The organism is Schinkia azotoformans, assembly GCF_035811335.1.
Lineage (GTDB): Bacteria > Bacillota > Bacilli > Bacillales > Bacillaceae_J > Schinkia > Schinkia azotoformans.
Genome location: NZ_JARSMD010000019.1, coordinates 115344 through 173014, shown reverse-complemented (window position 1 = coordinate 173014; position 57671 = coordinate 115344). Strand labels below are relative to the sequence as shown.

The 57671-nt window shown below is 36.2% G+C and carries 56 protein-coding genes, 4 pseudogenes and 3 riboswitches (2 of these 63 cut by a window edge); of the genes and pseudogenes, 24 read left to right on the top strand and 36 right to left on the bottom strand.

Translation table 11 applies throughout. The features are described from left to right. Positions 1-126, bottom strand: a pseudogene (asnB, locus tag P9E47_RS11720) (asparagine synthase (glutamine-hydrolyzing)) (its annotated part extends 1536 nt beyond the left edge of the window); the annotation flags it as partial. Positions 127-271: 145 nt separating this feature from the next. On the opposite strand from asnB, the gene P9E47_RS11715 reads away from it, so the two are divergent. Then, positions 272-1585: an IS1380 family transposase gene (locus tag P9E47_RS11715; protein WP_326163529.1), complete on the top strand. Its 1314-nt coding sequence runs from the start codon at positions 272-274 to the stop codon at positions 1583-1585. Between the two features lie 206 nt (positions 1586-1791). On the opposite strand, the pseudogene P9E47_RS11710 reads toward P9E47_RS11715, so the two are convergent. The 5 genes and pseudogenes from P9E47_RS11710 to P9E47_RS11690 form a co-directional block, all read right to left on the bottom strand. Next, positions 1792-2034, bottom strand: a pseudogene (locus P9E47_RS11710) (asparagine synthase (glutamine-hydrolyzing)); the annotation flags it as partial. A gap of 221 nt (positions 2035-2255) precedes the next feature. After that, the gene (locus P9E47_RS11705; RefSeq protein WP_211208543.1) at positions 2256-2567 is read right to left on the bottom strand and encodes a ferredoxin family protein; all 312 of its coding nucleotides are present in this window, start codon (positions 2565-2567) and stop codon (positions 2256-2258) included. Continuing rightward, complete coding sequence (locus P9E47_RS11700; RefSeq protein ID WP_003330062.1) at positions 2549-3844, bottom strand: FAD-dependent oxidoreductase; 1296 nt, start codon at positions 3842-3844, stop codon at positions 2549-2551. The genes P9E47_RS11705 and P9E47_RS11700 overlap by 19 nt, the downstream gene beginning before the upstream one ends. Beyond that, positions 3837-4865 (bottom strand): electron transfer flavoprotein subunit alpha/FixB family protein, encoded by a 1029-nt coding sequence (locus P9E47_RS11695; RefSeq protein WP_003330063.1) that lies wholly within the window; start codon positions 4863-4865, stop codon positions 3837-3839. The genes P9E47_RS11700 and P9E47_RS11695 overlap by 8 nt, the downstream gene beginning before the upstream one ends. 15 nt (positions 4866-4880) lie before the next feature. After that, positions 4881-5696, bottom strand: a complete 816-nt coding sequence (locus P9E47_RS11690) for an electron transfer flavoprotein subunit beta/FixA family protein (RefSeq protein WP_003330064.1) — start codon at positions 5694-5696, stop codon at positions 4881-4883. A 524-nt stretch (positions 5697-6220) separates the two neighbouring features. On the opposite strand from P9E47_RS11690, the gene ric reads away from it, so the two are divergent. After that, positions 6221-6925 carry an iron-sulfur cluster repair di-iron protein gene (gene ric / locus P9E47_RS11685; RefSeq protein ID WP_003330066.1) on the top strand — a complete coding sequence of 235 codons (705 nt, stop codon included), beginning with the start codon at positions 6221-6223 and terminating at the stop codon, positions 6923-6925. A 106-nt stretch (positions 6926-7031) separates the two neighbouring features. On the opposite strand, the gene P9E47_RS11680 is transcribed toward ric, so the two are convergent. From P9E47_RS11680 to P9E47_RS11665, 4 genes are all read right to left on the bottom strand, one after another. Then, positions 7032-7235 carry a hypothetical protein gene (locus P9E47_RS11680; protein WP_003330067.1) on the bottom strand — a complete coding sequence of 68 codons (204 nt, stop codon included), beginning with the start codon at positions 7233-7235 and terminating at the stop codon, positions 7032-7034. A gap of 608 nt (positions 7236-7843) precedes the next feature. Continuing rightward, positions 7844-8029: a hypothetical protein gene (locus P9E47_RS11675; protein WP_003329243.1), complete on the bottom strand. Its 186-nt coding sequence runs from the start codon at positions 8027-8029 to the stop codon at positions 7844-7846. 93 nt (positions 8030-8122) lie between these two features. Further along, the gene (locus P9E47_RS11670) at positions 8123-9433 is read right to left on the bottom strand and encodes a globin-coupled sensor protein (RefSeq protein WP_326163528.1); all 1311 of its coding nucleotides are present in this window, start codon (positions 9431-9433) and stop codon (positions 8123-8125) included. A 114-nt stretch (positions 9434-9547) separates the two neighbouring features. Continuing rightward, positions 9548-10912, bottom strand: a complete 1365-nt coding sequence (locus P9E47_RS11665; protein WP_326157690.1) for a TrkH family potassium uptake protein — start codon at positions 10910-10912, stop codon at positions 9548-9550. 162 nt (positions 10913-11074) lie between these two features. Here P9E47_RS11665 and P9E47_RS11660 point away from each other — a divergent pair, with 162 nt between their 5' ends. Further along, positions 11075-11407: a YolD-like family protein gene (locus P9E47_RS11660; RefSeq protein ID WP_003329240.1), complete on the top strand. Its 333-nt coding sequence runs from the start codon at positions 11075-11077 to the stop codon at positions 11405-11407. A gap of 62 nt (positions 11408-11469) precedes the next feature. Further along, on the top strand, positions 11470-11580 hold the full coding sequence (locus P9E47_RS11655) for a DUF6254 family protein (protein ID WP_233276214.1): 111 nt from the start codon (positions 11470-11472) through the stop codon (positions 11578-11580). Between the two features lie 121 nt (positions 11581-11701). Here P9E47_RS11655 and P9E47_RS11650 read toward each other — a convergent pair whose 3' ends face one another. Together P9E47_RS11650 and P9E47_RS11645 are read right to left on the bottom strand one after the other, a co-directional pair. Continuing rightward, complete coding sequence (locus P9E47_RS11650) at positions 11702-12853, bottom strand: aminotransferase A (RefSeq protein ID WP_003329239.1); 1152 nt, start codon at positions 12851-12853, stop codon at positions 11702-11704. Positions 12854-12952: 99 nt separating this feature from the next. Continuing rightward, complete coding sequence (locus P9E47_RS11645; protein ID WP_003329237.1) at positions 12953-14416, bottom strand: ATP-binding protein; 1464 nt, start codon at positions 14414-14416, stop codon at positions 12953-12955. 157 nt (positions 14417-14573) lie between these two features. Here P9E47_RS11645 and P9E47_RS11640 point away from each other — a divergent pair, with 157 nt between their 5' ends. Further along, positions 14574-15752 (top strand): M20 metallopeptidase family protein, encoded by a 1179-nt coding sequence (locus tag P9E47_RS11640; protein ID WP_003329236.1) that lies wholly within the window; start codon positions 14574-14576, stop codon positions 15750-15752. A 48-nt stretch (positions 15753-15800) separates the two neighbouring features. On the opposite strand, the gene P9E47_RS11635 is transcribed toward P9E47_RS11640, so the two are convergent. Both P9E47_RS11635 and P9E47_RS11630 read right to left on the bottom strand, forming a co-directional pair. Further along, positions 15801-16265, bottom strand: coding sequence for a hypothetical protein (locus P9E47_RS11635; protein ID WP_003329235.1), 465 nt, complete (start codon positions 16263-16265; stop codon positions 15801-15803). A gap of 113 nt (positions 16266-16378) precedes the next feature. After that, on the bottom strand, positions 16379-17317 hold the full coding sequence (locus P9E47_RS11630; RefSeq protein ID WP_003329234.1) for a cell wall hydrolase: 939 nt from the start codon (positions 17315-17317) through the stop codon (positions 16379-16381). Positions 17318-17480: 163 nt separating this feature from the next. On the opposite strand from P9E47_RS11630, the pseudogene P9E47_RS11625 reads away from it, so the two are divergent. Further along, positions 17481-17642, top strand: a pseudogene (locus P9E47_RS11625) (alpha/beta-type small acid-soluble spore protein); the annotation flags it as partial. Positions 17643-17674: 32 nt separating this feature from the next. Here the strand turns inward: P9E47_RS11625 and P9E47_RS11620 are convergent. After that, positions 17675-18313: a phosphatase PAP2 family protein gene (locus tag P9E47_RS11620; RefSeq protein ID WP_003329232.1), complete on the bottom strand. Its 639-nt coding sequence runs from the start codon at positions 18311-18313 to the stop codon at positions 17675-17677. Positions 18314-18375: 62 nt separating this feature from the next. On the opposite strand from P9E47_RS11620, the gene P9E47_RS11615 reads away from it, so the two are divergent. From P9E47_RS11615 to P9E47_RS11605, 3 genes are all read left to right on the top strand, one after another. Beyond that, entirely contained in the window at positions 18376-18999 is a 624-nt protein-coding gene (locus tag P9E47_RS11615) for an NUDIX hydrolase (RefSeq protein WP_003329231.1), read from the top strand. 81 nt (positions 19000-19080) lie between these two features. Beyond that, positions 19081-19878: an HAD family hydrolase gene (locus tag P9E47_RS11610; protein ID WP_003329230.1), complete on the top strand. Its 798-nt coding sequence runs from the start codon at positions 19081-19083 to the stop codon at positions 19876-19878. Positions 19879-20001: 123 nt separating this feature from the next. Then, entirely contained in the window at positions 20002-22149 is a 2148-nt protein-coding gene (locus P9E47_RS11605) for an ATP-dependent Clp protease ATP-binding subunit (protein WP_326163527.1), read from the top strand. 38 nt (positions 22150-22187) lie between these two features. On the opposite strand, the gene P9E47_RS11600 is transcribed toward P9E47_RS11605, so the two are convergent. Together P9E47_RS11600 and P9E47_RS11595 are read right to left on the bottom strand one after the other, a co-directional pair. Then, a complete protein-coding gene (locus P9E47_RS11600; protein ID WP_003329228.1) occupies positions 22188-22487 on the bottom strand; it encodes a hypothetical protein in 300 nt (99 codons plus the stop codon). Positions 22488-22613: 126 nt separating this feature from the next. Beyond that, the gene (locus tag P9E47_RS11595) at positions 22614-22820 is read right to left on the bottom strand and encodes a hypothetical protein (RefSeq protein WP_003329227.1); all 207 of its coding nucleotides are present in this window, start codon (positions 22818-22820) and stop codon (positions 22614-22616) included. Between the two features lie 314 nt (positions 22821-23134). Here P9E47_RS11595 and P9E47_RS11590 point away from each other — a divergent pair, with 314 nt between their 5' ends. Next, a complete protein-coding gene (locus P9E47_RS11590) occupies positions 23135-23308 on the top strand; it encodes a hypothetical protein (protein WP_157382021.1) in 174 nt (57 codons plus the stop codon). A 153-nt stretch (positions 23309-23461) separates the two neighbouring features. On the opposite strand, the gene P9E47_RS11585 is transcribed toward P9E47_RS11590, so the two are convergent. Next, positions 23462-24469 carry a homoserine dehydrogenase gene (locus P9E47_RS11585; RefSeq protein WP_326163525.1) on the bottom strand — a complete coding sequence of 336 codons (1008 nt, stop codon included), beginning with the start codon at positions 24467-24469 and terminating at the stop codon, positions 23462-23464. A gap of 13 nt (positions 24470-24482) precedes the next feature. Beyond that, positions 24483-26282, bottom strand: coding sequence for a PLP-dependent aspartate aminotransferase family protein (locus P9E47_RS11580; protein ID WP_326163522.1), 1800 nt, complete (start codon positions 26280-26282; stop codon positions 24483-24485). Between the two features lie 99 nt (positions 26283-26381). Then, positions 26382-26486, bottom strand: a riboswitch (SAM riboswitch). 400 nt (positions 26487-26886) lie between these two features. Between P9E47_RS11580 and P9E47_RS11575 the strand changes: the two genes are divergently transcribed. Beyond that, the gene (locus tag P9E47_RS11575) at positions 26887-27039 is read left to right on the top strand and encodes a hypothetical protein (protein WP_169315866.1); all 153 of its coding nucleotides are present in this window, start codon (positions 26887-26889) and stop codon (positions 27037-27039) included. A gap of 28 nt (positions 27040-27067) precedes the next feature. Here the strand turns inward: P9E47_RS11575 and P9E47_RS11570 are convergent, their stop codons facing one another. After that, complete coding sequence (locus P9E47_RS11570; RefSeq protein WP_326163520.1) at positions 27068-27787, bottom strand: toast rack family protein; 720 nt, start codon at positions 27785-27787, stop codon at positions 27068-27070. Positions 27788-28022: 235 nt separating this feature from the next. Here P9E47_RS11570 and P9E47_RS11565 point away from each other — a divergent pair, with 235 nt between their 5' ends. From P9E47_RS11565 to P9E47_RS11555, 3 genes are all read left to right on the top strand, one after another. Continuing rightward, positions 28023-29936 (top strand): putative bifunctional diguanylate cyclase/phosphodiesterase, encoded by a 1914-nt coding sequence (locus P9E47_RS11565; RefSeq protein WP_326163518.1) that lies wholly within the window; start codon positions 28023-28025, stop codon positions 29934-29936. Between the two features lie 36 nt (positions 29937-29972). Next, on the top strand, positions 29973-32033 hold the full coding sequence (locus P9E47_RS11560; RefSeq protein ID WP_326163517.1) for a methyl-accepting chemotaxis protein: 2061 nt from the start codon (positions 29973-29975) through the stop codon (positions 32031-32033). Between the two features lie 88 nt (positions 32034-32121). Further along, the gene (locus P9E47_RS11555; RefSeq protein ID WP_003329220.1) at positions 32122-33879 is read left to right on the top strand and encodes a B12-binding domain-containing radical SAM protein; all 1758 of its coding nucleotides are present in this window, start codon (positions 32122-32124) and stop codon (positions 33877-33879) included. A 17-nt stretch (positions 33880-33896) separates the two neighbouring features. On the opposite strand, the gene P9E47_RS11550 is transcribed toward P9E47_RS11555, so the two are convergent. Continuing rightward, on the bottom strand, positions 33897-34091 hold the full coding sequence (locus tag P9E47_RS11550; protein WP_003329219.1) for a hypothetical protein: 195 nt from the start codon (positions 34089-34091) through the stop codon (positions 33897-33899). Between the two features lie 16 nt (positions 34092-34107). Then, the gene (locus P9E47_RS11545) at positions 34108-34272 is read right to left on the bottom strand and encodes a hypothetical protein (protein ID WP_003329218.1); all 165 of its coding nucleotides are present in this window, start codon (positions 34270-34272) and stop codon (positions 34108-34110) included. A 395-nt stretch (positions 34273-34667) separates the two neighbouring features. Between P9E47_RS11545 and P9E47_RS11540 the strand changes: the two genes are divergently transcribed. Next, entirely contained in the window at positions 34668-35021 is a 354-nt protein-coding gene (locus P9E47_RS11540) for a DUF3905 domain-containing protein (RefSeq protein WP_035194527.1), read from the top strand. 152 nt (positions 35022-35173) lie between these two features. Next, positions 35174-35269 (top strand): YjcZ family sporulation protein, encoded by a 96-nt coding sequence (locus P9E47_RS11535; RefSeq protein ID WP_081585610.1) that lies wholly within the window; start codon positions 35174-35176, stop codon positions 35267-35269. 156 nt (positions 35270-35425) lie between these two features. On the opposite strand, the pseudogene P9E47_RS22940 reads toward P9E47_RS11535, so the two are convergent. Further along, positions 35426-35506 (bottom strand): annotated as a pseudogene (locus P9E47_RS22940) (YjcZ family sporulation protein); the annotation flags it as partial. 320 nt (positions 35507-35826) lie between these two features. Here P9E47_RS22940 and P9E47_RS11525 point away from each other — a divergent pair. Continuing rightward, on the top strand, positions 35827-35976 hold the full coding sequence (locus P9E47_RS11525) for a YjcZ family sporulation protein (RefSeq protein WP_003329215.1): 150 nt from the start codon (positions 35827-35829) through the stop codon (positions 35974-35976). A gap of 207 nt (positions 35977-36183) precedes the next feature. Here the strand turns inward: P9E47_RS11525 and P9E47_RS11520 are convergent, their stop codons facing one another. From P9E47_RS11520 to P9E47_RS11490, 7 genes are all read right to left on the bottom strand, one after another. Beyond that, positions 36184-36405, bottom strand: coding sequence for a hypothetical protein (locus P9E47_RS11520; protein WP_003329214.1), 222 nt, complete (start codon positions 36403-36405; stop codon positions 36184-36186). Between the two features lie 94 nt (positions 36406-36499). Then, positions 36500-37504, bottom strand: coding sequence for an ABC transporter substrate-binding protein (locus P9E47_RS11515; protein WP_003329213.1), 1005 nt, complete (start codon positions 37502-37504; stop codon positions 36500-36502). Beyond that, positions 37501-38253 (bottom strand): ABC transporter permease, encoded by a 753-nt coding sequence (locus P9E47_RS11510; RefSeq protein ID WP_003329211.1) that lies wholly within the window; start codon positions 38251-38253, stop codon positions 37501-37503. The genes P9E47_RS11515 and P9E47_RS11510 overlap by 4 nt, the downstream gene beginning before the upstream one ends. Then, a complete protein-coding gene (locus P9E47_RS11505) occupies positions 38246-38950 on the bottom strand; it encodes an ABC transporter ATP-binding protein (protein WP_326153885.1) in 705 nt (234 codons plus the stop codon). The genes P9E47_RS11510 and P9E47_RS11505 overlap by 8 nt, the downstream gene beginning before the upstream one ends. Positions 38951-39111: 161 nt before the next feature. Further along, a riboswitch (TPP riboswitch) is annotated at positions 39112-39212 on the bottom strand. 82 nt (positions 39213-39294) lie between these two features. After that, positions 39295-40512 carry a transglutaminase domain-containing protein gene (locus P9E47_RS11500; protein WP_003329209.1) on the bottom strand — a complete coding sequence of 406 codons (1218 nt, stop codon included), beginning with the start codon at positions 40510-40512 and terminating at the stop codon, positions 39295-39297. A 172-nt stretch (positions 40513-40684) separates the two neighbouring features. Continuing rightward, positions 40685-41071, bottom strand: coding sequence for a hypothetical protein (locus P9E47_RS11495; protein WP_003329208.1), 387 nt, complete (start codon positions 41069-41071; stop codon positions 40685-40687). Positions 41072-41127: 56 nt separating this feature from the next. Next, on the bottom strand, positions 41128-41322 hold the full coding sequence (locus P9E47_RS11490; RefSeq protein WP_235786677.1) for a hypothetical protein: 195 nt from the start codon (positions 41320-41322) through the stop codon (positions 41128-41130). Between the two features lie 128 nt (positions 41323-41450). On the opposite strand from P9E47_RS11490, the gene P9E47_RS11485 reads away from it, so the two are divergent. After that, a complete protein-coding gene (locus P9E47_RS11485; RefSeq protein ID WP_003329206.1) occupies positions 41451-41645 on the top strand; it encodes an alpha/beta-type small acid-soluble spore protein in 195 nt (64 codons plus the stop codon). Positions 41646-42260: 615 nt separating this feature from the next. Here P9E47_RS11485 and P9E47_RS11480 read toward each other — a convergent pair. The 3 genes from P9E47_RS11480 to thiD all read right to left on the bottom strand — a co-directional run bounded on the left by P9E47_RS11480 (position 42261) and on the right by thiD (position 44432). After that, the gene (locus tag P9E47_RS11480; RefSeq protein WP_003329205.1) at positions 42261-42851 is read right to left on the bottom strand and encodes a YitT family protein; all 591 of its coding nucleotides are present in this window, start codon (positions 42849-42851) and stop codon (positions 42261-42263) included. Positions 42852-42978: 127 nt separating this feature from the next. Beyond that, positions 42979-43626 carry a thiamine phosphate synthase gene (thiE, locus tag P9E47_RS11475; RefSeq protein ID WP_326163515.1) on the bottom strand — a complete coding sequence of 216 codons (648 nt, stop codon included), beginning with the start codon at positions 43624-43626 and terminating at the stop codon, positions 42979-42981. Beyond that, entirely contained in the window at positions 43623-44432 is an 810-nt protein-coding gene (gene thiD, locus P9E47_RS11470; RefSeq protein ID WP_003329203.1) for a bifunctional hydroxymethylpyrimidine kinase/phosphomethylpyrimidine kinase, read from the bottom strand. Before thiD ends, thiE begins: the two co-directional genes overlap by 4 nt. Before the next feature lie 69 nt (positions 44433-44501). Beyond that, a riboswitch (TPP riboswitch) is annotated at positions 44502-44600 on the bottom strand. A 149-nt stretch (positions 44601-44749) separates the two neighbouring features. On the opposite strand from thiD, the gene P9E47_RS11465 reads away from it, so the two are divergent. The 4 genes from P9E47_RS11465 to P9E47_RS11450 are packed head-to-tail and all read left to right on the top strand — an operon-like array spanning position 44750 to position 48944. Then, complete coding sequence (locus tag P9E47_RS11465; protein ID WP_003329201.1) at positions 44750-45175, top strand: ATP-binding protein; 426 nt, start codon at positions 44750-44752, stop codon at positions 45173-45175. Positions 45176-45184: 9 nt separating this feature from the next. Then, complete coding sequence (locus tag P9E47_RS11460; RefSeq protein ID WP_326163513.1) at positions 45185-46582, top strand: SpoIIE family protein phosphatase; 1398 nt, start codon at positions 45185-45187, stop codon at positions 46580-46582. Positions 46583-46622: 40 nt separating this feature from the next. Next, positions 46623-48626 carry a methyl-accepting chemotaxis protein gene (locus P9E47_RS11455; RefSeq protein ID WP_003329199.1) on the top strand — a complete coding sequence of 668 codons (2004 nt, stop codon included), beginning with the start codon at positions 46623-46625 and terminating at the stop codon, positions 48624-48626. A gap of 12 nt (positions 48627-48638) precedes the next feature. Continuing rightward, a complete protein-coding gene (locus tag P9E47_RS11450) occupies positions 48639-48944 on the top strand; it encodes an STAS domain-containing protein (protein WP_326163511.1) in 306 nt (101 codons plus the stop codon). A gap of 41 nt (positions 48945-48985) precedes the next feature. On the opposite strand, the gene P9E47_RS11445 is transcribed toward P9E47_RS11450, so the two are convergent. Then, positions 48986-49426: a helix-turn-helix domain-containing protein gene (locus P9E47_RS11445; protein WP_326163509.1), complete on the bottom strand. Its 441-nt coding sequence runs from the start codon at positions 49424-49426 to the stop codon at positions 48986-48988. 169 nt (positions 49427-49595) lie between these two features. Here P9E47_RS11445 and P9E47_RS11440 point away from each other — a divergent pair, with 169 nt between their 5' ends. Both P9E47_RS11440 and P9E47_RS11435 read left to right on the top strand, forming a co-directional pair. Continuing rightward, positions 49596-51335 (top strand): methyl-accepting chemotaxis protein, encoded by a 1740-nt coding sequence (locus tag P9E47_RS11440; protein ID WP_003329196.1) that lies wholly within the window; start codon positions 49596-49598, stop codon positions 51333-51335. A gap of 139 nt (positions 51336-51474) precedes the next feature. Further along, positions 51475-53736 carry a nitric-oxide reductase large subunit gene (locus P9E47_RS11435; protein WP_003329195.1) on the top strand — a complete coding sequence of 754 codons (2262 nt, stop codon included), beginning with the start codon at positions 51475-51477 and terminating at the stop codon, positions 53734-53736. Between the two features lie 34 nt (positions 53737-53770). Here the strand turns inward: P9E47_RS11435 and P9E47_RS11430 are convergent, their stop codons facing one another. Continuing rightward, entirely contained in the window at positions 53771-57298 is a 3528-nt protein-coding gene (locus P9E47_RS11430; protein WP_326163507.1) for an AAA family ATPase, read from the bottom strand. Further along, positions 57299-57671, bottom strand: partial view of a metallophosphoesterase family protein gene (locus tag P9E47_RS11425; protein ID WP_003329193.1) — the 3' end only. It continues 899 nt past the right edge of the window; the window shows 373 of its 1272 coding nt (coding positions 900-1272); the start codon falls outside the window, past its right edge — the gene reads right to left on this strand; it ends in the stop codon at positions 57299-57301.

Below are 57671 nucleotides of genomic sequence, written 5' to 3'. Positions count from 1 at the left end.
CAGTTTATCGACAATGTCCTGTCCCATTTTTTGATAAAGCGCTAATATCACCTCTGTATCTGAACCTGTCTGAAAATTGTATCCATCTAAAATTAATTCGTCCCTTAATTCTATAACCTGAATTATTCATAAAAACTTATTAACAAGCTGCTGAATGCTTATTTACCAAGTAGTCTAGTTTATTTAGTCATACACTAAATAAATGCAAAAAAGAATCCATTTCTGTTAAAGTTTAAGTAACCACACAAAAACCACAGAAAGGATTCTTTATATGGTTACTTTAACGAAAAAGACGCTTGATTTCAATCGAAAAATTAAATTGTCAAATGATGGAGGGTCTCTTTCCTCAGATACGGGTGAACTTCTTTTTAGAGAGTTTGATGAAAAAATTGGATTTTCAAAGACTTTGGAAAACCATTTAAAGCTGGATGATCCAAGAGCCTATTTCTTTCATTCAAATGAAAACTTGTTACGCCAAAAGATCTATCAAATCATTGCAGGGTATTCTGAAGACGATGCTGCCGATCAATTAACAAGTGATCCTGTTTTTACTCAAGTTATTGATACACCAACTCTCGCTTCTCAACCAAGTTTATCCCGCTTTTACACTCGATTTAATCAAGAATCGATTGATCATTTAAATCAAGCGAATCAGGAATTATGTGATAAGATTCATGCTTTTAGAAAATCACAAGCTCTATTTATTGATTTAGATTCTACCCATTCTGATACGTATGGTGACCAAGAGTCATCATCTTTCAATGCTCATTATGGAACGATGGGATTTCATCCTTTAGTAGCCTTTGATGGTGCTACTGGCGACTTTTTGAAAGCGAACCTCCGCCCAGGAAACGTCTACACCTCCAATGGTGTGGTCGAATTTATTCAGCCCCTGATTGAACATTACAACGAAACATTTCCGGAAACGAGTTTGTTTCTTCGTGGGGACAGTGGATTTGCCGTCCCTGCCTTGTATGAACTGTGTGAGAAAGAATCGGTTTATTACATTATTCGTTTAAAATCTAATGCGCAATTAAAAAGTCTGGCGGAAGAGTACCATCCTGCTTCTGTACCTGAAGATGTTTCCAAAACAGAGCGCTATTTTGAAGAAACCATTTACCAAGCAAAATCTTGGTCAAAACCTAGAAAGGTAATCATCCAATCTGTACGCCCTGCGGGCGAATTGTTTTTTACTCATTCCTTCTTTGTGACCAATTTTGAATTGGCTTCCTCTAAAGATATCGTTCTTGCTTATCAAAAAAGAGGAACGATGGAGAACTATATCAAGGAAGCTAAAAATGGGTTTTATTTTGACAAAATGAACAGCCATACTTATCTGGTTAACGAGGTTAAGATGATGTTGACTCTTCTTGCCTATAATTTAACCAATTGGTTACGAACACTTTGTTTTCCAGAAGGACAAAAGACAATGCAGATTGACACGATTCGTACTCGGCTAATCAAAGTCGCAAGTAAACTAGTGAAATCAGGCAGATCCCTTTATTTTAAGTTATCATCGAGCTTTGTATATCAGAAGTTCTTTTGGAACGTATTGGACCAAATTCAAAAACTCCAGATTGAATAACTTCAAACATTAGGGTTATTCTAACTGAAAAAAATGAAATTTTTCAGTCAAGGGTGAAGTCTGCTCAAAATCAGACTAAATATGGAGTAAAATTCAAATAGTTGGATTTTAAACCGGTAAATTGTTCCCCTTTGCCAAAGGTTCAAGAAATTTAGGCGATTCATCGTTGAACTTATTTAAGTTTTGTGAGCTATGAATATTTCAGGTATAAAATTATAAATCTCCCCATTGAATACAATCCAATACTTCTGATTGTTATATGACATTGGCTGATGTCCACCTTCTAGGTCAATAATGCTCAACCTTCGAAAACCCATTAAAATATTGTCTTCAATATAATACCCTTCATCATCAGGACCTCGATGGTAAATCGTATGATTCATACTCATAAATTCATTTATTTTTAATACATCAGGATGGGGTTGAAGAGCCCCAACAAATCCACACATTAATTATCCTCCACAAAATTTTCCAATTAATTAGCAACCTTTTAAGTAGTTAAATCTTATTATAGTCTATGAAACTGAAAATTTGATGAAAAAAAACCAAACAAACCAAAAAAGAGGGATTTTATCCCTCTTTTTTTGGTTACCATTATGGTTACATTCACTTAAATTAAGTCAGATTCTTGGAGCGGAAACTGAATTTTCAGGCGACACCAATACGCATTCTATGCCAATCTAAAAATAATACCATGTCCGCCTTTTGGATATTCCCATTTAATGTTTTGATGTGGGCATCCAATGCGACAGCTTCCACATTCATGACAGCCTTCATAACCTACAAACATGCGACCTTCTTTTTCCCATTTATACACTTCACCTGGACAAAATACGGTGCAAATTTTATCAGGGCATTTCGTTGCACAAATATCAAAGTCTAACACAGTTAAATGAGATTTTGAATCGGCTTTATAACGGACTAAATACTGTTTTTCCTCAATTGTCTTTGCGTCTTTAGCCATTATTTCATCACCTTCCATGCACGGTATAAATCTTTCGCAACAGCAAGTTTTCCTTTGTTGCCAATCATAGTTTGGATTGCTGCTTTCTGTTTGTCACGCTTCGGCGTTCCATCTACAGACAAGAAGCTGCTTGCTGCTTTATTCATTAATGGGATATATTCCTTAAAGTACTGTGGATTTGTCTCAAATGTGTGTGTTGCATCCTTATACTTTTCAAGGTCTTTTCCAATAAAGCTGTTCATTACCTTTTCACGGTATCTTGATAATGCAGATTCAGAAATATCGCCTTTTTGTTTTGCTTCTATAATCGTTTCAGCAGCTAATCTTCCTGATGTCATCGCCATATTTGATCCTTCACGGTGTATTCCGTTTACAAATTGAGCAGCATCACCAACGACTAACACGCCATCACCGTATAATTTCGGAATTGAATTATATCCGCCTTCTGGAATTAAGTGAGCTAAATATTCAGCTGATTCACCATCCTTAATTAGCGGCTTAACCATTGGGTGGTTTTTCACATATTCCAACAGCTCATATGGTTTAATTTTTTCTTTCACCATACTTGATAAAGTTGCACCAACACCAATGTTTATACTTTCCTTGTTTGTATAAATGAAGCAGGTACCTAGATTACCTTTTGTACCATCACCAAAGATTTCAATGGCAACCCCTTGGTTATCACCGACATTAAATCGGTCATTGATCACATCTTTTGGTAGATTAATAACCTCCATTGCACAAAGAGCAACCTCATCCGGGCGAAGCTCTCTATGAAAGCCAAGCTGTTTTGCTAAAAGAGAGTTAACTCCATCAGCCAAAACTACAACATCAGCATATACATCCCCGTCCGGGCGGTCAGTGCGAACCCCTACGACTTTTCCGTTTTCAACGATACATTCAAGGACCACGGTTTCATTAATAAGAAGAGCACCAGCTTCTACAGCCTTATTTGCAAACCATTGGTCAAACTTAGCACGAAGAACTGAGAAGCAATTGTATGGAGCTTCACCCCACTCTTCATTTTTGACGCTTGATGTCACACATGACTTTTTATCCATCAACCATGCTCTTTGTTCAATGATCGGTCTTTCAAGCGGTGCATCCTTCCAAAACTCGGGAATAATGTCTTCCAACTGCTTTCTGTATAGAATACCACCCATTACGTTTTTAGCACCAGGGTATTCACCACGTTCAATTAATAAGACTTTTAATCCTGCTTTGGCACTTGTATAAGCACATGCAGAACCCGCGGGTCCCGCACCTACAATAATAACATCAAATTTCTCAGACATGCTCCATTACACCTCCGGACTTTTCTAGTGCTGCTTTGAATTCTTGAATGAGTAACGGAAGAATCTCCATCGCATCCCCAACAATTCCATAATGCGATGCATCAAAGATGGCTGCATTAGGGTCTTTGTTTACAGCAATAATAAGTTCAGAGTTTTTCATTCCAACAACATGCTGAATAGCACCGGAAATTCCAAATGCAAAATAAATTTTTGGTGATACCGTTTCACCTGTCTGGCCAATTTGCAGGTGGTGATCAAGCCAGCCAGCCTCAACTACATCACGAGTACCGCCTACTGTTGCACCAATCACATCAGCAAATTCATATAGCAACTGGAAGTTCTTTTCATCCCCCATACCTTTACCGCCGGCCACAATAATATGGGCATCGGCCAAGCTTGCTTTTTTCGTTGTATCCCTAACAATCTCTAAAACTTTTGTTCGAAGACTCTTTTCCTCTAAACCTAGCTTTTCCTCAATAACAGTTCCGTTGCGGCCTTTTTCAGGAGGCAATGCCTTCATAACCTTAGGTCTTACTGTTGCCATTTGCGGGCGGTGTTTTTTACAAAGAATGGTCGCCATGATATTTCCACCAAATGCAGGACGACTTGCTTCAAATAGACGTTTCTCTACATCTACGTCGAGCATCGTCGTATCCGCCGTCAATCCGGTGCTAATATCTGTAGCTATCGCACTTGCTAAATCCTTCCCGTTAGACGTTGCACCATAAAGAATGATTTCCGGTTTATATTTTCTTATTAAATGACTTGCACCATGCATAAATGGCTCTGTCCGATAGTTTTGAAGAATGGGATCATCGATTAGATACACTTCGTCAGCACCATATTCAAAACAAGTATTCGCCAAACCTTTAATATTATTTCCCAAAAGGAAACCTGCCAGCGGCACCTCTAGTTTATTCGCTAAATCACGCCCGGCACCTAAAAGCTCAAGTGATACTCCAGCAATTTCGCCTTCACGCTCTTCAATAAATACCCAGACGCCTTTATATTCTTCGATCATATTACATCCCCCTATTTACTGCCCGAAAAGTTCGCTCTTTTCAGCAAAGATAGTTGATACGATTTCCTTAACCTGTTCATTTGGGCTGCCTTCTAAAATTTTAGCCTTTTCAGGCGGCTGTGGTGCCCACATCTTTCCAACAATCGTTGGTGAACCTTTTAAGCCAAGTTGTGCAATATCTACTCCTTCAAAATCGTCAACTGTCCAAATAACCGGTTGATACCTTGCTGCTTTAATCATATTTGGCATTGGTGAATATGAAACTTCGTTGATTTCTTTTTCGACAGTAATTAAACATGGCAGCTGCGATTGGATCACTTCGTAGCCATCTTCAATTTTACGGTGAATTTTAATATACTTTTCGCTTTCATTCACTTCATCAATTTTTATGACTTTTGTAACAGGTGGAATATTTAACCGTCTTGCTATTCCAGGTCCAACCTGTCCTGTATCCCCATCAATGGCATGTAAACCGCAAATCACTAAATCAATTGGATCATTTTTTGATATTTTATCGAGAGCATTGTACAATGCATAGCTGGTAGCCAATGTATCCGCACCGGCAAACCTGCGGTCGGTAATCAGATAGCCTGCATCTGCTCCAATTTCGATACACTTCTTAATAACCTCTGTAGCTTGTGGTGGCCCCATCGATAAAACGGTAACCTTTCCACCTACCTGCTCTTTAATACGAACTGCCTCTTCCACGGCATGACCATCATAAGGATTCAATATCGCAGGAACTCCACGGCGGTCCAATGTGTTCGTTTTTGGATTAACCTTGATGATTTTTGTGTCTGGAACTTGTTTTACACAAACAACGATGTGCAAAAGAAACACACTCCTCTCGAATAAACCACACTTTTTTTAGAAAACCGTAAATCAAATACACCTTGGCGTATTTGCGCCCAGATTTTTTCGAGCTTGCTCGAAAAACTACCTCTGAAAATCGCAAGGCTCGCCGGAGGCTTAACTTTATTCAGTAGCGAACTTCTGCTGAATAAAGTTAAATGTTATATTAAAAGAGTTTAGAAACAAGAATACTATTTCTATTCTCTAAATAACCACAATCTAAAAAAATTAAAGCAAACGTTTTCAATGTTTTAATAATCCAATAACACTATTCCCACCGTAGTTACATTAACCTATGTTGTTATATATATTTTCAATTGTACAATTGTTCACAAACTTTTTAAAGAGTAATTTTGACAAATTTGCAAATTTTTTAAAAACATTTTTCGAACATTTTTTTAGACAAATAAAAAACGTTAAATCCATCTGTGATTTACATCACTCACATGGTGTAAAAGTTATTATATATTTAATATAAACTACTATTAGGAGGTACATGATTTATGTCATTAATAATAACAAGCACAATGAATGTTGGAGATATCGTTACACAATATCCACAGGCTGCTGACTTATTTAAAAAATACAAAATTGATTTTTGCTGCGGTGGAAATCGACCTCTACATGATGCCATTCTTGAAAAAAACTTAAACGAAGATGAAATTGTACAGGCGTTAAATGAAGGCTATGAGAAAATGCAAGCAATGAACACTGAAACTACGAACTGGCAAGAAGTTTCAAGTGCAGACCTAATCGATCATGTAATGCAAACACATCATGCCTATTTAACCGACGAGCTTCCAATGCTTGGACAATTCGTTACAAAAATTTATCGTGTACATGGTTCAAACCATTCTGAACTAGGCGAAGTGTACAATCATTTTCATGATTTAAGCAAGGAATTAATGGAACACATCATTAAAGAAGACGAAGTTATTTTCCCTCTAATAAAAGCATATGAAGCTGGCCCTACTTCAGAAAAACTTGAAGAAGTTAAAGCAGCTATTACTGAGCTTGAGAAAGAACATGATCATGCTGGAGATTTATTGAAGCTTATCCGCGAAATTACCAATGATTACGAATTACCAGTGGATGCTTGTATGACTTATACAACTACATTCCAAAGATTAGAAGCACTTGAGTCTGATATGTTTATCCATGTTCATAAAGAAAATAACATCTTATTCCCACGTTATTTGAATAAGTAATAAGAAAAGCGTAAGCGCCCGTTCAGCGAAGTTTACGAGTCGCTGGGCGCTGAAGCTAGACAATGTTTGAAAAAATTAATAGACATGAGTCACCCCATGTCTAGAATTAATATCCATAATCCCAGTCAACAACGTCCTCTTTGAAGCCAATAACCATTACATTTCCTAAATCCACTTTGTGATTGTTAAGAGTACAAGTACAATTTTCATCGCCGCATTGTTGCTTAATTTCCTCCAAAGTTTCCTTCTTAATATCCTCTAAAACGATAACCTCCTGTTGATTACGGTAAAGTACAGCTGTACCCGCCATAATTCAATGCGCCACCTTTCATTTTCTCTCACCATTTTTGTTCTCTATATTTCTCATTATACGCCTGTCTATTTTTTATACCATAAGTTTGTGAATAATTTCACATTTATGGCAAAAAATATAAAACATTTTGTTACAAAACAAAAAATCAGATTCTACTAATATGAAAAGTGTTATAATTATTTATATCGACAACTTCGGTTTAAGCGCTTTCAATCGCTGCTAGATAAAGGACCCTCTACAAAATAGAGAGTCAAAAATAGAAACTAACTAATCATATTAGTTATCATTATAAAGATCACAAATATATTGAATTACAGATTGGTCTTCTGTTTTTGTTTGCTTTTTATCTTCCGGCTTTACCTCAACTGTATTTGGCATTTAAAATCTTCCTTCCTGCTATTTTGGTTTTTAAATTTATCAATATTTTCTGATAATTTTAAACCCGAATGCTCATTTAGTCAACACCATAATCAATAATTTTTCCTAGAAATTTGTGTCATTTTTGCGAAAGCAATATCATAAAACCAAGGAATATCCGAATATTGTAAAAAGTATATAAAAAAGGCTGCCGATATGACTGGCAGCCATCACTTAAATTTAAATTATTAATCTCTTATCGGCAGCTTCTCATTTTTAGGAGAAGGAAATAAAGGCCGGTCACCGTGACCTTTATAGTCGCGTAAATATTCCTTTAGCGCCTTTTTCACATTTTTTCCTAAAGGAAGCTTTTTATGATCGGATTGTTCGTCTTGCTTATCAAATTCGTCATTTTCAACTACAACTTTAAGCATCTTGACAAACCTCCTTTAAATAGATTGGAGTTTCCCCTAATTAAATTATAATAGATTTAGGCAAATACAGAAATAGGCAATTGCTCACTTATCCTAAATATATCTTACTGTCTCATCCAAATGTTCAGCTGAAGCAGCTACTTTCTCAGTTGCGGTCCCAATCTGCTCGATCACCTTTACTAATCCATCTACTTTATCCTCTACACTTTGAATTTCTTGTATTGATTCATTAATGGACTTCGAAATATTTTCAAACGCTTCGCTCGTAAAATTGGACTCGTTCTCTCCCTGGACAACCATTGCTTGCACTTCATTAATCGAATTCACTACTTCTATTGTATATTCATTAGATTTACCAATTAATGTACTTATTTCAGAAACTGATTTTTTTGTCTCATCCGCGAGCTTCCGTACCTCATCCGCTACAACAGCAAATCCTTTTCCATATTCCCCTGCCCTTGCCGCTTCAATCGCTGAATTTAATGCCAGCAAATTGGTTTGTTCAGCTATATCCTGGACAATGGAAACAACCTTTTTAATTTGTTCACTGGAATCATTAAGCTGTAAGATGATCGACTTCATATGGGCTGTACTTTCTGTAATCGATTGGATTTGATTTTTAAGGGCAAGCATTCTGGTTTGTCCTTCCCTTGCTGCTTCCCTCGTCATTTTTGACTTGTTTGTACTGTTCACTACATTAAAGTTAACTTCCTGACTGCTGGCGATTAATTGTTGAACTGAGGCGCTTGTTTCTTCCGAAAGTGCGGCAACTTCCTCACTGACATACCTGACTCTATTCTTTAAATCACATTTAACCTCTTCATATTGCTTTTCTTTTTCTAGCATATTTTCCTTGTGATATTCATCAAGAACAAGCTGTATTTCAAAGTTTAGGAGAATTGTAAAGGCAATGATAAATTCACGGATGGAATGGCGTCCGCCAATATTCTCGAATATTAAGTTCATTACTGAGATTTGAATATTTTGCAAGGCTGCCATATACCACTTTGATTCAAGCTCAATATCATAATGAACTTTTGCAACCCTTTTTCGACTTTCAATAAAAGAATCATCTATTCTACCGCTAAACATTTGGATCAAATACTTCTCGAGAGTATTTTTCAAATGCTCAATCGTCGAATATTTCTCGATGATTTGTTTTAAATCCTCCACCGTTAATATTGAGGCATAAAATGAGTCTATAATTACATCAATATTTTTTTTAATTAATGGCTGAAGGGCTTTGATTAATTTCAAATGATTGACATCTAAATGGATCAAGTCCATTTGCTTTTTAATTTCTATATCTGAAATATTGATTAAAACTTCCATATCCTTAGCTTTACTTAACCATTCCCCATCCACGATGACATCATCATTAGAAAACCGTTTAAAGAAGCTCATTAAATCATCCTCCTCTACGAACACTAAAGTTAATTATATCAAATATTTTTTACCTAATTAGCAAAATTTTGTTAACAAATTGAAAGCAGGGCTAAAATTCCAGCCCTGCTTTCATTACCCAATAATAATCTTTTCTTTCGGAAAATGGTATTTCTCTTCCTTTTCTTGACCACGAATTAAAAATAGGAATGAAAAGATGCCAATTCTTCCAATGAACATTAAAGCAATAATTACTAATTTTCCAAGGATGCTAAGGTCAGGTGTGATCCCCATTGATAAACCGCATGTCCCAAAAGCCGATGCCACTTCAAATATGATTGGTAAAATCGGAAATGATTCAAGATAGGATAATATCGTAACAGCTGTTCCACAAAGGATAAGCGCTGTAGATATCACAACAAAAGCCTTTGTAATATCCAACGGATCAATTTCTCTATTAAATACTTTTATTGTATTTCTTCCCTTTGCGTAAAAGATGATACTTAAACACATAATTGCAAATGTTGTCGTGCGAATTCCTCCGCCAACACTTGAAGGAGATGCACCAATAAACATCAATATTGCCATTATTAATACTGTCGGTTCTCTAAATTGTGTTATATCCAATGTTGCCAAGCCCGCACTTCGGGTTGTCACAGATTGGAACAATGAATAAAAGAGGGCCTCATGCCAACTTTTCCCTACGTAAAAATGGTTCCATTCAAGCATCAAGAATACTAAAGTACCAAAAATAACTAAAGCAAAAAAGGTAGTGGCTGTGATCTTTGTAAATAATGAAAAATGAAAAGGATATTTCCCTTTATGGGTTAAATAGTGCTTTACTTCGATTAATACAGGAAAACCAATCGCACCCAACATAATGAGAAGCATCGTAATGAATTGAACAAAATAATCATGGGCAAATGGCGTAAATGATGCTCCCGTGATATCGAAACCAGCGTTTGTTGTTGCACTTATTGATACAAATAGGCCATTTAAAAAGGCCTCCCGCCATGTTGAAAAGTATTTTAAAAAATATGTACCTAAAATTACCGCACCTGCTGCCTCAATCATTAGAATTAAATATAGTATTTGTTTAGCCAAATAGACAAGCCCGGAAAATGTTGATTGATTATGGTCAATTTTAATTAAAAGTCGTTCCTTAAAACCAATTTTCTTTCCGATAATAAGCCAAATAAATGTTCCTAAAGTCATGATGCCGATACCGCCAAACTGCATGACAAACATTAAAAGAAAATACCCGGTGACACTGAACGTATCAACGATCGGCACAACCGTTAATCCTGTTACACTAATAGCACTTACGGCAGTAAATAACGCATCAATAAACCTTAAGGTAACTCCTGGCTTGTGAGCAACCGGGAGGGATAATAATAACGTTGAAAAAAGAATCGAACTTAAATAATATAGAACAATTAACTGAACTGATGTCAGCTTCAATAAATTTTTCTTGCGTTTTTTTTCTAACAATATTGACATAAGTTTCTCCTTATTAATGATCAAAACCATAGTCCTTAGTTTACAATGTCCGCCGAAAATGTCAATGTGACTTTGCTCAAAACAAGAACATACGCTCTTTTACAGGAACAAACTTTCGTATATAATAGAACTAAATCAAAAAAACGAAAGGTGGAAGTCCATTTGATAAAAGATCGTGGCACGATTAAATGGGCAGCAATGATGCTCCCTGAGCATGTTCATGAATTAAGAGAGCTGTGGGAAAAAGATAAAGAAGTGGCCGAGCGGACAATTGATGAACAGAAAATAGAATTAATCGATTATGCGATTAAAAGTGCACTGACTTCCCACATGGAGGTGAAAATTACCTTTTATGAAGGCAGAACCTACATAGAAAAGCTTGGGCATATAAGAGAAATAGATCCGTATACAAGTATACTCAGCCTGCTTACTCCTCAAGGTCAGAAGTTAAAAATACAGATCAATCGTATTGTAGATGTAGAACCGACTGAATAGAATAAATCCCCTCCATGCCACAAATACTAAAAGATGACTTTATGGTAAGGAGATGAATTAGATTGACTCAATCAAAAGGACAAAAAGAGCGTCAATTTAGAAAACGAAAAAACGCACAAAATTCCCATGGAAAAATTAAATCGTTTAAAGAATTAGCAACGGAAAAAGAATAGGTAGAAAAGCGGAAGCACCCGTTTAGCGAAGTCCACTAGTCGCTGGGTGCTGGAGCTAGACATTTAGGAAAGCCACCGCATGTTGATGTGGTGGCTTTCTTGGATTTAAACTTATATATTATTAATTATTAACAAATTGTTCAATTCGATTTAAGGCCTCTTCAAGCGTTTCCATTGAATAAGCGAATGACAGCCTTACATAGCCTTCACCATATTTTGAAAATGCACTGCCGGGAACAACAGCAACACCGGCTTCCTTGACTAATTTAGTTGCAAATTCCAAGGAAGACATATTGAAACGACTAATGGAAGGAAACATATAAAAAGCACCAGTTGGTTCATTAACATCAAATCCTAAAAACCTTAACCTTTTTAAACCATAGTGCATACGCTTCATGTATTCGTGCTTCATTGTCAAGGCACTATTAATACCCTTTGTTAGTGCTTCGAGTGCTGCATATTGCGAAATACTAGAGGCGCAAGCAACACTATATTGGTGAACCTTCAACATGTACTTAGCAATAAAAGCAGGAGCGCACACAAAACCGATCCGCCAACCGGTCATTGAATGAGATTTTGAAATTCCATTCACAACGATTGTCTTTTCTTTCATTTCAGGAAAGCTGGCAATCGACTGATGACTCCCTTTAAATACTAATTCACTATAGACTTCATCAGATAATACAAAAACTTCTTCATCCTTTAGAACATCAACAATCTCTTTTAAATCCTGTTTAGTGAGCGTACATCCTGTCGGATTAGATGGATATGGCAGGATAATGCATCGAGTTTTCTCGGTTAAATGGTCTTTGATTTGTTCAGCCGTCAATTTGAAGCCTGTTTCCCTTGTATCAACGAATACAGGAACCCCTCCAGCCAATTTTATTAATGCTTCATAGCTTGGATAGGCAGGGCCTGGTAAAATGACCTCCGAGCCACTTTCAATGATTGTCCGAATCGCAATATCGATAGCTTGGCTCGCACCAGCTGTTACAATAATTTCATCCTCAGGGTTATAGTTTAGACCATATTTACTTTTTATAAAATGAGCTACAGCCTCCCGCAAACTAAGTAAGCCCGCATTATGAGTATAAGTGGTCAAATCTTCGTCAATCGCCAGTTTTGCTGCTTCCTTTACCCCTTCCGGTGTGGAAAAATCAGGTTGGCCAATTGTCAATGAAATAACGTCTTCATATTCGGAAACCATATTAAAAAATTGTCGTATTCCAGAAAATTGAATATCCTTTACATTCGGATTAATTAAATGCTCCACCTTTATCATCCATTTCCATATAAGATATCCTAATCAAAAGCAGAAATTTATTTTTTATTATAAACCACAAAAAAACAATCTTCTACAAAAAACACTTTTTTACTCTATAAACGGCAGTTTAACATATACACTGGTCCCTTTACCAATTTCACTGTCAAAAAGAAGCTCACCTTCATGGTCTTCCAACAGTTTTCTAGTAATCATTAATCCGAGACCTGTTCCCTTTTCTTTTGTTGAATAAAAAGGTTCGCCAAGTTTTTTTAGACGCTCCTGTGTTATTCCCGGTCCATCATCTATTACAGCCACTGTAAGCATTGATTTTTCTCTATTTACTTCCCCGATAATCTTAATTTTTCCCTTGGCTTGTATAGCCTCCATTGCGTTTTTAATAATATTAACGAAGACCTGCTTCAAATGATTGGCATTACCTTTTACTTTTAATAAAGAAAGGTCATTAAGCTCAACTATGATTTCTATCCCCTTAAGATTGGCCTCCCCTTGCATTAGACCAATGACCTGCTCTAATATCGGTCTGAATGGCTGGACCTCAAATTTTATCTCTTGCTGTGGTTTCGCAAGGAATAGAAACTCGTTTATAATTGATTCGATTCGATCCAATTCATCCAGCATAATTGATGTATAAGTAGGGGGAACAGTCCCTTCTGACTGAATAATTTGTAAAAAGCCCTTAATAGACGTTAAAGGATTACGAATTTCATGGGCAATACCTGCAGCAAGCTGACCTACTGTTGATAATTTTTCTGACCGTGTAAGTAGTTCTTCCCTTTCAATAATCTTTGTAATATCCTCTGTAATCCCTACAATTACCTCTAAAGTGCCATCTTTAAAAACAGGTAAGCCCTTTAATCGCATCCATTGCATCGGTTGATTCGGCTGCTGATAGCGAAACTCAACAATGGATTCTCTCTCCCGCATTTCTTCACAAGCTTCCTTTACCTTATGAAGATCATCTCGATTAACCCGTTTCCAAACTTCATCTAATTTTTCTTCAAACTCCTCACTAAGAAATCCCAGAACATGTTTTGTTGCCGGGCTGACATAATACCATTCCTCCATATCAGGTGAGGCAATCCAAAAAATTTCACCAATATTATTGGCAAGCATATGAAAACGTTCTTCACTTTCAATTAAGGCCTCTATCATTCGAACCTGTTCTGTTACATCCTGGGCAAAAATAGAAAGCCCTTCTTTAGTTGGGTAGGCACTAAACTGCAAATATTTATTGAAGTTCGGTGTATACTCTTGAAACCTTACAACCCTTAACTCTTTCATAGCTTGATGAATATTATTGTAAATTCCTGGATGTGAATCGATAGGAAAAACCGACCAGAGGCTTTCACCAAGAAGCTCCTGCCGTTGTTTTTTAAAAATACTTTCGAGCGAATTATTAATAAAAGTGAAGCACCATTCACGATTAATCGCACAGAAACCATCAGAAATACTTTCTAATAGCTCATAATGCCGTTTATTTGAAGTCCGCAAAACTTCATTTAGCGTTTCCAGCTGTTTTTGTAAATCGGAAAAGTTTTCAGTTTGTTTCATTTTAAAGTCTCCAAAAGAAATATTTATAGTCCCTTTAATACATTCTACAAGTTAATAACACATTCCTGTCTTTACTTTTTCACTTCTTTGTTATAATGAAATTATCTCAAAATTCACCCATATAATGTAGTAGAAAACTTTGCAAGGGGGCGCTGAAATGGAAGCGTTATATGATAAATTAGATTCATTATTTTCGGAAATGGTAGAAATTCGCAGATACCTACATCAGAATCCTGAGTTATCATTTGAGGAAGTCGAAACACCTAAATATATTGCTGAGTATCATAGGAAACTCGGTCATGAAGTTCGAACAGAAGTTGGCAAACGCGGCGTAGTTGCCTACCTTGAAGGTGGAAAACCTGGCCCAACAGTAGCGCTTCGTGCTGATTTTGATGCTTTGCCTATTCAAGAAGAAAATGAAGTTCCTTACAAATCAAAATACGATGGAAAAATGCATGCATGCGGGCATGATGGGCATACAGCAACATTATTAGTATTGGCAAAAGCGTTAAATACTATGAAAGAGGAACTAAACGGGAATATCGTGTTTATTCATCAGCACGCTGAAGAACTTGCTCCCGGCGGGGCGATTGCGATGATAGAAGACGGCTGCTTAGAAGGTGTAGATGTGATCTTCGGTACACATTTATGGTCTACCATTCCTTTGGAGGATATTACATATTGCCCAGGACCATTCATGGCTGCAGCCGATCGATTTGAAATTAAAATTCAAGGCAAAGGTGGACATGGCGCCCTTCCCCATCTGTCTAAAGATTCAATTGTCATTGGTTCACAATTAGTATTGAATCTTCAACAAATTGTCAGTCGTAGAGTAGATCCTTTAGAACCTGCCGTACTCAGCATCGGTTCCTTTGCGGCCCAAAACGCTAACAATATTATTGCAGATACGGCACGGATCTCAGGTACGGTTAGAACTTTAAGTGAACAAACACGTATCGTTATCGAAAAAGAAATTGAACGCATCCTAAAGGGTGTTGCTCTAAGTGCTGATGTTACTTATTCATACAGTTATAAAAAAGGCTATCCACCTGTTGTAAACCATGAACAGGAAACAGAATTTTTGGCTCGTGTCGCAAAAACGGTTCCCGGTGTTAAAAATGTGCGCCAAATAGCTCCATTAATGATCGGTGAAGATTTTGCCTACTATATGCAGCACGTAAAAGGAGCATTTTTCCTTACAGGTGCCATGAATCCGGAATGGGAAACTGTGTATCCACATCACCATCCTAGATTCAATATAGACGAGCGTGCCATGCTCATAGCTGCGAAAACATTAGGAAGTGCAACATTAGTTTATTGCAATGAGAATAGGTAAGAAAGAATGTAAAAAGACTGAGGTAAAAAACCTCAGTCTTTTATTTACCTATCGAGTTCTCATATTACCGCCGACGCCGTTTCCGTTGCCGTTTATACCGCGATTATTGTTAAACACACCATCGTTATCATCATTTCGACCCTTAATTAATGGGTTGCGATCCTCATTTGGTTCTTCACCAGGGTCTGGCTCGGCGTTATCGTAATCGACGTCAACAAGATCCGGATCACCATTCCGGTAATTATTATTATACGTGCCAAAGCCATTATTACCATTTCGATTATTATCGAAGATACCGTTATTATTATTTCGATAATCATAACGGACATCATCAGGAGCCAGCCTGTCGTTCCAATTATAACGAACGTTTTCTGTATTAACACCACGATTTTTATAATTTACACCTGTAGTACCATTGCCATTATTGTCGTTATTATTGTCATTAGCACCACAACCTGCTAAAAGCCCAACAGAAAGTAAAGAAGATGTAACGAAAATCAATGATTTTTTCATGCTTGTCCCTCCATAAAAATTGTTTTTCGTACAACTTTAATATGCCCACAATTTTAGGAGTCATGAAAAGTCAAGATTAAAATCCTCCCTCCAGAAATGGAGGATTTTGCATATTACATTGTAAAGCGATGATTCCCAATATCTAATACAACTTCTCTAGCTAATAAAAACTGATTTGTCGTATTTGCTTTGTTAAAAAAATAAACTGCATTTTTAACTGGTTTTTCTCCCTGGAGAGCTTTTTTAGCGGCCTCAATTGAGCTTTGGCTCGGCTTTACAGAATTAATTCTCCCAGTCGACACCGGTGTAAACTGTCCCGGTTCATTAATAATGGCTTCAATCGTGTCAGGAAAGCGACTATCGTTGATACGGTTGACGATTACATTTCCAACTGCAACTTGGCCGATAAAAGGTTCATCCCCTGCTTCTGCTTCAATTAATGTTGCAAGTAAAAGTAGATCATCCTGATTCTCATTCTTCATGACCGATGGAATGACAACTTTCAGCTTTGTTTTCGGAGAGACAGTACTTGATTGTAGGCTATTTCTAACCTTAATTAGTTGTTCAGTTGTATTAAATTTCGCACTGATTGAAGATAAACTGTCCCCTTCTTGCACTTCATAAAGTGGCACTTGATTTAATTGAACAGTATTATCCATCCATTTAACTTTCAAGTGTAACAGTTCCGATACATGGCGAATTGGTAGATACATTCTGTCATTCCGCATTAAAGGGGAAACATCCATTATGTATTTAGAACCATTAATTTGTACTCCTCTAGAACCTGCAAAAAATAGGATTTGATCATTTATTGGCGATTTAATCAGAACTTTTCGTTCTGCACCATTCCATTCAACAGCCGCTCCTAGTTGTTCGCTAATAAATCTAATTGGAACAAACAGGCGCCCACTTTCAACAAAAAGCGGCTCTTGAAAAGACACTTTGTGATCATTAACAAAGATTTGACAACTAGGACTAGAATGAGCGTGTGCGAAGGTTGGCAATAAGATCAGCAGCCCAAATAAAATGAGCAATGGTCTTAATACTTTCATATTCTCACCTCTTTTTCTAATACTTTAGAGTTTAGCATTGGATGGTATAACACTTCATTAGTAGGTCACTGGATAATTTTCCTTTTTTAGGAAGGAACAAAACTAAATTTCGGGGGAAAAATAGGATAAAAGGAGGAGTCTTATGCCAAACCAAAATAAAGGCAAATATGAAATAGCAAATGAGCTCGGGATCCCTTTAAATAAGGGATATAACGGCAATATAACAGCAAGTCATGCTGGTAAAATAGGCGGAGCAATTGGTGGAAATATGGTAAAGGAAATGGTAAGAATGGCTGAACAGCAACTCGCAAATAACAAGCATTGATTTTTGTCAAAAAAGTGTCTGACATCATGATGTCAGACACTTTTTTCACTTATTTTTATTCGATAAGATAGAATGATACATAAAGTCAACCACAATCCCCCGCTTAAGAATCCCGCAATAACATCACTTGGATAGTGAACTCCTAAATAAATTCGACTTAAACCAATACATAAAATCATAATACCCAAGAGCCATGGTATGAATAAGGCTTTGTTCGTTTTATTTTTTAGTTCTTGGTAAAGTAAAAAAGATATAAAGCCATAAAAGCCAATCGAAATCATAGCATGTCCACTTGGAAAGCTATATCCGGTAACTTCTACTAAACGTTCACTCGTTGGGCGCGGACGTTCAATAACAGCTTTTAAAAAGTGATTTAAAAACCTTACTCCAAATAAATTAATAACTAGTAAAACAGGAAAAATGAGTTTTCTTCGTAAAAACCAAAAAACAATCGCAACCAAAAATAATATCGGAAATTCCACTTTATAAGAACCAATTGTTGTTAAGACAATCATAATTACTGTCAAATCATCAGATCTAAATTGTTGAATGAATGTACTAATTACCTGATCGAATCGTTCAAGTCCCTCCGAACCAATCCTTAAACTAATCCCTAAATACGTAATTATGATAAATAATATAAGAAGAAATGTTTTTTTGTATATAGACACGTTATTCATCCTTATGTGCTAGAATTATAGTAAAACTAAAAAAAAGAGGAGGGAGATCCCATATGAAGGACGATTTAATGGCACGTATTCAAAAAGTAACCAATAATCGGCCGCATGTTTTAGGTCATAAACACTTCCAAAGTTATTCTGTTTTATTACCTTTAATTAAAATCAATGATGATATTCATATTATTTTTGAAAAACGTGCCGAACATTTAAGACGCCAACCCGGTGAAATTTGTTTCCCAGGCGGCCGCATTGAAAAAGGACAAGAAGACAGTCAAACCGCAGCTCTTCGTGAAGCTACAGAAGAATTGCGAATTACTGAAGAAGATATCAATCTCGTTGGGCCACTTGACTTTTTCGTTTCATCCTCTGACTCCATCATCTATCCTTTTGTCGGATGGATTGAAAAAGAATTTGCGGAGATTTCTCCCAATCCTGATGAAGTAAGTGAAATCTTCACTGTTCCTGTTTCTTTTCTTTTAAATACAGAACCTAAAATTTATCAAATTCATTATAGAATTGAGCCAGAAGATAATTTCCCTTATCATCTTATCCCAGATGGAAAAGATTATAATTGGCGACCAAGAAACATGAAAGAATATTTTTATTGCTACGAAGACAAAGTCATCTGGGGGATGACGGCAAGAATGCTGAATGAATTTCTTGAAAATATCAATTAACTTTATTTATATTTTCTTATATACAAAATAGTTTTTCAATTGTAGTCTTTATATATATAAAAGGAAGAGGAGTAAATAATAATGGTTAAAGCAATATTTTTCGATCTAGATGATACTTTACTATGGGATCAAAAAAGCGTAAAAGAAGCGTTTGTTGCAACATGTCAAAAAGCAAAAGAAAAATATAATGTTGACCCCGAAAAACTTGAGGAAGCTGTCCGCAAAGAAGCAAGAGAACTATACAGCTCCTATGAGACCTACTCATTTACACAGATGATTGGAATCAATCCATTTGAAGGTCTATGGGGAAATTTTTCAGATGATCAAGAAGACTTTATGAAAATGAGCAAAATTGTACCAACCTACCGTAAAGAAGCATGGACACGAGGTTTAGCTGCTTTAGGCATTAAAGATCCTGATTTCGGGTATGAGTTGGGTGAGCTATTCCCCGCTATACGCCGGGAGAAACCATTTGTGTACGATGAATCATTTCAAGTACTTGATCAATTAAAGGGTAATTATAAATTATTATTATTAACAAATGGCTCACCCGATTTACAAAATACAAAATTAACGATTACACCAGAAATTGCTCCGTACTTTGATCAAATCGTTATTTCCGGCGATTTTGGACGAGGCAAACCTGACCCATCCATTTTTGAACATGCCTTAAAACTTATGGAAATAAACAAAGAAGACGCTATTATGGTTGGCGATAATTTAATGACTGATATTCTTGGGGCAACACGGGCCGGCATTAAATCAGTATGGATTAATCGTCATAATAAAGAAAGACTTCCTGACGTTACCCCTACTTATGAAATTAAACATCTTGAAGAGCTCTTTCCAATTTTAGATGAACTTAAGTCAGCAGAATAATCTGCTGGCTTTATTTTTTTATTTTTTTCTTGACCTTTTTTGACCTTTTTGATTTAATTATAGTCAAGAAAGATCAAAGTCAATTAAGGTCAAACATTACCAATTACTAAAGGAGGAACTTTTATGTATTGTCAAATTTGTCATACAAACGAAGCTACAGTGCATTTAAATATCCAATTAAACCAACAAAAGAAACAATTACATCTATGTTCTGAATGCTATAACAAAGAAAAAGCAAATTTTAAAATTCCAAGTGGCTTTAGCCCATTCGGAGGACCAACACCATTCCAGAATGTATTTAATGGAATGAATTTTGGACAACAAGACCAAGATCTTTACACAAACCTTCATGGGCAACAAATGACTGGCCAAGCTAGTCGCGGCAACGGATTTCTTGATCAATTCGGTCGAAACCTAACAAATGCCGCAAAAGCCGGCATTATAGACCCTGTCATTGGCAGAGATAAAGAAGTAAATCGTGTGATTGAAATCTTAAATCGACGCAATAAAAATAATCCAGTTTTAATTGGTGAACCTGGTGTTGGTAAAACAGCAATCGCCGAAGGCTTAGCCTTAAAAATTGCTGAAGGAAATGTGCCGGCTAAGCTTTTAAATAAAGAATTATACTTGCTAGATGTGGCCGGTCTAGTTGCCAATACCGGAATTCGCGGCCAATTTGAAGAACGAATGAAACAATTGATTTCTGAGCTTCAAAAACGAAAAAACATCATTTTATTTATTGATGAAATCCATTTATTAGTAGGAGCTGGCTCTGCTGAAGGATCTATGGATGCTGGTAATATCTTAAAGCCTGCCTTAGCTCGAGGTGAATTGCAGCTTATTGGGGCAACAACCTTAAAAGAATACCGTCATATTGAAAAAGATGCAGCCCTTGAACGTCGGTTCCAACCCGTTATCGTAAATGAACCAACAGTGGAACAAGCAATTGAAATTTTAAAAGGAATTCAGGCAAAATATGAAAGCTTCCATGATGTAAAATATATGGACGAAGCGATTGAAGCCTGTGTCACTCTTTCACATCGCTATATTCAAGATCGCTTCCTTCCAGATAAAGCGATCGACTTATTAGATGAAGCTGGTTCAAAAGTTAATTTGCAGCATGCAGGCCAAGATACAACAGAACTTAATGAACGCCTCGCTAAAATAGCAAAGGAGAAGGATAAAGCAGCAAGCGAAGAAAATTATGAATTAGCAGCAAAATTGCGTCACGAGGAAATCAAGCTTGAAAAGCAGCTAGAAGCTGGAAACAATACTAAACAAGCAATCGTTGGAGTAAGTGAAATTCAAAAAATAATTGAAGAAAAAACTGGGATCCCGGTTGGAAAACTTCAACAGGATGAACAAGTAAAAATGAAAAAACTCGCTGCCAATCTTTCAGCGAAAATTATCGGCCAAGAAGAAGCCGTTCAAAAAGTTTCAAAAGCAATTAAGCGTAGCCGTGCAGGGTTAAAGGATAAAAATCGTCCAATTGGGTCCTTCCTATTTGTTGGACCAACGGGTGTTGGTAAGACTGAATTAACGAAGCGACTTGCGGAGGAGTTATTTGGAACAAAGGACAGCCTAGTCCGTCTAGATATGAGTGAATATATGGAGAAGCATTCAGTCTCTAAAATTATCGGTGCACCTCCAGGATATATTGGACATGATGAAGCAGGACAATTAACCGAGAAAGTGCGCAGAAATCCTTATTGCATCATTCTTTTGGATGAAATTGAAAAAGCGCACCTCGACGTACAGCATATGTTCCTGCAAATCTTAGAGGATGGCCGCCTAACAGACAGCCAAGGCAGAACAGTTAGCTTTAAGGATACCGTTATTATTATGACAAGTAATGCCGGAGTCGGTGCTAAGAAAGTAACAGTAGGCTTTGATAAGCAACAATCGGAGGATTCAACTGAAGGCACTATTTTAGATTCACTTGGCGCTTTCTTCAAGCCGGAATTTTTAAACCGTTTCGATAGCATCATTGAATTTAAGAGCTTGAAAAAAGAGCATATTTTACAAATCGTTGATATTATGTTGGATGACTTAAAAGCTCTATTAAACGAACAAAACATTTCAATTGATGTTTCAACTGAAGCAAAAGAAAAATTAGCTGAGCTCGGTTACCATCCTGCCTTTGGTGCACGTCCATTACGCCGTATTATCCAAGAGCAGCTTGAAGATCAAATATCGGATTTACTGTTAGACAATGGGAACATCACTGAAATAAAAGTTGCCATTGAAGACAACAAAATCATTGTGAAATAAAAAAAGCAGTGGCCGGGGTTCCTCCGGCCATTACTGATTCATGCGATCACACTTGAATTGAGAATTTCTTTTAATACATGATTAATTTTGCTCCTATGTTTCCATATGAAGACAAGCAAACCATCGATATCATCCATCATCGTTTCACCATCATCACAATAGTTTTCACCCTTACCGTGAATGGACCATCTTTCGTCCTTTTTCATTAATGTATATTGTCCACCGCGTTCCTTGTCTTTAAATACAAAATAATGCTTTTCATTTTCATAGTCATATGAAGCAATGTCTGTAAATTTCTCAAGAAATTGCATTGCATCCAACTTTTTCCTAATAATCAACTACATCACACCTTTCATCAATATACACCCTAGAAAAAAAGCTGCTATATTATTAGTTCGACATAGAAACTAAATTCCTTGTAAAAATCTAAAAAAGTTTTCAAGAAAACAAAAAGACTACTAACATTAAATTAGTAGCCCTACCATTTCTTCTTCATTTACTTTGCACTCAAGACACATATTGTTGATAACCGAAATCGTGTTATATTGGTTTTTCACCCAGATTTTATCTCTTTCAACCTTGACTACTTCTCCAGCTATCACCTGACCATAACGAGAAAAATACAAATCATTCGTTATTACTTCTTGGCCAACTGTAAATAACTCATTCATGAATATGAACTCCTTTAACTTACCATTCTTTTATTATTTAATTTTATTATACCCTAAAATGGTTGAAAATAGTCGAAAAATGTTTTTCAAAACTTTGACGATTTTTAATGCGCTTACATTTAATATCTTACAAAATCCTGTAGAATAAGAAAATTTCATTTATGAAAATGTTTACATTTGAGCATACAATTATTTTTCGAAAGTTTCTTGTAAAATATTTCACAACAAATTTTTTTCTATTGAATTGTAGTAATATTTTCTATAAAATAGGACATAGGGGATATTTATTATCTGGTACTAACAGGAGGTATAAAATGAATAATAACGATACATTTAAAGTAGTTAAACTTCTACAGGACTTGTCAAATTCTTTGAGGGGAAACACTAATATTTATGATACACAGTATGTTGATAATGTGAAAAGCCGGTTACCTCAAATTGAAAATGCTTTTTTTGAACTAAAAAAATACTTCGATCAACAAAACTAATTTTTTTTAACCTCTTTTTAACCTACCATTTCTTCACAATGAAATTGAGCGGTTGGTCAGTTTTAAAATCCATCCATTATAATTTTCCCAATAAAAAAGAGCAAGACCTGCAGATAAAATTCTACAAAATCTCACTCTAATAAAAAATTCTATTTAAACAATACTTGTTTGTGAAACAGCACTTGTATGCCATTCATTAACATCTGTACGGCAGGCATGAATTAAATCTTCAACGATTGCACTGGCAGTAGGATACATCCCCGCCCCTGGTCCGCTTAAACTAATATTACCTACAATATTCGCATGAATAGATACCGCGTTTTCAACTCCCTCTACATTATAAAAAGGATGTGAAGATTGAACAATAGTCGGTTTTAGGATAGCCTCTATTCCTTGCTCTGTTTTTGTTATGGAGGCAATATGTTTTATTCTCAAATTAGTAGTATCATGATGTTTTATTTGATCGGGTGTAATCCCGGTAATTCCTTTGCGGAAAACAGCTTTCCAATCTGGCTGCTGACCAAAACATACTTGGCTTAATATCATCATTTTATAAAAAGCGTCATACCCCTCGACATCATTCGTAGGATCAGCTTCCGCATATCCCAATTCCTGTGCCAAGGATAGGGCTTCTTCAAACGATAAACCCTCTTCTCTCATCTTTGTTAAGATAAAATTAGTTGTGCCGTTCAAAATGCCCTCAATTTTTTGAACTTGATTAATATTTAATAGCTTATTTAATGTTTGGATAATCGGAATTCCACCGGCAACAGTCGCCTCAAAGCCGACTGTTGTTCCATAGGTTTTAGCTAATTCGATAATTTCTTGTCCATGGTGGGCAAACATTTCTTTATTGGCAGTTATTACATGGCATCTTCTCTGTATCGCCCTTGTAATATGCGAAAAGCTTGGTTCCACTCCAACAGTTGCTTCTATAACAACATCAAGTTTAGGCAACTGAATAATATCCTCGAAATGATCTGTTAATAAGATGCCTTCCTTCGGGGGGATATGTTTGTCGATATCTTTAACTAATATAGCAACAACTTTAACGTTTTGTTCTAATAGCGTTAAAAACCGCTCCTGATTTGAGTTGATAATTTCATAGACGCCTTTTCCAACTGTACCATACCCTAGCAGGGCAATATTAATCGTTGACATTTTCCCACATCCTTTAAAGCTCACAGGCAAATGTTACGATACTTCCTCTAAGGCGTTGTGCTTCTTTATAAGTACAGCGATTATGGATAACCTCTAATCCGCCCTTTGTCGCAATTTCAACAGCTTTTGGCGAAATAACGCCTTCCTGCAGCCAGAAAATTTTTGGATTGATTTCAAGTGCTTCTTTAGCCACTTCTATAGCGGCTTCCGGGCTTCTAAATACTTGAACTACATCAACTTTAAATGGAATTGATTTTAAATCAGGGTAAACCTTTTCGCCTAGAATCTCTGTTTCTTTTGGATTTACCGGTACAATTTGATATCCTAAGCGCTGCATTTTTCTTGTTAAACGGTAGCTTGGGCGACCAGGCTTGCCACTTAAGCCCACAACTGCTAATCTTTTCGGACGTTGGACAACCTTCCCATCAATCTCCTCCTGAACAAATGGTGATTGTAGTAACCAACGAATGACACCTTCATCGTTTACAGCAACCTCACCTTTTCCATTTCCATTAAGTGATATGCCTGTTGCTTCAAAAAATGCGCGATCAAGATCAGCTGTTAAATCTCTAAGCGATTCAATCCCAACCGATAAACGAATAAGATCTTCTGTAACACCCGTTTGTATAAGCTCTTCAGCGGAAAGCTGCTGATGTGTTGTTGATGCAGGATGAATGATAAGCGATTTTGCATCTCCGACATTGGCTACATGCGACCATAGCGAAATATTATCAATAACCTTTTTACCAGCGTCACGTCCACCTTTTATTCCGAAGTTTACCATTGAACCGAAACCGTTTTGCAAGTATTTCTTGGCTAATTCATGTGCAGGATGTTCCGGAAGTCCAGGGTAAGAAACCCATTCAACTGCTGGATGATTTTTAAGGTATTCCGCAAGCTCAGCCGCATTTTTTGTATGCTTTTCCATTCTTAAATGCAGTGTTTCAAGTCCAATAATTAATTGAAAAGCATTTTGGGGACTTAAACATGAACCGAAGTCACGAAGCAATTGGACTCTAAGCTTCGTACTATAAGCTAATGTTCCAAATTCATTCGCATATATGATCCCATTGTAGCTTGGGTCCGGTTCAGTAAATCCAGGGAATTTCGGACTATTCCAGTTAAAGCGTCCACCATCAACGACAATGCCGCCAATAGAAGTGCCATGACCTCCGATCCACTTCGTTACCGAATGGACGACTATGTCGGCCCCCCATTTAATTGGCTTACAAAGGTATGGTGTTGCAAAAGTGCTGTCAACAATTAACGGAATACCCGCTTCATGAGCAATATCTGCAACAGCTTCCACGTCAAGGACATGAAGACTTGGATTTCCAATTATTTCACCATAAACGGCTTTCGTTCTTTCTGTTATTGCATGACGGAAATTTTCAGGATCTGTTGGATCAACAAACACGACTTTAATTCCGTATTTAGGCAATGTATTAGCAAATAAATTATATGTTCCACCATATAAATTGGTAGCTGCAACAATTTCATCTCCTGCATGGGCAATATTCATAACGGCTAAGGCAATTGCTGACATTCCGGACGATGTTGCGACAGCAGCTACCCCATCTTCCAATAATGCGATCCTTTTTTCTAAGACATCAACTGTTGGGTTCCCGAGTCTAGTGTAAATATTCCCAGCCTCATCCAATGAAAATAAGCTTTGAGCATGATCTGTATTATGGAAAACGTATGAAGTAGTTTGATAGATAGGAACTGCACGAGATCCTGTTGTTGGATCTGGTGATTGTCCCCCGTGTAATAATACTGTTTCTAAATCATAAGTGCTAAATTTTTCTGCCATTTCCAATTCCCCCTAATCACATTCGAAAACTCAACATAAAAATAAATAAAGTTAAAAAACCCTTCTTCCAATAAGGAAGAAGGGTTTATTCGCCACTCAACCTTATCTTTCAGGTAAAAACCTGCAGGATTTAGCACCTTTCAAGCATGCTTGATGGTTGCCGGACTTCAAAGGGCCTGTTCCCTCCGTCACTCTCGATAAGTATGTTTCTATTTAATTAGTAATTAGGATTATATATAAATAAATCTGAATAGTCAATAATAAAAAATAAAAAGGGCTGCCCAAATTAGTGCAACCCCTTTTCATAAGTAAAAAAATGCGTTAATTAGTTCTTTTGTGAAGCATTTACATCCGCAAGGCTGAACAAAATAAAGGTAATTCCAACCACTACAAAAGTAATATTCATTACAACTGACCATTCTGCCATTTAACACACCCCCATTTAAATCTACATCACCTAAGTTAATTTTATCAGTTCGATCTACTTTCAAAGCGATTACTTTTTGACAATTTTTCAACATTATTAAAATTTTCCACAAATAAGTATAGAAAGTAGAGATCGATTTAAACTAAGGAAGAAAAATTATGAATGGAGATGATTCATTTGACAAAACGTTCAAAGAAAAATGACGCAGATCAGAAAAACAAACAAGGACAATTCCAGAAACAACATGATACTGAATTTGGAAATGAATTTGGTAGTACCCAAGCTAACAAATATAATGAAGGCGGTGCACAATCCGGTACAAAAGAATAAATGAATGGGGCCATTAAGCCCTATTCATTTATTCTTCCACTTTAATTTTCAGGTCACCGACACCCATTTTTATTTTTATATTTGTTTTTATTTTTGCTTTTTCATAACTATCGTTAACATACTGATCATTATCCACAGATTTAAGACCTTCTGTTTCCACTTTTCCAATCCCGTTTTCGATTAATATTTTGACCCCTATATTTTTCGGAACAATGATCTCAGTCTTACCCATCCCTGACTCAATATTGGCATCAAATCCCTTTTTATAATCGCCAGCAAAATTAATCGTAGTTTCTCCAACACCACTATAAATTTCAGCATTTTGCAATTGTACTTCCCTTAGATCTATTACATTCTTACCTGCACCTGTTTTCACATATAGGGTTACTGGTAAAGTATTATTTAATACAACATCGCCTTTGTATTCAAGCCCTTCCAAATTCCCCATTGGTTTATTCATATTGCTTTGAATAATAGACAGCTGTCCTTCCCCTTCTGCTATTTTGTAGTCGATAACCGGTTTAAGCTCTTCAACATTGTATGAAAAATCGACTTCAGCTGCTTTAGCAGTGTTGCCGCTTAGCGTAAGGTCGCCTGCACCAAGTCGAATCGAAACATCCAACGCTTTTTCATTTTGAATATTTATACTAGATTTTTCAGATTGAAGATTTCCAATCTGAGCACCGCTACATGAAACTAATAGCAGTATCGACAGAATTGTTACCATCACGAAGAAAGCTCTCTTCATTATATAATTTCCTCCTACCATTCTTTTCTAGTTATTATGTACTTCCCTTATTATAGCAAATAGCATGAATTAGAAGTCATGACATATATTCAACAAATATTCATGAAGATTCATGAAACTTTTAAAAAATCTTGTAAAAATTTACTGTAATATATTATATAATGTGACTAATGTCATAGTGTAATTGTTATAAAGACGTAAGCCTTGTCGATCATCTATGAAAGGTTGTGGTGGAATGCCAAAGACAAGGGATAAAACTTATTTAAGAGATGGTTTAAAATTTGCTATTGTTTTCACAACTACCTATATTGTTATCGGAATAGTTGGAATCTCTATCGCAAATATATTTGTTCCGACACATAAAGAATGGGTTTTCCTGCTAATTACTACGGCCATCATGTTTTATATATCTTTACGATTTATATACCGAGACCGTGAACAAATTAGAACATTGGTAGACCAACAATTAGAGCTTACCATATATAAATCAATATTTGATCAAATGCATGAAGGCCTTGTCATTACTAACGATAAAGAAGAGATCATTACTATTAATCCTTCTTTTACAGAAATGACAGGCTACAAGGAAAATGAAGTGATAGGCAAAACTCCGTCTATTTTAAGTTCTGGATTACATTCTCGCGAATTTTATTCAAATTTAAAAAAAGAATTAAAGAAAAACGGACGGTGGCATGGAGAAATAATAAATCAACGAAAAAACGGACAAATTTTTCCTGAACAACTCAGTATTTCCGAGATCAGGAATATGAATGGGGTGGTTACAAATTATATAGGTGTTTTTACAGATATTTCATCCCAACGAAAAGCAGAAGGAAAAATAGAATTTCTAACACATTATGATTCTTATACTAGACTCCCGAAATTCAGCTTATTTATGAAGCATCTTAGTAATTTCCTGAATGACCAGATAGCAAATAAAAAGAAATTTTCTTTATTTATAGTTGATACGGCAAAATTAAAAACCCTGAATGCAATGTATGGACATAAGGTTGGCGATGAATTATTGCAGATTTTAGCTATCCGAATCCAAACAAGGTACAAGGGTCTATTCATCGGGAGAATAAATTCTAAAGAATTTGCTATCATTAACCCGAATTTATATGAGGCTGAGGCAGTCCAAAAAGAAGCTGAAAACCTTCTGCAAGAAATTGAACAGCCTTTCTATTTTGATGGAGATGAGTATTTCCTATCAGCAACAATCGGCATTGGCATTTATCCGGATCACGGAATGACTGCGGACGAGTTATACAAAAATGCTACTCTTGCAAAAACAGCAGCTAAAGAGGTTGGCTACCAATTCCAGCTTTTTGGGGATGAGCTTCTTGCGAAAGTCAGGAGAAAGGTCTTACTTGAAAAACATTTAATAAAAGCCATTGAGATGAATGAATTACAACTATATTACCAACCCCAAATAAATATTAAAACCCGGAATCTTATCGGACTTGAAGCATTAATTCGTTGGAATCACTCTACACTTGGAATGATCTCCCCTTCTGAATTTATACCTTTAGCTGAGGAAACGGGGTTAATATTAGATATTGGGGAGTGGGTCCTCGAAACCGTTTGTTTACAAATACAGAAATGGCGCTTGGCGGGTATCAAAATTCCAAAGATCGCTGTAAATTTGTCTCCTATACAATTGATGAATGCCAATTTGTTAAAGATGACAAAACATATAATCGATAAAACAAACATAGACCCAACTCTAATAGGGCTTGAAATCACTGAAAATATTAGTCTATTTCAAAAGGAATCTGTGATCCATATTATTACTAGTCTTAAAAAACAAGGTTTTAAAATCTTAATAGATGATTTCGGAAAAGGTCACTCAAATTTAAGCTACATTCAGCAACTACCAATTGATTCAATAAAAATTGATCGTTCTTTTATCTCTGATATTCCACAGAATAAAAATAATATTGCTTTAACGAAGGCCATGATCGCGATGGCTCATGAATTACAATTAACCGTTGTGGCCGAAGGTGTTGAAACGAAAGAACAACTGGAATTTTTGGATAATCACAACTGCGATTATGCACAAGGATTTTATTTAAGTAGGGCTTTACCGAGCGAAGAAATAGTAAAATTGCTATTAACGGTTAATGATGAATATCAACTCGCTTTATAGGTTAGAGATAATTTACGGTATAACGGAGGAATTACGATGAAGTTAAAAGCAAAATTAATTGCCGGCGTTGCAGGCTTATCATCTATTATTATATTAATTTGTTCATTATTTACTTACATTTCAATAAAAAACTTTTCCAATAATGTAGATAATTTAACAAATGGACTGTCAGAAGTCGTTGAAAGAGATGTTAGCGGATTTTCAGGCCATTATGCGGGTACCCTCACCTATCTTGAAGGAAAAAATGTGGTTGAAAAATTAGATAATATAATCCAGTCGATTGAATATCCTTTAAACGCCAGCAAAAGCATTACCAACCCTGCTATCCTAAAGCAGCTGTTTCAAGGATTTGTAAACAAAAATGAGTATATTTCATCCATGTATATAGCGTCCAATAACGGAATCCTTGCCACTTATTCAAAAGATCAAATGGAACCAAAACAAATTAGCGAAGAGTGGTACCAAAAAGCAAAAGCATTAAAGAATGATCAAATCTACATCTCAAATATGCAAAAAGGTAAAAGCGGCAAATCATTCATTACAATCAGCACACCTATATACACTAACAATCAATTTTCTGGCGTAATATCTGCTGACCTAAATGCCACTCTTTTAAGTGAATATATTTCACAAATTAAAGTCGGTGAAACTGGTTTTATAGCTTTAATAGGTGCTGATCGCTCTATTATCGGACATAAAGACCTGGAGCTTGTTAAGGAGGCTAAGAAGGTAAACGACTTACCGTTTTTTAAAGAAATTAGTGATGGAAGAATTTTATTAGACATTAATCAAGTAACCTATCTTCCTCTTGTCCATGAAAAAACAGGTTGGACCGTTTTATCTGTAATCCCACAGGAAGAGGTATCATCGTTTACAAAAACAATTGGTACAAATATGAGCAATAAAATAACAGAAGCCAATACAATGACTGAGAGTAGCCTATCAAAATTAGTATCCATCCAGGTGATTGTTATCATTCTGTTAATCGCTATTTCCATTGTCATAAGCTGGCTCATCGCCAGATATTTTGTTCAACCGATTAATAGCGTATCTTCTTTAATGGAGGCTGTTAGTAATGGTGACCTTTCAAGTAAGTTACAAGTGAAGTCAAAGGACGAAATCGGCATGCTGCTCCATTCGGTAAATAGAACGATAGACAGTTTACGAGACATGGTTAAAAAAATTAACAACCTCGCCCATGAAGTCGATCAAAGCTCAAACATATTGAATGAACAAGCCGAAGTTTCAAGCTCAGTTGCTAAAATTATAAATGACGCTATGGGTGAAGTTTCTTTAGGTGCTGATAAGCTGAGCACAGATATGTTCAGTGTTGCTAACAATGTTGAGCACAATGCCAATTCAATGCAGTCTATGTCAGAAAATATTTCAACTATTGCCGGACAAGCCCGAAAAACAAAAGAAGTTTCTTCAGAAGGTAAAATGGCAATGGAAAAAATGAAATCAAATATGGACATTATTGTTAAACAATCAGTTGAGTCGAGTAATATAATGAAAACACTCGATATGAGATTACAACAAATTAGCGATATTACAAAATTAATCCATGATATTTCTGAACAGACAAATTTACTTTCCTTAAATGCATCAATTGAGGCGGCAAGAGCAGGTGAACAAGGCAAAGGCTTTGCTGTAGTGGCCCAGGAGGTAAAAAAATTAGCGGAGCAATCAAGCAAATCCGTTGAAAAAGTGTCGACTTTAATTTCTGAAATTCAAAGTGATTCTACAAAGGCCTTAATCAATATTGACCAAAGTAAAAAATCAGTTGAAGAAGGTTCCGAAGTAGTGAATGATAGTGAAAGGAATTTCCATCAGATTGTAACCTATATTGATGACCTATCAAATAATATTGAAAATATCGCACAAACAGCCGATGAAATTTCAAAGCGCAGTAATGATATATTTATTTCGATTGAACGGGTAACCAATGTAAGTCAAACAACAACAGCCGGCGTTGAAGAGGTAACAGGCACAACGGATGAACAAATGGATTCAGTTCAAAAAGTAAAGGAAATCTCCTCAAGACTGCATGATTTAACTCAAGAATTAAAACACTCTGTTGGACGATTTAGATTATAACAGCGAACCGGAACTTTCCGGTTCGTTTTGATTTAAATTTGGTAAATTGTGATAGAATAGTAAGATTAGGGAATAAAGGAGTAAATTTATGAATATTATTTGTTCTACATTAAATGCAAAGTTTATCCATACAAGCCTTGCTTTACGATATTTAAAGGCTTATGCAGAACCTGAATTTCATATTCAACTAGCAGAATACACGATTAATGACCCGGTCATGAATATTGTATCTGACTTATACTCAAAAGGCCCAGATGTAATAGGATTTAGCTGTTACATTTGGAACATTGAAGAAACGATAAAAGTAATTAAAATGCTAAAAAAAATTCAACCGAAGCTCATCATCGTTTTAGGTGGCCCGGAGGTAACCTATGATACGTTTGAATGGATGGAGAAGATTAACGAAGTAGATTTTATTGCGATCGGCGAAGGCGAAAGTACGTTTAAGTCATTGCTTACTGAAATGTCTTCAACGCAGGACTATCGCAATGTTGCCGGTATTGCTTACCGAAGAAATGAAGAAGTGGTTATTAACCCACAGCGTGAAAAACTTGATTTAGCAACAATCCCTTCTCCTTATCGATTTCCGGAGGATTTTCCAAATTTATCAAAGCGCGTTGTGTACATAGAGACAAGTCGTGGCTGCCCTTTTACATGTCAATTTTGTCTTTCATCAATCGAAGTTGGGGTTCGCTATTTCAATCGTGATAAAATAAAAGAAGATATTTTATTTTTAATGGAGCATGGCGCCAAAACATTGAAATTTGTAGACAGAACCTTTAATATTAGCCGCAGCTATGCAATGGAAATGTTTCAATTTTTAATTGATCACCACTATCCTGGTACTGTCTTTCAATTTGAAATAACAGCTGACATTATGCGGCCAGAAGTCCTTCAATTTTTAAATGATCATGCCCCGGAAGGATTATTTCGATTTGAAATAGGGATTCAATCAACCAACGATTATACAAATGCGCTAGTCAAAAGAAAGCAAAACTTTGAAAAACTAACAAGGACTGTACAAATGGTCAAGGAAGGCGGTAAAATTGCCCAGCATTTAGATTTAATTGCCGGTTTACCTGAAGAGGACTATGATTCATTCAGAAAGACGTTTAATGATGTTTTTGCATTCGAACCGGAGGAATTACAGCTTGGTTTTCTGAAAATGCTGCGGGGAACAGGCCTTAGAAGAGAGGCTGAAAAGTACGGATATATATATGAAGACCATTCCCCATATGAGATTTTAGGGAATAATGTTTTACCGTTTAACGATATCTTAAGAATAAAACAAGTAGAAGATGTACTTGAAAAATATTGGAATGCCCATCGCATGGATACTACTTTACTATATTTGGTATGGAATGTTTTTGATTCACCATTCGATTTCTTTCAGGAGTTTGGTGCCTATTGGGACAAGAAAGGCTGGAGTCGGATTGGGCATCAACTTGAAGATTTATTTGAAAGATTGTTTATGTTTTTAAGTACGAAAGAGCAATTGCCTTTAATTGTGATTGAAGCAATGATGAAATATGATTATTTAATCAGCAAATCTCATAAGCCACGTAAGCCATGGTGGCAAGATAAATTTGATAAGGATTTACGTTCTGAGTATTTAAAAACACTTAGTGAAACTCCTTCCATATTAGGTGAGGAATTTGTGCAGCTTTCATTATCTGAAAAGGATTTACACAAGCATACGATTATGGAAGTCATCCCATTTGATATCGGTCATTATCTTCAAACCGGGTCTATCAATAATGAATCAACATTAATGCTAATTTTTTATAATCCTACCCTAAAAAAGAGCGCCCTTTTTACAGCGTCATTAAAAAACATTGAAGGCTGATACAATCAGCCTTTTTACTATTCCGAATTTCGGCGCGCTCCTTCCGATTTTTCCTTTTCTGCTTGCGCATATTTTTTAGCAGCTGCAATTTCAAATTGTTTACTGGCATTTACATCACTGAATTCCAGACCAAACTCTTCTTTGCTATTCCCTCTCGGAGTTTGTTGGCTTTTTACTTCTGGGTTATTATGCCTTGGATTTTTTTTACCCATTTAATGATTCCTCCCTTTATCGTTTTCCTTCATCTTCAATTCTGTTAGAAATTCTAGCATTTTCAGCTGTTTTAAAGGCTTTCAGATCAGTAAATTCATTATCAAATTCTACCTGTGGCATACTTTCAACAGGTGTCTTGTTATTCGTTTTCGCTGCATCGTGCTTGACTTTTCGTTTCATAATAAATTCCTCCATTTTCTGAAATGACGTTACTATATATAGAATGCTGCAAATTTAAGTTACTCATTCACCAAATCATCATAAATTGCATACAATACTCTATCTTAAAAAGTGGAGTTGATGCCAAATGGCCTTATTTTTATATCTTTTTATGGGGCTTATTATAAGCTTGATTCTTTGCCTGACCCCGAATACAGGAATGAAAACATTTGGACAATTTACTATTCTCATCTTCAGTTGGCTTCCACTATTTTTGCTCGGACTTGTATTTATATCAATTTATGACCGAAACAGGATTTCGATTTAAACTACCTTTCCTTGTGGAAGGTAGTTTTTGTATATCGACAACTTGTCCAAGACATACTAACAACAATAGTGCTAAAGAGGTGATACATATGAGTAAAAATGAGAAAAAAGAAAATTTAAAATCTCCATTAATTGATGGAACAATGCCACATCAAATTTCATCCCCTAATTTTAAAGATAGCGGGATTAAAATTGAACCACCTTTTGTGAATGAACATGGGGTTGTTATAGGCGATAGCTTTTACGATTCTCCGAACTCACCATTAAATCAATGGACGAAAGAAACAGACCCTTCTGTTATGGCCGGGGACGAATGGGTTCATCCGACGAATGATATTGGTTGGAATACAGATGAAAATATCGATCTTGTTGAAAAGCAAAAACCACCACAAGCTGCCCCGTTTATGCATCCAACCAAAGATGTAAGTAAAGGTACTGATTAAAATAAGGTAATCAACAAAAACCGGGATCCCCGGTTTTTTTATTATTTGCTACAAACAAATTTGCCCTTTTTTATTTGTGGAGGACATGCAACTATACATAAAAAGATGAACAGACATAATTTATAAGTAAACACAACAAGGAGGTGATCATTATGAGCGGCGGGCACGGCGGATATGGCAATAACTTTGCGTTAATTGTCGTCCTATTTATTTTGTTGATAATTGTAGGCACCAGTTTCGTCTACTAGGTTTTAACTTTTTCCACTATTATCTTCTACCTCCTTTTTTTATATAGCCCGCTTGGACGCTAAAGCGGGTTCTTTTATTTTCATCAATAAAAAAAGGTAGCCCCACTCATTAAGAGAATAGGACTACTGTTTAATTGTGAGCGAATCAAATGGGTATTAGCATCTCCAGGCGGCACCTACTATAATTAAAAGAATAAATAAAACTACAATTAAAGCGAAGGCGTTTGCACCATAACCGAATCCACCACATCCACAACCGCAAGCACCATACCCATATCCAAATCCATATGCCATATTTATTCTCCTCCTTTAAATTACTGTAACTAACACACTATTAACCTATGACAAATGTTCATAAATGTTATAGGCATATCCCCTATTATCTAAAAAATAGAGACAAAAATAATAAACGCCTATTTTATCAGAAACAGGGCAAATAACTATACGGATTAATTTTGTTTTCCATATGTTATTAATGTACAGATTGCTCAAAGGGCACTCTGTAGAGCAACACTCATTCTTTGATGGTTTACATTCTCAGAAAGGAGTTGAATTATATGTTCGGATACGGTGGATTTGGTGGCGGATGCTGCGGATACGGAGGCTTTGGTTATGGCGGCTGCGGCTTCGGCTACGGACGTGGCTTTGCGTTAATCGTTGTACTATTCATCCTTTTAATTATCGTTGGTGCTTCTTGGGGATATTAATTAGAAAAGCGAAAGCGACCGTTTAGCGACGTATAAACTGGATCGCATCGACTGAGATAAAGGATATCCGGCGATGAGCGAAGCGATTCCTCTGTTGTTGACTTATCGTAGGGAGATGAGTGAAATTTACGAGTCGCTGGTCGCTGGAGCTAGACAATAAAAAGCAAAACCCTTGCAAGGGTTTTGCTTTTTAGTTTGGGAGAGTAATTAAAGATTGTTTTTTATTTCATTCACCATTTTAATAAACTCCTCCGGATCATAGAAATCCTTTATCGTCCAGTTTTCTTCGATCCATTCGACTAATTGCTGTGGGGTGTTAAAAAACTCACCGCTTCGGTCTGCTTTCCTAAGCATATAACGGCCGTTATCATGATCAAAAGTAACCTCACAAGGTTCAGCACTGCCTTTACAACTTAAAACAAATTCCATTTTAACACCCTCTCGCAAATGTATTCGGGATATTACCCTAAAATTATTATATTTTATCTTTTTTTCGAGCACAACATATTTTCTGATTTTTCTGTTATTTTGTAAGTGTCGTAAACATTTCTTCTATATTTGGATCTGATTTCACCAAGCCAGATTCTTTAAGCCAATCCGTTACTTCTTCCCATGATTGGGCTGTTTGGCTGCCAAAAGGTTCCTGATCGGACTCCATCATTGACATTAATATGCTTAAGCTTTCTTTCTCTACCTCAGCTACTAACGGAAAGTTTGCCTCATCTTGATTTGTTAATAAAATTTGTAAGGCTTCCTCAGGATTTGCTTTCGTAAACTCATATCCCTTAACAGCGGCCCTCCAAAATGCTTCTATTTCTTGTTTATGATTCTCTAAAGTTTCATCACTTGTTACTAAGACAACTTCACTATAAGCGGGTACACCATATTCAACAGGATTAAAATTTCGAGTTTCATACCCTTTTTGCTTTAGGACGGGAACCTCATGATTAATAAAAGCACCGATAACTGCATCAACTTTCTCTGCTGCAATGGATGCTCCTAAGTCAAAACCAACATCGACCAATTCGACTTGACTGGGATCACCTCCGTCATTTTCGACCATTGTTTTTAACAATGATTCATTTAAAGCAATTCCCGGATAACCAACTGTTTTCCCTTCTAAATCCTTTGGAGACTTTATCCGGCTATTTTCCATAAAAACGATATGATTTAATGGTGCCCGAACGATCGATGCAACAGATTTAACCGGAATATTTTCATTGGCACGTGCAATAATGACATCTGGCTGATAATATAAACCTAAAGTAACCTTTCCTGCAGCGGCTAAATTAAGTGGATCCGTTGGATTAGCCGGAAATTGAATTTCAAGATTAACTCCTTCTTCAGCAAAATACCCTTTCTCCTTTGCTACATAAAGAAATGTATGTAATGCGTTTGGATACCAATCCAACATGATGCCCACATCTTTTAATTGAGTTGACGTCTCTTTACTACTATTACCTGAACCGCAAGCTGCAACAGAAAATAGCAATACGGCTAAAAAAATTACAGACAACCATTTTTTCACTTTATTTTCCTCCACTTAAAAGATATTTTTTCTAAATATGTTACTAATAAAAATAAAAGAATACCGATAAAAGACAATAAAATGATTGGTGCAAATACACCTGCGCCATCAAATTGAGTCATCATCCTGCGACTAAAATACCCCAAGCCAGCTTTTGCCCCTAACCATTCTCCTATTGCGGCCCCGATTACACTTAAGGTAACAGCCACCTTTAATCCCGAATAAAAGAACGGCAAGGCGGTTGGAATACTTAATTTAAAAAAGATTTCTTTTTTCGACGCACCCATTGTCAAAAATAATTCTTCAAGCTCGCTTTTAATTGACCGTAAGCCATCAAATGTACTCACTGTAATCGGGAAAAATGTAATCAAAACGGTGACTACAACCTTACCCCAGATTGAATAACCAAACCAAAGAACGAAAATCGGTGCCAACGCAATAATAGGAACTGTTTGTGATGCTATCAACAGAGGATAAAAAGCTTTTTCCACCGACTTATTCATATTCATCCAAACCGCTAATCCAACACCAATAATGATTGAAGTCAACAATCCTACGATAATAATCAACATCGTTGCTGGTAAATGATTTAAAAACAGAACACCTTTTAAGTCCCACAGCTTAAGCAATATTTGTGTTGGAGAAGGTAATATATACTTCTTGTTAACAATCGCGGCTCCTATTTCCCAGAAAATAAAAACACATAAAATAATCGTTATAGAAGAAAAATAATATTTAAATTTATCCATTGTACACCTTCATTCGAAGCCGGTCTATTAATTGTTCCTTTATGTTTACAATTTCTTGCCCGGCAAGATCTCTTATTTTTCTGGGCCTTGATAATGGAACTATAACTTCCGTAAATTCCTCTATCGGAGTTCTATTGATTAGAAAAATTCGATCGGACAAGAAAAGAGCTTCATCTACATCATGTGTAATAAATAAAATGGTCTTTTGCATTTTTTCCCATTGCTCTAAAAGCCACTCTTGCATCGTTAATCTTGTAATGGCATCTAGCGCACTAAATGGTTCGTCCAATAATAAAATGTTAGATCCAGTAATAATTGTTCTAAGGAACGAGACGCGCTGCTTCATTCCACCAGACAATTGTGCTGGATAGGAGTGTTCAAACCCCTTCAAACCAAATTCCTGTAGTAGGTCATACACTTCCACCTTTGGGACTATTTGTTTCGATGCCTCCATTTCCAACGGTAAAGTTACATTTTCCAAGACAGTTCGCCAAGGTAAAAGCAAGTCTTGTTGGGGCATATAACCCACACTGCCTAAACGTTGGCTGGAGGCTGAACCATCGATTATTACGTTCCCAGAGGTGGGATTTTCTAGACCTGTAATCAGCCGAAATAGTGTCGTTTTACCAGAGCCGCTTGGCCCAATAATACTTACAAATTCACCTTCTTTTACGGTGAAATTTAATTTTTCTACAATGACAGGCTCCTTTCCACTATATGTAAAATCAACATCTGTAAATTGCAGCGTAGTATGCCCTTTTATTAGAAATCCCTCCTTTTTCCAAATAAAAAAACCACCTCTATTAAATAGAAGTGGTTGTATTCAACATGAATGATGCCAATAATAAAAATAATTACAGACACCAAGCACCACTTCCCTACGCTAGAATTATCTAGATCAGGTTTAAGGGTTAAGACAATCGTCTTTCTCAGCCTTTTCAGCACCCCTAGTAGTAACGCTAGAATATTAAATTTTCATCTATATTAGGTTTAACACATTATTATAATCGTTGCAATCATTTTTCATTAATTCTTAAATTCTTAATCTTTCGGCGGATCATTTTGGTATACAATATCCGAAATCATAACCAGTTGGTCAAAAGATGTCGTCCCCCTTATATAAGGAAGAGTGACAAAACTCCATGATTTTACCTTATGTTTAACAGCATTATCATAAATGATTTGTCTAAGGTTTGTGCTTAAATCACCTTTGTTATCAATATAGCGAAGGTTAAATTCATTGTTATAGCTTGCAAATTGATTGCCAATCATATCGCTCAATTCAATTAAACGACTTGCAGTATTTTCCGGAAGCAAGTAGTGTAAACCTATTGTTACCATTAATTCTTGATAACGCTCCGCTTCATTTGTTGAAGAAAGCTTTGATTGTAGAAGGTCTAAATAAGCTGTAGTTGCAGCAGGGTATGGCTTTTCTTCACCATTTATTCCTCCCTGTTTCCAACTATGATTTTTTGAAATTTCTTTATCCGTTAGTAAGTAATAATCATAAAAAATCCGTCCTGCTTCATCGGGAACGGGATCATCCCATGTTACATCAAGATGATACCATTTATCGTCCAGCTTCACTAAATTCCACGCATGGTTTTGGGTTTTATATGCTTGGCTACTGGCAGTACCACTAATTAAACGAACGTCAAAACCTAATTTCTTCAACATTTTATAGGCGAGCATAGCATAACCATTACATGCTGTTATTCCTTTTGTTAAAGCCGTATAGGGAGAATTGCTAATCAAGGTAGTATCATACCCTAGATTCAACACAAGATAATCATGGACAGCTTTTACTTTTTCATGGTTATTCATTTCAGGCTTTATGATCTTAGACAAAATGGCATTTACTTGTTGATCAACATACTTCATTTCAGCTGCTGTTTCATAATATGTGAATTTAAGGGTTATCGTAATATCGGTTCCATATGCTTTATAGGACATATTTACACTGCGAAAAGAATAGTTCAAATATTCATCATTTTCAATTGCCTTATCAATATATCCACTTATCACATCTAACAGTTTATTTGTAGATCCTTTATATTGGATCACAATCGTATTTTGCCGTTTTCCCATTGCTTCCTGAATAATCTTTTCAATATCCTTTAATAAACTGGCTTTATATGTATTAGTAGACGCATTAGCATACAATACAGCAGAAGAACCTGCATGGATTGTTGTCGTACTTGACAGTATTAAGCCAAAAATGATAAGTGGAATCAGAAGCCACATCTTTAAAAATCTCATAATACTCTTAATCTCCCTTTCTACCTTTCATACATTAACTTTACTAGATTTTAACCTTTTTACCAAGTATATATATGATAACTGCATGGAAATATTTCGAAAATTATTTGGAACGTAAAAAAACACGATAAGCGGAAATTGCATACCGTGTTTCCTTCTTTTATTGACATATTTATCTCCAGCGAATTGCCATATCCAACTTGCAGCATTCACTCCCTTTTACATGTGCCCAAAACTTCAAATGAATTCCATCAGGATTGTAGGATACTTCGAAATCAGATTTAACTCCCAGTGATTTAATGAGATGATCCACTTCCTTTTGATTTGAAACTTGTGCAGCTCCCATGACCTGTGCTGCAAATGTCTTAGAATCCGCCAAATGATTTAAAACATTACTGGCATCCTTAAGCAGTTGTCTATAGGCTCCTAATGACTCACTAAAAATCGTAACATCAACATTATTTTGTCGGTTTGGATATTGGTCATTAGGGTATTGCCAATAGTTGTATGTTCCATAGGGTGTATGATAATAGGCCGGATTTCGTTGAAAATAATTCAACTTGCCCCCCCCTTAAACTTCTACTGAATAAATTTACACTTTATTTATATATGCCTTTACTCATTAACATGTGTATAAACAACCCCTCCTCCTTTTTTGGCCTCACCGCGAATTTGCTCCTTATCCTTTTGCTTTATTAAAACCTCACGGAATTCCATAAACTCTTCTTTTGTTACTTCATACTGCTTTATTTCACCATTTCTTAATTTCTCAATGATCTCTTCAATTTCCTCTTTATTCAATGCAACCACTCCCATTTTGTAATACTCATATTTTACGCTCTAAAAATTTTTTGGACAAATTCTTTAGTAATGGATAGCTTTTCTTGTCATAAATGGCGTATTTTTTTTACAAACTATATTATAAGGAGGTGTCATCTATGGCAAACCGCAATTCATTAGTAGTACCAGGCGTACAACAAATGTTGGATCAATATAAAGAAGAAATTGCCCAAGAATTCGGAGTAAAGCTTTCTGCTGATTCGGTTTCTCGTGCTAACGGATCCGTTGGCGGAGAAATTACAAAACGTTTAGTTAAGCAGGCACAAGCTGAATTATCCGGTAATCAATATTAACTTTTGACAACTCTATAATATGGCTAAAGGACCATTACATTTTCCGTAATGGTCCTTATGATCAGATTAAGAGAACAACATGCCAACCCCAGCTGCCATGAATAACCCGGCTACAATGGCGGCAGCCATAATTAATACCTCTACAAATGTCAATTTTTCCTTTTTCAAATTCATCTCCTCCTATTGAAATAGTGAAATAAAATATAAAAAGGGGCCTGTACTTTGACAGACCCCTCCCCTAAATTGCAGACAAAAAGGAGCCTTGTCGAACCAACGGCATAATACACCCTTGGTGACAGACTCCTCCTAATCACGCAAAATATTAATTTAGCTAAATTATAACATAGCTGCAATATGTAATCAATATAGAACTACCTAGATACGAATAACAAAAAAATGTAAAATAATTATAATTTTTTGTTGATTTTATTAGTTATTCATATTATACTTATATAAACAGTTGATAGTAGCAAATTCTCACTATCAGCCCCCTGTCCCCACCCCCTTAGGAGCTTATCTACCCCGATAAGCTCCTATTTTTATTTAATAGGTAGATTATTTCGATGTTAAAAAGTGAATGATCGAAAAAGACAGTTAGCGATAATCGCCAACTGCCTAATAATGAATTATTTTCAATGTCAATAAGCTGGTTGAAATACCGACAACAAAAATTGTTATTAATGATAGCAATAGTGTTTCCGGTGATATTAAGAAGCCGCCAATAATTACAACAAGTGCATCGATGAGCAATATGATTACCCCTACATTCATCCTGAACATATCTGAAAGAAACTGCGCCAACAAGTCAGTACCGCCCGTACTCGTCTCAAATTTAAGCATCGTACCAATTCCAATACCAACAAGCAGACCACCTAGAATAGAGCTTATTAATGGGGATTGAAGAATTTCCGATAATTGAACATGCCTTAACGGTGAAAGGACATCTATAAAAAATGAGGAAACTAAAAACCCATGAATACTATTATAAAAATAAGATCGATAACGAAACCAAGCTAATATAAAAATCGGAATACTGCAAAAAATAATCGTAAGTCCCGTTTCAAATCCCCACAAATAATTTACAATTAATCCAATACCAATCATTCCTCCATCCAATAATTCATTTGGAAAAAGGAATAAATTAACTCCGATGGCAACAGATATACTCCCAGCGATAATTGCACTTGCTTTTTTAACAAAAGACATTCTGCATCTCCTTCATGTAACGGACATGCTACATGTATATGCCTTTTGATTCGGAAATAGGTGTAAAAAAGACTGTCTTCCAATGCCTAGTGACATAAGTAAGACAGCCAATTCCATTATAATTTTTTTATTTCATTTCTTCTAGTAGATCCTTCACAGCTTCCCTTGGATTCTCACTATTGCTAATAGCTGAAATAACTGCAACTCCATCCGCCCCCGCCTCGATGACCGGTTTGATTAACCCTTTTTGAATGCCGCCAATTCCTACGATTGGAACAGTAAGGTTATTTTCTCTTAATTCAACGATAACTTCAGGTCCCTTCACTTCACGAATATCCTTTTTTGTGGTCGTTTCGTACATCGGTCCAACTCCCAAATAATTTGCCCCTTGTGCTAGTGCTTGATTAGCCTCATTCAGGTTATGGACGGAAATACCGAGTAGTTTGTCACCAATCATTTTTCTCACTTTTAGCGGGTCTTCATCTTCTTGACCAATGTGAATGCCATCTGCATCAATTTCAAGTGCCAATTCAAGATCATCATTGACGATAAAAGGAATTCCATTTTGTTTACAAATAGCCTGTAATTTTTTTGCCAACTTTATTTTTTCAGAGCCCTTTTTGGCATGGGTCCCCTTTTCTCTGAATTGAAAAAAAGTAATACCTCCTTCAATCGCTTCCTGTAGTACAATTTCAGGATCCTTCAAACAATTATTGCTCCCCATCACAAAATAAAGCTGAAGCTTTTTTCTTAGCTCTTCTTCGGAATATCTCATTTACATAATGCTCCCCTTTTATTATAGGCCCAATGATTCGTTGGACCGTGGCCTGTGCCGATTCGCAAATCATCTTCAATGGCAGCTTGAATAAAGTGTTTAGCAACTGATATCGAATCCACGATGTTTTTCCCTTTCGCTAATTCAGCCGTAATCGCTGCAGAAAACGTACATCCCGTTCCATGAGTATTCTTTGTAGCAATTCTCTTGCTTTCAAATTGGAAAAAGCGGTTTCCATCATATAAGAGATCAATCATTTGATCGGTTTCTTCGTGTCCGCCTTTAATCATTACATTTTTTGCACCTAGATTATAAATAAGTTTGGCAGCTTCTTTTCGTTCACTAAGATTTGTAATTTTAATGCCAGATATCACCTCTGCTTCAGGGATATTAGGAGTTATAACTGTTGCTATTGGCAATAAATAATCTTTTAGGGCTTCGATTGCTTCCGCTTGTAATAATGGTGATCCTCCTTTTGCAATCATCACCGGGTCTATTACAAGATTAGACCATTGATATTGCGTGATTTTTTCCGCGACAACCTTAATAATTTCACTGTTAAAAAGCATGCCTGTCTTTACTGCATCTGGTGTTAAGTCTGTACCGATTGAATCAATTTGCTTTGCAATACCTTCAACACTTAGCGGATATACCCCTTGTACACCAGTTGTATTTTGTGCTGTAATTGCCGTAATAGCCGTCATTCCATATACACCAAGTTCTTGAAACGTTTTTACATCTGCCTGGATTCCCGCTCCCCCACCGGAATCTGAGCCAGCAATAGTAAGTGCCTTGAAAACTTTCATTAGATACTCACTCCATTTCTTTTTATACAACACAAAAAGCCAACCAAAATAGGTTGGCCTTCTGTTTTAAAACAGAATTAGTCGCATTCCCTACGTTGGTACTAACCAAATCAGGTTCAAGGGTTAGACAATCGTCCTCTCAGCCATACGGCACCCCTAGCTAATCTTTCAGTATTTATATGAATCTTAATTTAGTATATCAATACTTTTTATCTTTGTTAAGTTACTAATTACACAAAAGTTTCATAATTAAGAAAACATTAACCAAGGCTTATAAATTATAATTAATTTAAACTTTTCATACAGGAGATTAATGAATGAAAACATTTACACTTACTTTTAATGATTTTACTTGCTATAGGTACCTCCGCAATGGGATCAGCGATTTTATTAAAGACATGGTCGCGGATGATTCTACTCTTGTTGAGGTCGTCCTAAATGAAGCGGTTAATAATGCTATTAAGCATGGAAGAAATAAAAAAGTGCTGGTACGGGTTAAAATTCAAAAAAATGGATTCCTAGTTATTAGGGTAAAAGATAGAGGCAAAGGCTTTGCAGTAGATGAAACTATTCAAAAGGTAAATGAAACTAATATGATGAAAGATATAAATTATACAACTTTAAAAGAATCAGGCAGAGGCTTATTTATTATGCAGCAGGTAATGGATAAAGTCATTTATAATAAGAAGGGAAATGATGTGTTGCTGGTGAAAAATATACAACGCAGAAAACAAATTCAATAGGTGATAAAAATGCGGATTCAGGATTTGAGTTTGAAAGTAAAGCTTGGTTCAATTTTTACAATTGCCTTACTTTTAAACTTTTTTGGATTTTATGTAATGATTAATTTTCTGGATGAACATAAACATGATAGTCATCTAATTAATCTAGCGGGTTCCCAAAGAATGTTAACGATACAAATGGTTAACGAGGCTTACCATGTGGCAGAAAGCAATCCCATCTATTACACTCAACTTCGTGTAACAGCCAAAAAGTTTGAGAAAAATCAAGAGGATCTTATTTTCGGTAATAATAGCTCCGGTATCCATGGAATAAAGGCGCCAAATATTACAGCCCACCTTGTAGAGGTATTACATGAATGGCAGCCTTTTTCACAGAAATTGGACAGGCTTATTAAGTCAGATGATCCATCTGAAAAGAGACAAATAGCGGCTGAAATACAACAAGATAGCTTCTTGTTACTAAGAAAAGTTAATAATGTAACGAATCAAATTGAGCAAAATTCAGAGCACAAGGTAGAAATTATTAAAAATATCCAGATTTCAATTATGCTTGTAAATGTATTCATTTTCCTTTTCGCCACATGGGCAAGCATCCATCATATTATTCATCCAATTACGGATGTCATTCAGCTAATGAAAAGAGTTGCAGACGGAGATATCAATGTTAAAAAGCTAACCATTGAACGCAGTGATGAAGTTGGGCATCTTGCCCAATCATTCAATCAGATGGTTTCCAACTTGAAGCATCTCGTTTTAACCGGTAAAGTCCAGGTCGATTTTCTGCCACCTGAGCTGAACAACGAAAACTTTGAAATCAAAAGTATATATAAACCATCTGAATATGTTAGCGGCGATTTTTATCATTATATTTGGGATAAGGAAAGAAATACATTGTATGGGTACTTAATCGATATTATGGGACATGGTTTGGATACAGCTCTTCACACTTCGCATATTCACGTTTTATTTGAACAAGCTGCCCATAAACATGATTTATCACTAGCAGAAAAAGTTAAGTGGGTCAATCATGAATCTATTAAATTTTTAACAAATGAGACGTTTGCAACAGGTATCTGCTTTGAATTTAACTTTCTAACATCTTCATTAAAGTATGTTTCTTGTGGGATTAATCACTTTATTGCAATGACAAAGGAGCAAAAAGGAATGATTACTGTCGAAGGGGCTTTTTTAGGAATAATGGGAGCAATGCCCTTCGAAGAATATGAAATGCCGTTTAAGTCAGGTGATTATTTCAACTTCTTAACGGATGGCTTACTCGACCACTTACATGTAGATCAATATAAATTTCCAAGCAGCTTTCAAGCTTCATATGAAATGCTAGTAGCCTTAAGTAATAGTACTATTATCACAGATGATGCATCTGGACTATGTATAAATATTAAATAACATGATAATATATTCCTATTAAAATCGATGGAGTGATTGAATGAAAATGAGTCTGAAAGTTAAATTATTAGGCAGCTTCGTTGTGCTAATAACCTTGCCGATTATTGCTTTAGCCGTTTTATCGTACAATATGACAGCCGATTCAATGCAAGAAACGATTGAAAAGGAATTAGTTGAAACAACTAGATTAACAGCAGAATCAATTAATCAAACCGTACAATCCACCACATCACTCATACAGCTGCAAAGTAAAACTGAACTTATACGTAAAATGACGAGGGAAAGTGATTCGGAGAATAAAAACATTGTACTAAACATGCTTCAAAATTTTGTAAGTGATAATAAAGATTTAATCGAAATGATCCTAATTACGGATGAAAACGGCATCGCTTATATGAACAGTTCCAGCACCAATGAGGTGACAGACTTATCAGATAGACAATATGTGAAGGATGCACTAAATGGGAAATATTCTATTAGTGATGTTATAACTTCAAAAGTTACGAAAGAACCTGTTATAGCGATTGCCTTCCCATTGTTAACAGATAATCAGAAGGTTAACGGCCTTCTAATTGGTACGGTCAAATTCGATAAAATTACTGAAAAAGCCGAACAAATCAAAATTGGTAAATCTGGATATGCCTATATGGTAGATAAAGATGGACTTTTAGTTTCCCACCCGGTAAAAGACAAGGTTTTAAAAGAAAATGTACTGAACACAGGTTCTACTGAACTAAAGGAATATGTAAGAAAAATGAATGCAGGAGAAACTGGGAGCGGCTATTATACATACGAAGGAATTTATAAATTTGTTACCTTCCAACCTGCCGCTAAGTGGAGCATTGCTGTAACAGCAAATTATGATGATTATATGGCCCCCGCTTATAAAATAAGAAAAAGTAGTATAATTATTTCAACGGTGGCCATCATTCTTGCGATTCTTGCTGCTTACTTTATTTCAGCTAGAATTGTTAATTCGATTAGGAAGCTTCAAACGGCTATGGAGTTGGGCGGCAGTGGAGACTTAACAATCCAAACATCAATCCAATCTAAGGACGAACTGGAGGATCTTAGTAATTCCTTTAATACAATGATTGATAATCAAGTGAAAATCATTAAACAAGTTTATGCTGCGTCAGATGAATTAGCTGCAGCATCGGAAGAAATGGCTGCATCAACTGAACAAGTATCGACTTCCTCAACTGAAGTTGCCGAAAGTACACATCGACTTGCAATCGAAGCTGAAAATGGAAATTTTGCGATCATTGATACTTCAAAAGCATTGTTGGAATTATCATCATTAATTCAAATTGCCAAAAATAAAGCGACATCCGCTGACCAAAGCTCGCAATTTACTTTAAGAACGGCAAATGATGGTAAAGAAACCGTCTTAGATGTTATTACAAGAATGGAACATATTAAAGCAAAAATGGAAGAAACAAAGACTCATATTTCATCTTTAGAACAATATTCAAAGGAAATAACGTCCATTACCGATACAATTACAAATTTAGCAGAACAAACAAATCTATTAGCATTAAATGCCGCCATTGAAGCGGCCCGTGCCGGTGAAGCTGGAAAAGGCTTTGCGGTTGTAGCTAACGAAGTCCGTAAATTGGCAGAGCAATCTAACAGTGGGGCTACAGAGGTGGCGAATCTAATTAGAAAAGTAACAGAAACAACCGCAAATACAGTTATTGCAACCGATCAAAGCAGTAAACAGGTTGAAGAAGGAGTTGAGGCGGTTACAAAGGCTGGAGATGCTTTAGAAAAAATAGTAGAGGCGGTCTTGAAAACAGTCACTGATGTTAACGGAATTGTATCTGTTACCGATAATGAGGTTGCTACTTCTGAGAAAATCGTAGAACTTATCAATTCATTGGCAACCTTTATCGAGACCACGGCTGCAAGTGCTGAAGAGGTTTCTGCTTCGACAGAAGAAACTTCAGCAGCAATGGAAACTATTGCATCAAGTACTGAACAAATAAATGCAATGGCACTGCAACTTAAAACTTCAATCGAGAAATTCAAGCTTACTGATTAAAGGAGTGGTAATATGTCTTTTCAAATAAATGCCAAAGCTGATGAAGTGTTCGTGACCTTAGAAAAAGAAGTATATGTTGAACAAGCCTCTAATTTTAGAGAAGCGCTTATGCCCTATCTTAATAATGGATATAAAAACTTCACCTTAGACGTCAGTTCCTTAACCTACATTGACAGCTCTGGTTTAGGTGTTTTAATCGGCATCCAAAAGCGAGCAATGTCGAATGGTGGAAAGGTTATTATTAAAGGACTAAATGGACAAGTAAAGGAACTATTTGTACTTACTAGATTAACAAAAATATTTGAGATTGTGGATTAAAATGAAAGCCGCTTATCCTTTTAAACTTGGATAAGCGGCTTTTAATTTCCTTTTCTATATAACTCTATTGTACAAATTTCCCATTCCGGGTTAGTCTCACTTAAAATTTGTCTTACCTCATACTTCGTTTTTGCTTTTACTTTTAATAAATCTATAGTTGCCCCTTTTTTTACCCAAACATTATACTGGTTGCTATTTTTACTAGTTGAAACTTGTAGATTTTGCAGATTGGCCTCTTTCTCTTTCCGTTCAATTTTAATGTCTAAATCTAAGGCATCCAATACTTTATATAAAGTATCAAGCCTTGGTCGATTGGATACACTCGTTAACCGTGATATTGCAGGAGAACACAAACCAGTCATTTCTTCTATATCTTTAAGTGATAAATTAAGCTCTTTTCTCCTCGCCTCTATCATGTTAGCAATCTTTGAATAGCGATTAATATAGTCATGATTGCTTTCGATCTTCGTTTTTGATGTCATGCTCTCCCCCCCAGTCGCATTCTTGTATCTAAAATATAATTATACAACTAATTTGTTGAAGTTTGTAAAAAAAACAAGAAATTGGATAGCTAATTCCTCAAGTTTACTTTATATTTTAAATAAATCTACTTTTAAAATTATTAAGTTTAGTTGCATAGGAGGAAATTGTATGGTTAAAATGTCTGTTAGAAAAAAACTTATAACAGTTACCTTGTTGTTATTAGCAATACCAAGTCTTGTAATAGGACTCATTGGCTTTAGTACAGCAAAGTCAAGCCTTGAAGACCAAGGGAAAATCGGATTAAAGAACAACGTCAATATGGCGTTGGAAATGATCAAATCTCTTAATGAAGAAATAGAAAACGGACATCTAACCCTTGAGGAAGCCCAAGAACGATTTAGAGTTGCAATTCTAGGAGAAAAGCAGGCAGATGGCACACGTCCAATCAACAAGAATATAGACATGGGGGAATATGGATATTTTGTTGTATATGATAGAGCTGGCAAGAATCTTGCGCATCCAACTAAGGAAGGCGTGAACATGATCGATGTGAAAGATGAAAATGGCGTACTATTTGTTCAAGAACAAATTTCTAGAGCGGAAAACGGTGGTGGCTTCACAACTTATAAGTTCGCTTTGCCAGATAATCCGAATCAAATTGAATCCAAAATTACGTACACAGCGAAAGCTCCCGAATGGGGCTGGTATATTTCAGCAGGTACATACATGATTGATTTTAATAGTGGTGCAAATAAGATTTTAAGCACTTTATTCATCTCGTTAGGAATTGCACTTGTACTTGGGGCTATAATCATTTATTACTTTGCAAACTCTTTCTCAAAACCCATTATTGAAATTGCCAAAAATGCTGAAAAAATAGCGGGAAAGGATCTATCAATTGCAATTTTAAATGTAAAAAATAAAGATGAAATTGGTGAACTTGCAAAAAGCTTTAACTACATGGTTACAAGCTTAAGAGCGATGATTCAAAATATTGATGAAGCCTCTCAGCAGGTTGCTTCAACTTCTGAAGAACTAATGGCAAGTAGTGAACAAACGAGTCAAGCGACGGAACTTATTACTCAATCCATCCAACAAATTGCGGTTGGTTCAGACTCTAGTTTAAAAGGAACAAGCGAGGCAAATGAGGTTGTCTCTGAAATTTCTAAAGGAATGGACCAAATTGCTCAAAATATCCAAGAAGTTTCCGATACATCTTTACAAACCTCACAAGCTGCAAAAACAGGCAACGAAACGATAAAAGACTCGATTGAACAGATGAGTCTAGTACATCAATCAACTGAAGAGATGAGCAAAGTCATAACATCACTTGGTGTTAAGTCACAAGAAATAAGTCAAGTAATTTCACTCATTACAAATATCGCAGAGCAAACAAACTTACTTGCACTGAACGCTGCGATTGAGGCTGCTAGAGCAGGTGAACATGGAAAAGGCTTTGCCGTTGTAGCAGATGAAGTTCGAAAATTGGCTGAACAGTCTGGCCACGCTACAAAGGACGTTAGTCAATTAATTTCTGAAATTCAAAAAGAAGTGGATCAAACCGTTCGTGCAATGGAAATGGGACAAAACCGCGTAAAAGAAGGCATTGTTTCTGTTAACAACGCGGGTGAGGCATTTAAGCAAATTACAAATCATGTAGACCATGTGTCTGCACAGATTCAGGATGTTTCGGCCGCTGTTGAGGAAATTAATGCGAGCACAGACCAATTAGTGCAAGTAATCAATGAAGCCCAAAAAATCGCCGAACAACAGTCAAGTTATTCGCAAAATGTGGCTGCATCTGCTGAGGAACAAAATGCATCCATGGAAGAAATCGCTGCAGCTTCCGGAATGCTGGCTGATATGGCTGAGAAATTACAACACACTGTTTCGTCTTTTAAATTATAAAATTGCATATGCGTTTTTTGTAAGGAACAGGACTGCACCTGTTCCTTTTTATTTTTTCAAAGAACTACAAATAGAATTAGAAAGTAATGACTAATATTGTGAACTATTGGGGAATTTACCATTAAAGGAGGGTTAATTAATGAACTATAAAAAATTATGGGTCTGGCTTAGCCTGGTCATTATTATTTCTTTTGGTATTTTAGGATATTATGGTGGTCGTATCTATCAGGTCATGCCACCGATTCCTGAAAGAGTTGTAACAGAGGATGGCATTGAATTATTTACCGGTCAAGATATTAAGGACGGACAGAATGTTTGGCAGTCGATTGGCGGTCAGGAACTCGGTAGCATTTGGGGCCACGGAGCCTATGTTGCACCTGACTGGAATGCTGATTGGCTGCATCGCGAAGCATTATTTATTTTGGATAAATGGGGGCACGCAGAGTACGGAAACTATTTCATAGATTTAAATGAGGAACAACAAGCACAACTGCGAGCACGTTTAACAAAAGAAATGCGAACGAACACTTATGATGAAGCAACAAAGGAATTGGTTATTTCTAATGACCGCATGGAGGCTTTTCAATATTTAAGCAGCTATTATAGCGGCTTATTCATGGATAATCCTGAGCTTAGTGAATTAAGAGATCAATATGCTATACCAAAGAATACAATTAAAAGTCAAGAGCGTATGGATTTAATGAATACCTTTTTCTTCTGGAGTACGTGGGCCACCGTTACTAATCGACCTGGGGATAATGTTTCATATACAAACAATTGGCCAAGTGAAGTTTTAGTTGAAAATCGGCCAACAAGTGAACTAATTATCTGGTCTATCATTAGTTTTGTTATGCTATTAGCGGGAGTTGGTGCACTTGCGTGGTATTTTGCGGTGCAACGTCATAAGGAGCCACATCTACCGGAAGTGTATCCTGAGAAGGACCCATTATTAGGGTTAGCTCCAACTCCTTCGATGAAGGCTACATTGAAGTATTTTTGGATCGTAACTGCATTGATCGTCGTTCAAGTTGGCCTGGGTGCAGTAACTGCCCACTATGCAGTAGAAGGTTCCGGTTTTTATGGAATCCCAATCCAAGAATGGATTCCGTATTCTGTAACACGAACTTGGCATACTCAATTAGGTATATTGTGGATTGCAACTGCATGGCTTGCAACCGGTCTTTATATGGCCCCTGCCGTTTCTGGTTATGAGCCGAAGTGGCAACGCGGATTAGTTAATTTCCTGTTTATCTGCTTGCTCATTATCGTTGTAGGTTCAATGGCTGGACAATGGATGGGTGTATTCCAAAAGTTCGATTTCCAAGCAAATTTCTGGTTTGGACATCAAGGTTTTGAATATGTTGATTTAGGACGTTTTTGGCAAATTTTTTTAACTGTTGGTTTGTTTTTATGGTTATTTTTAATGGGGAGAGCTCTTTTACCGGCCTTTAAGAAATCATCTGAAGACCGTCACTTATTGGCAATGTTTTTACTCGCTGCTACTGCTATTCCTTTATTTTATATTCCCGGTTTATTGTGGGGACAACAATCACATCTTGCGATGGCAGAGTATTGGCGCTGGTGGATTGTCCACTTATGGGTTGAAGGATTTTTTGAAGTGTTCGCTACAGTCGTTATGGCTTTCCTTTTTACAAGAATGGGGCTTTTGCGTACAGGAACAGCGACAGCTTCTGTATTATTCTCGACGATCATTTTCTTGTTCGGTGGCATCATCGGAACATTCCACCATTTATATTTCAGCGGAACACCGATGGGCGTTCTTGCCTACGGAGCGGTGTTTAGTGCTTTAGAGGTTGTTCCACTAGTATTAATCGGATTTGAAGCCTATGAAAACTTAACATTAAGCCGTACAAGGGAATGGGTTAAGGAATACAAATATGCGATCTATTGTTTCGTTTCTGTTGCTTTTTGGAATCTTGTTGGAGCAGGACTGTTTGGATTCTTTATTAACCCGCCGATTTCACTATATTACATGCAAGGGTTAAATACAACACCGCTCCATGGACATACAGCCCTTTTTGGAGTATATGGGATGCTCGGGATTGGATTGATGCTCTTCTGTTTAAAAGGACTTACAAGGCAAAAACATTGGAAAACAAAGCTTTTAAGCTTTTCGTTTTGGGCTATTAATATTGGACTTTTGTTAATGGCACTATTAAGTTTATTGCCGGTTGGTTTATTACAAACATGGGCCAGCTTTGAGCATGGCATGTGGTATGCACGCTCAGCAGAATTTTTACAAAAGGACATTGTTCAAACCTTTGTATGGCTTCGACTAATTGGAGATACCATTTTTGCAATTGGCATATTAGCTTTAGGCTGGTTTATTATTGGCTTAAAGACTGGACGGTCACTTCTTGACAAAAATGCAATATCTTAAATTTTGGAATAAGGGGCTGACATACCTTCAGCCCCTAAATGTTTACAGCTTCCTTACTGTTCAATTCTGTTAACTGAAATTGATCTTGAGTTGCAAGCTCCTTCATAATCTCGACAAGTCGGGAATGGTGTGTAAAGAAGATAATTTGGGTCTCTTTTGACAGTTCTAGTAAAATTTTAAGTGTTTCTTTTGAACGAACATCATCAAAATGAACAAGAATATCATCCACTATAAATGGAATCGGCTCATTTTCGTTCCCATATTTTTCTATACTAGCTATTCTGAGCGATAAATAAAGCTGATCAATTGTCCCATCACTCATACCGTCAATGGATATCTTTTCACCATTGTCGCGAACACCCATTAATACCCTTTGATCCTTTTCATTATAATCTACGATCAATTCCGAAAAAGATTGTAATGTTAACCTTTCAAAAAGCTCGCTTGCACGTTTTAAAATTGGATCCTGATTTTGGTTCCGATAATATTCAATCCCTTTTTGAAGAAGGGTTGAGGCAAGCTTTATTTGAATATATTGGTCTGTTAGGTCCGCTAATTTCGCATGCATGCTTTCCTTTTTTTGTTCAGCCAATACAGAGGAGGTATTGTTCCCTTGGATTTTTTCCTCGAATTCCTTTTTAATAACACCATGGGATTGCTCCAACTCTGAGCGAACAGGTTCAATTTCACTAAGTTTTCTATTGATTTCTTCTAACTCAACATCGATACTGTCCCGATCAAATTGATCAACCTCTTTAGTAATTTCATGAAGAGAAAGCCCACCGCCGATATCTATTAGCTCTTCTTCTAAAGTACGGATTCTATTTTCGTAGTCTTTCTTTCCTATAAACTTTACTTCAACTTTTTCTAATTCCTCAATACTGCTGCATTTTGCTTGCATCATGAGATCATTTAAATAATTTTCAGCTGCATCAATCTCAAGGACAGCTTCTCTAATTGCTCTTTCAAGTCTCTTTATATGATTGCTTAATTCTTTCGACCTTACTTTATCCTCTTTCGCCTGCCCTAGTTTCGCGTTCAATTCGCTTACCACGATATCTACGGCTTTTTCATCATAGGAAAGTGAAGTGGATTTTAAGAGATTGTGCACTCTTTCTTCATAATGGGCAATTTGCTCTAGAATCGAATTATGTTTTTTCTCAACTCCATTTAATTCATCGTATGCCTTTGTACATTCCTCGTACATATGGACAATTTTTTCGGCAACTACTACTGAAGTCGTATCGGTTATATTAGTACCGTTAATCGCTTCCAACCATTGGTCTTTCCAATTCTCCAATTTTTGATAAAGCTCTTTATTCCTAAAGGAAAGATTATTAATTCTATGCTTTATGCCTGAGATACTATCATCAAGTCTTGTGCGCTTATTCCAATCTTCATTCACTTTTCTCTGTTGTTTTTCTGCCATTTGCAATAACTCTGCCAGTGTTTTTTGCTGATCAACATCGACAAGTGAAGCAAGCACTGTTATTAACGATTGCTTATATTGGGCTATCTTGTTTTCTAATTCGCGAATAGCTTTTTGTTCTTTCTCATAATCATGGAACATGCCTTTGATTTGTCCATACTTTACTACCCATTCCCTCATTTCCTCTGGCGATAATGGCTTAATGGATGTTGATTCCCAAAGCTTGTCCCAAGATTTTTGCCAGTCTGCTAATTCCTTTATTAGTTCATCCTTCTTCTGTTCAAGTTCAATAATTTTGTCTTTACACCTTTTGATATCATCCAGGTGCTTTTTCTTTGCCCCTACCTTTTCGGCTTCACTTCTCATTTTGTCTGCAACAGCATCTGCATCAGTTACCAAGTTTTCATAAACTGATTCGATCTTTTTCCCGTTCGTAAACTCGTTAAAAGCTTGTTCATCCAAGTCTCCTCGTTCAAGCTTGGTTCGAATGAACTTCCAGCCTTGATCACGATGAGAACGAATCGATAATAATTTATCCTCGGACGGTATTTCCGTTAATGCTTCCAAATGGTGGATTTGTTCTTCATAATTTGAAATTGACTCAGTTTGAATTATGAATTGTTCATTTGTTTTTTCTAGGTTTTTTAGAATCTCGGTATACTCTTGCTCATACTTCTTAATTGTTTCGGCAAGTACAGGAACTGATATCTCTACTAATTCTTTATATGTTCCACTCCATAACGGCAGTTGTTTAACCATTTCCTCAAGAAGTTGCTCTGTTTGATTGTTATCGATGATACATAATTTTAGCGATTCTTCTATATCACCGGCCCGTTTTACAATGTCGATGACATTTTCCAACTCTTCAATGTTTGGGGGCACAGGAAAAGAAAAGTATTCCTCTTCCTTCGCTTTTAAGTCACTTTCAATTTCCCGTCGCTCTTTTTCATTCGTTTCAAGAGCCTGGTCAAGCAATGGTTTGTCTTTACACAGCTCACGAATTTTTTCCTTTTTCGCTAACCGTAGACGGTATTTTTCGATATGATCAAGCCGGGCATGAACAGAATCTATTTCTTTCATGAAGCTAATGACTCTTGCCTCAAGCAATTTTCTTTCCGCTTCCAACATTGGAGCTTGTTTTACATTATTTTGATAGCTTTGCAGTTCCCGATAAAGAGCATCAATTAACGCAGCCTGTTCTAATAGACCTTCAGGGATCGTAATTTCTTGAAGCTCCTTTTTTGTTTCTTCCCATTCATCTTCAGCTTTCATTTTTTCTTTCCCAGCACTCTCTAATCTTTGTACCATTTCCTTTCGAAGCTCTTCAATATTATCGGGCAACGCCGGTACTTCACCAAGTTCCAACAACTTATTTCTTAGTTCCCTTAATTTTGCTATTTTAGGTAATGTCAACTTCATTCGTTGAAGCTTTTCCCGTTCACTCGATAATATTTTTACTTCTCTTATGAGGCTCTCAATTTCTTTCTTACCATTATTATATTTTCTTTCAAGTTCTTTCCAGTCTTGGACCTTTAATTGATATTGGGCTATTTCTTTTCTAAGTTCTTTTTCTTCCTTTAATAGTTTATTTAACTCCGGTGTCGACCCTCTCTTTTTGTATAGGTCAGCGGACTTTTTCTCCAGGTCTTCAAAAACTTTTCTTAGCACACTTATTCCTGATGCGGCTGAAAACAAGCTTTCTCCTAAATTTCCTCCGCTTTCTAGCAGGCTTTCCCCACCTTCACGAAGAGTTTCATGATTAAGGGCAAACATATTTGTAAAATGGTTGTCTGAAATTCCATGCAAAAATCCATCAATCACCGACTCATTAAGCACGTTTCCATTTGTGTCAATGATTGTGTTCTTTTTACCTTTTCGGCGAATATATCGAACAGTTTCACCCTCTGTATTTTGAAGTTCTCCTTCAATCCTTAGTTTCGTATTCCCATGTAAAAATGCGTCTAAAGTTTGCTGTGGAAAGCCGAATAGGAAGTGATTAATGGAACGTAATGCCGTACTTTTCCCTGCTTCATTTAACCCGTAGATAAGATGGAAATTTTTCGATGGATCAAAATGAATTTCATAATCAGTAAAGTGACCGAAGGCCCGCAAATTTAAATAATTAAATCGCATTTACACTTCCACCCCTGTCTTTGTTAAATAATAAAGAATTAAATCTTCAACATCCGCCAATTTTTTCTTTATTAAATCGGGATTGGTAAAGTCAAATCCATCTTCACCATTTTTGAGTTCATAAGGCAAGGATTGCTGCACGTCTTCAAATTCAGCTAACAATTCTTTTATCATTTCATCATTATTTTCAATATCATTAATGAAATCTAATATAACGGCAATTGGTGTATGCTGGGCCTTTAGTGCATGAACATCAATTAAATGAGAGGTTTCAATTTTAACCTTTTCAACCCAAACATCTCCTATACCAACTTCTAAGGCTATCGAGCGGATATTATTCGTCAAATGCTCTTTAGCAACAATTAACTCCTGA

What these genes read in the sequence shown, in the direction of transcription:
- P9E47_RS11480 (WP_003329205.1), bottom strand. Translation starts at nt 42,851, where the DNA reads ATGTCTTTTGTTAAAAAAGCAAGTGCAATTATCGCTGGGAGTATATCT.
- thiD (WP_003329203.1), bottom strand. Translation starts at nt 44,432, where the DNA reads ATGAAAGTTTTCAAGGCACTTACTATTGCTGGCTCAGATTCCGGTGGG.
- P9E47_RS11540 (WP_035194527.1), top strand. Translation starts at nt 34,668, where the DNA reads ATGAGTAAAAATGAGAAAAAAGAAAATTTAAAATCTCCATTAATTGAT.
- thiE (WP_326163515.1), bottom strand. Translation starts at nt 43,626, where the DNA reads ATGAGATATTCCGAAGAAGAGCTAAGAAAAAAGCTTCAGCTTTATTTT.
- P9E47_RS11450 (WP_326163511.1), top strand. Translation starts at nt 48,639, where the DNA reads ATGTCTTTTCAAATAAATGCCAAAGCTGATGAAGTGTTCGTGACCTTA.
- P9E47_RS11695 (WP_003330063.1), bottom strand. Translation starts at nt 4,865, where the DNA reads ATGATCGAAGAATATAAAGGCGTCTGGGTATTTATTGAAGAGCGTGAA.
- P9E47_RS11440 (WP_003329196.1), top strand. Translation starts at nt 49,596, where the DNA reads ATGGTTAAAATGTCTGTTAGAAAAAAACTTATAACAGTTACCTTGTTG.
- P9E47_RS11640 (WP_003329236.1), top strand. Translation starts at nt 14,574, where the DNA reads ATGGAAGCGTTATATGATAAATTAGATTCATTATTTTCGGAAATGGTA.
- P9E47_RS11615 (WP_003329231.1), top strand. Translation starts at nt 18,376, where the DNA reads ATGAAGGACGATTTAATGGCACGTATTCAAAAAGTAACCAATAATCGG.
- P9E47_RS11635 (WP_003329235.1), bottom strand. Translation starts at nt 16,265, where the DNA reads ATGAAAAAATCATTGATTTTCGTTACATCTTCTTTACTTTCTGTTGGG.
- P9E47_RS11565 (WP_326163518.1), top strand. Translation starts at nt 28,023, where the DNA reads ATGCCAAAGACAAGGGATAAAACTTATTTAAGAGATGGTTTAAAATTT.
- P9E47_RS11485 (WP_003329206.1), top strand. Translation starts at nt 41,451, where the DNA reads ATGGCAAACCGCAATTCATTAGTAGTACCAGGCGTACAACAAATGTTG.
- P9E47_RS11455 (WP_003329199.1), top strand. Translation starts at nt 46,623, where the DNA reads ATGAAAATGAGTCTGAAAGTTAAATTATTAGGCAGCTTCGTTGTGCTA.
- P9E47_RS11560 (WP_326163517.1), top strand. Translation starts at nt 29,973, where the DNA reads ATGAAGTTAAAAGCAAAATTAATTGCCGGCGTTGCAGGCTTATCATCT.
- P9E47_RS11545 (WP_003329218.1), bottom strand. Translation starts at nt 34,272, where the DNA reads ATGAAACGAAAAGTCAAGCACGATGCAGCGAAAACGAATAACAAGACA.
- P9E47_RS11445 (WP_326163509.1), bottom strand. Translation starts at nt 49,426, where the DNA reads ATGACATCAAAAACGAAGATCGAAAGCAATCATGACTATATTAATCGC.
- P9E47_RS11585 (WP_326163525.1), bottom strand. Translation starts at nt 24,469, where the DNA reads ATGTCAACGATTAATATTGCCCTGCTAGGGTATGGTACAGTTGGAAAA.
- P9E47_RS11580 (WP_326163522.1), bottom strand. Translation starts at nt 26,282, where the DNA reads ATGGCAGAAAAATTTAGCACTTATGATTTAGAAACAGTATTATTACAC.
- P9E47_RS11435 (WP_003329195.1), top strand. Translation starts at nt 51,475, where the DNA reads ATGAACTATAAAAAATTATGGGTCTGGCTTAGCCTGGTCATTATTATT.
- P9E47_RS11675 (WP_003329243.1), bottom strand. Translation starts at nt 8,029, where the DNA reads ATGCTTAAAGTTGTAGTTGAAAATGACGAATTTGATAAGCAAGACGAA.
- P9E47_RS11705 (WP_211208543.1), bottom strand. Translation starts at nt 2,567, where the DNA reads ATGGAAGGTGATGAAATAATGGCTAAAGACGCAAAGACAATTGAGGAA.
- P9E47_RS11430 (WP_326163507.1), bottom strand. Translation starts at nt 57,298, where the DNA reads ATGCGATTTAATTATTTAAATTTGCGGGCCTTCGGTCACTTTACTGAT.
- P9E47_RS11550 (WP_003329219.1), bottom strand. Translation starts at nt 34,091, where the DNA reads ATGGGTAAAAAAAATCCAAGGCATAATAACCCAGAAGTAAAAAGCCAA.
- P9E47_RS11595 (WP_003329227.1), bottom strand. Translation starts at nt 22,820, where the DNA reads ATGAATGAGTTATTTACAGTTGGCCAAGAAGTAATAACGAATGATTTG.
- P9E47_RS11500 (WP_003329209.1), bottom strand. Translation starts at nt 40,512, where the DNA reads ATGAGATTTTTAAAGATGTGGCTTCTGATTCCACTTATCATTTTTGGC.
- P9E47_RS11630 (WP_003329234.1), bottom strand. Translation starts at nt 17,317, where the DNA reads ATGAAAGTATTAAGACCATTGCTCATTTTATTTGGGCTGCTGATCTTA.
- P9E47_RS11555 (WP_003329220.1), top strand. Translation starts at nt 32,122, where the DNA reads ATGAATATTATTTGTTCTACATTAAATGCAAAGTTTATCCATACAAGC.
- P9E47_RS11605 (WP_326163527.1), top strand. Translation starts at nt 20,002, where the DNA reads ATGTATTGTCAAATTTGTCATACAAACGAAGCTACAGTGCATTTAAAT.
- P9E47_RS11510 (WP_003329211.1), bottom strand. Translation starts at nt 38,253, where the DNA reads ATGGATAAATTTAAATATTATTTTTCTTCTATAACGATTATTTTATGT.
- P9E47_RS11715 (WP_326163529.1), top strand. Translation starts at nt 272, where the DNA reads ATGGTTACTTTAACGAAAAAGACGCTTGATTTCAATCGAAAAATTAAA.
- P9E47_RS11520 (WP_003329214.1), bottom strand. Translation starts at nt 36,405, where the DNA reads ATGGAATTTGTTTTAAGTTGTAAAGGCAGTGCTGAACCTTGTGAGGTT.
- P9E47_RS11680 (WP_003330067.1), bottom strand. Translation starts at nt 7,235, where the DNA reads ATGGCGGGTACAGCTGTACTTTACCGTAATCAACAGGAGGTTATCGTT.
- P9E47_RS11525 (WP_003329215.1), top strand. Translation starts at nt 35,827, where the DNA reads ATGTTCGGATACGGTGGATTTGGTGGCGGATGCTGCGGATACGGAGGC.
- P9E47_RS11465 (WP_003329201.1), top strand. Translation starts at nt 44,750, where the DNA reads ATGAAAACATTTACACTTACTTTTAATGATTTTACTTGCTATAGGTAC.
- P9E47_RS11590 (WP_157382021.1), top strand. Translation starts at nt 23,135, where the DNA reads ATGAATAATAACGATACATTTAAAGTAGTTAAACTTCTACAGGACTTG.
- P9E47_RS11610 (WP_003329230.1), top strand. Translation starts at nt 19,081, where the DNA reads ATGGTTAAAGCAATATTTTTCGATCTAGATGATACTTTACTATGGGAT.
- P9E47_RS11460 (WP_326163513.1), top strand. Translation starts at nt 45,185, where the DNA reads ATGCGGATTCAGGATTTGAGTTTGAAAGTAAAGCTTGGTTCAATTTTT.
- P9E47_RS11670 (WP_326163528.1), bottom strand. Translation starts at nt 9,433, where the DNA reads ATGAGCTTCTTTAAACGGTTTTCTAATGATGATGTCATCGTGGATGGG.
- P9E47_RS11700 (WP_003330062.1), bottom strand. Translation starts at nt 3,844, where the DNA reads ATGTCTGAGAAATTTGATGTTATTATTGTAGGTGCGGGACCCGCGGGT.
- P9E47_RS11570 (WP_326163520.1), bottom strand. Translation starts at nt 27,787, where the DNA reads ATGAAGAGAGCTTTCTTCGTGATGGTAACAATTCTGTCGATACTGCTA.
- P9E47_RS11665 (WP_326157690.1), bottom strand. Translation starts at nt 10,912, where the DNA reads ATGTCAATATTGTTAGAAAAAAAACGCAAGAAAAATTTATTGAAGCTG.
- ric (WP_003330066.1), top strand. Translation starts at nt 6,221, where the DNA reads ATGTCATTAATAATAACAAGCACAATGAATGTTGGAGATATCGTTACA.
- P9E47_RS11645 (WP_003329237.1), bottom strand. Translation starts at nt 14,416, where the DNA reads ATGAAACAAACTGAAAACTTTTCCGATTTACAAAAACAGCTGGAAACG.
- P9E47_RS11535 (WP_081585610.1), top strand. Translation starts at nt 35,174, where the DNA reads ATGAGCGGCGGGCACGGCGGATATGGCAATAACTTTGCGTTAATTGTC.